The sequence below is a fragment of the Shewanella inventionis genome, from assembly GCF_014641855.1.
In the GTDB taxonomy this organism is placed as follows: Bacteria; Pseudomonadota; Gammaproteobacteria; order Enterobacterales; family Shewanellaceae; genus Shewanella; species Shewanella inventionis.
In genome coordinates this window covers 57,672-115,342 of record NZ_BMII01000011.1, presented here as the reverse complement: position 1 = coordinate 115,342, position 57,671 = coordinate 57,672, and the positions used below count along the sequence as shown (strand labels likewise).

At 42.5% G+C, this 57,671-nt stretch carries 42 protein-coding genes, 6 tRNA genes and 1 pseudogene (1 of these 49 only partly in view); 11 read left to right on the top strand and 38 right to left on the bottom strand.

Annotated features, from left to right (window positions below; translation table 11 throughout):
• Window positions 1–375 precede the first annotated feature (375 nt).
• Window positions 376–816 (top strand): OsmC family protein, encoded by a 441-nt coding sequence (locus IEW93_RS08140; protein WP_188738788.1) that lies wholly within the window; start codon window positions 376–378, stop codon window positions 814–816.
• Between the two features lie 126 nt (window positions 817–942).
• Here the strand turns inward: IEW93_RS08140 and IEW93_RS08135 are convergent, their stop codons facing one another.
• The 4 genes from IEW93_RS08135 to IEW93_RS08120 form a co-directional block, all read right to left on the bottom strand.
• Window positions 943–4,227, bottom strand: coding sequence for a S41 family peptidase (locus IEW93_RS08135; protein WP_188738787.1), 3,285 nt, complete (start codon window positions 4,225–4,227; stop codon window positions 943–945).
• Window positions 4,228–4,361: 134 nt separating this feature from the next.
• Window positions 4,362–5,219 (bottom strand): hypothetical protein, encoded by an 858-nt coding sequence (locus IEW93_RS08130; RefSeq protein WP_188738786.1) that lies wholly within the window; start codon window positions 5,217–5,219, stop codon window positions 4,362–4,364.
• Window positions 5,219–5,764 (bottom strand): sigma-70 family RNA polymerase sigma factor, encoded by a 546-nt coding sequence (locus IEW93_RS08125; protein ID WP_229706654.1) that lies wholly within the window; start codon window positions 5,762–5,764, stop codon window positions 5,219–5,221. The genes IEW93_RS08130 and IEW93_RS08125 overlap by 1 nt, the downstream gene beginning before the upstream one ends.
• A 91-nt stretch (window positions 5,765–5,855) precedes the next feature.
• Window positions 5,856–7,691 (bottom strand): vWA domain-containing protein, encoded by a 1,836-nt coding sequence (locus IEW93_RS08120; protein ID WP_229706648.1) that lies wholly within the window; start codon window positions 7,689–7,691, stop codon window positions 5,856–5,858.
• A gap of 288 nt (window positions 7,692–7,979) precedes the next feature.
• Between IEW93_RS08120 and purE the strand changes: the two genes are divergently transcribed.
• Entirely contained in the window at window positions 7,980–8,471 is a 492-nt protein-coding gene (gene purE, locus IEW93_RS08115; RefSeq protein ID WP_188738783.1) for a 5-(carboxyamino)imidazole ribonucleotide mutase, read from the top strand.
• A complete protein-coding gene (purK, locus tag IEW93_RS08110; protein ID WP_188738781.1) occupies window positions 8,471–9,553 on the top strand; it encodes a 5-(carboxyamino)imidazole ribonucleotide synthase in 1,083 nt (360 codons plus the stop codon). The genes purE and purK overlap by 1 nt, the downstream gene beginning before the upstream one ends.
• A 69-nt stretch (window positions 9,554–9,622) precedes the next feature.
• Here purK and IEW93_RS08105 read toward each other — a convergent pair whose 3' ends face one another.
• The 5 genes from IEW93_RS08105 to IEW93_RS08085 form a co-directional block, all read right to left on the bottom strand.
• Window positions 9,623–10,222 (bottom strand): transglycosylase SLT domain-containing protein, encoded by a 600-nt coding sequence (locus IEW93_RS08105; RefSeq protein WP_188738779.1) that lies wholly within the window; start codon window positions 10,220–10,222, stop codon window positions 9,623–9,625.
• A 136-nt stretch (window positions 10,223–10,358) separates the two neighbouring features.
• Entirely contained in the window at window positions 10,359–10,808 is a 450-nt protein-coding gene (locus IEW93_RS08100) for a hypothetical protein (protein WP_229706646.1), read from the bottom strand.
• A 2-nt stretch (window positions 10,809–10,810) separates the two neighbouring features.
• On the bottom strand, window positions 10,811–12,436 hold the full coding sequence (gshA, locus tag IEW93_RS08095; protein ID WP_188738777.1) for a glutamate--cysteine ligase: 1,626 nt from the start codon (window positions 12,434–12,436) through the stop codon (window positions 10,811–10,813).
• Window positions 12,437–12,787: 351 nt separating this feature from the next.
• Window positions 12,788–15,643 (bottom strand): M16 family metallopeptidase, encoded by a 2,856-nt coding sequence (locus IEW93_RS08090; protein WP_283104365.1) that lies wholly within the window; start codon window positions 15,641–15,643, stop codon window positions 12,788–12,790.
• 87 nt (window positions 15,644–15,730) lie between these two features.
• Window positions 15,731–16,150, bottom strand: a complete 420-nt coding sequence (locus IEW93_RS08085) for a YqaA family protein (protein ID WP_188738775.1) — start codon at window positions 16,148–16,150, stop codon at window positions 15,731–15,733.
• Window positions 16,151–16,462: 312 nt separating this feature from the next.
• Here IEW93_RS08085 and IEW93_RS08080 point away from each other — a divergent pair, with 312 nt between their 5' ends.
• Complete coding sequence (locus IEW93_RS08080; RefSeq protein ID WP_188738772.1) at window positions 16,463–17,719, top strand: dicarboxylate/amino acid:cation symporter; 1,257 nt, start codon at window positions 16,463–16,465, stop codon at window positions 17,717–17,719.
• Window positions 17,720–17,786: 67 nt separating this feature from the next.
• On the opposite strand, the gene IEW93_RS08075 is transcribed toward IEW93_RS08080, so the two are convergent.
• The 16 genes and pseudogenes from IEW93_RS08075 to IEW93_RS08000 all read right to left on the bottom strand — a co-directional run bounded on the left by IEW93_RS08075 (window position 17,787) and on the right by IEW93_RS08000 (window position 32,694).
• Window positions 17,787–19,058: an alginate export family protein gene (locus tag IEW93_RS08075; protein WP_188738770.1), complete on the bottom strand. Its 1,272-nt coding sequence runs from the start codon at window positions 19,056–19,058 to the stop codon at window positions 17,787–17,789.
• A gap of 62 nt (window positions 19,059–19,120) precedes the next feature.
• A complete protein-coding gene (locus tag IEW93_RS08070) occupies window positions 19,121–19,990 on the bottom strand; it encodes an ABC transporter ATP-binding protein (RefSeq protein ID WP_188738768.1) in 870 nt (289 codons plus the stop codon).
• A gap of 10 nt (window positions 19,991–20,000) precedes the next feature.
• On the bottom strand, window positions 20,001–20,984 hold the full coding sequence (locus IEW93_RS08065) for an ABC transporter permease (protein ID WP_188738766.1): 984 nt from the start codon (window positions 20,982–20,984) through the stop codon (window positions 20,001–20,003).
• 18 nt (window positions 20,985–21,002) lie between these two features.
• Window positions 21,003–22,391 (bottom strand): CmpA/NrtA family ABC transporter substrate-binding protein, encoded by a 1,389-nt coding sequence (locus tag IEW93_RS08060; RefSeq protein ID WP_188738764.1) that lies wholly within the window; start codon window positions 22,389–22,391, stop codon window positions 21,003–21,005.
• Window positions 22,392–22,778: 387 nt separating this feature from the next.
• On the bottom strand, window positions 22,779–23,909 hold the full coding sequence (locus tag IEW93_RS08055; protein ID WP_188738762.1) for a sodium ion-translocating decarboxylase subunit beta: 1,131 nt from the start codon (window positions 23,907–23,909) through the stop codon (window positions 22,779–22,781).
• 9 nt (window positions 23,910–23,918) lie between these two features.
• Window positions 23,919–25,745, bottom strand: coding sequence for a sodium-extruding oxaloacetate decarboxylase subunit alpha (gene oadA / locus IEW93_RS08050; protein ID WP_188738760.1), 1,827 nt, complete (start codon window positions 25,743–25,745; stop codon window positions 23,919–23,921).
• Between the two features lie 13 nt (window positions 25,746–25,758).
• Window positions 25,759–26,001: an OadG family protein gene (locus tag IEW93_RS08045; RefSeq protein WP_188738758.1), complete on the bottom strand. Its 243-nt coding sequence runs from the start codon at window positions 25,999–26,001 to the stop codon at window positions 25,759–25,761.
• 967 nt (window positions 26,002–26,968) lie between these two features.
• Window positions 26,969–27,045: transfer RNA gene (locus IEW93_RS08040), tRNA-Arg, on the bottom strand.
• Window positions 27,046–27,112: 67 nt separating this feature from the next.
• A tRNA-Ser gene (locus IEW93_RS08035) sits at window positions 27,113–27,204 on the bottom strand.
• Between the two features lie 7 nt (window positions 27,205–27,211).
• Window positions 27,212–27,288, bottom strand: a tRNA-Arg gene (locus IEW93_RS08030).
• Window positions 27,289–27,313: 25 nt separating this feature from the next.
• Window positions 27,314–27,390: transfer RNA gene (locus IEW93_RS08025), tRNA-Arg, on the bottom strand.
• A gap of 26 nt (window positions 27,391–27,416) precedes the next feature.
• Window positions 27,417–27,493: transfer RNA gene (locus IEW93_RS08020), tRNA-Arg, on the bottom strand.
• A 22-nt stretch (window positions 27,494–27,515) separates the two neighbouring features.
• A tRNA-Ser gene (locus IEW93_RS08015) sits at window positions 27,516–27,607 on the bottom strand.
• Window positions 27,608–27,853: 246 nt separating this feature from the next.
• Complete coding sequence (gene csrA / locus IEW93_RS08010) at window positions 27,854–28,051, bottom strand: carbon storage regulator CsrA (protein WP_188738756.1); 198 nt, start codon at window positions 28,049–28,051, stop codon at window positions 27,854–27,856.
• 445 nt (window positions 28,052–28,496) lie between these two features.
• Complete coding sequence (gene alaS / locus IEW93_RS08005; RefSeq protein ID WP_188738754.1) at window positions 28,497–31,121, bottom strand: alanine--tRNA ligase; 2,625 nt, start codon at window positions 31,119–31,121, stop codon at window positions 28,497–28,499.
• A gap of 687 nt (window positions 31,122–31,808) precedes the next feature.
• Window positions 31,809–32,694, bottom strand: a pseudogene (locus tag IEW93_RS08000) (recombinase RecA).
• A 286-nt stretch (window positions 32,695–32,980) separates the two neighbouring features.
• Between IEW93_RS08000 and mutS the strand changes: the two are divergent.
• Window positions 32,981–35,557, top strand: coding sequence for a DNA mismatch repair protein MutS (mutS, locus tag IEW93_RS07995; RefSeq protein ID WP_188738751.1), 2,577 nt, complete (start codon window positions 32,981–32,983; stop codon window positions 35,555–35,557).
• A gap of 86 nt (window positions 35,558–35,643) precedes the next feature.
• Here mutS and rpoS read toward each other — a convergent pair whose 3' ends face one another.
• From rpoS to rlmD, 13 genes are all read right to left on the bottom strand, one after another.
• Window positions 35,644–36,615, bottom strand: coding sequence for an RNA polymerase sigma factor RpoS (gene rpoS / locus IEW93_RS07990; protein WP_188738749.1), 972 nt, complete (start codon window positions 36,613–36,615; stop codon window positions 35,644–35,646).
• Between the two features lie 77 nt (window positions 36,616–36,692).
• The gene (locus tag IEW93_RS07985) at window positions 36,693–37,625 is read right to left on the bottom strand and encodes a peptidoglycan DD-metalloendopeptidase family protein (protein ID WP_373284893.1); all 933 of its coding nucleotides are present in this window, start codon (window positions 37,623–37,625) and stop codon (window positions 36,693–36,695) included.
• 101 nt (window positions 37,626–37,726) lie between these two features.
• Window positions 37,727–38,362 carry a protein-L-isoaspartate(D-aspartate) O-methyltransferase gene (locus IEW93_RS07980; RefSeq protein WP_188738745.1) on the bottom strand — a complete coding sequence of 212 codons (636 nt, stop codon included), beginning with the start codon at window positions 38,360–38,362 and terminating at the stop codon, window positions 37,727–37,729.
• Window positions 38,359–39,108 carry a 5'/3'-nucleotidase SurE gene (gene surE / locus IEW93_RS07975; RefSeq protein WP_188738743.1) on the bottom strand — a complete coding sequence of 250 codons (750 nt, stop codon included), beginning with the start codon at window positions 39,106–39,108 and terminating at the stop codon, window positions 38,359–38,361. The genes IEW93_RS07980 and surE overlap by 4 nt, the downstream gene beginning before the upstream one ends.
• Window positions 39,109–39,111: 3 nt before the next feature.
• The gene (gene truD, locus IEW93_RS07970) at window positions 39,112–40,206 is read right to left on the bottom strand and encodes a tRNA pseudouridine(13) synthase TruD (RefSeq protein WP_188738742.1); all 1,095 of its coding nucleotides are present in this window, start codon (window positions 40,204–40,206) and stop codon (window positions 39,112–39,114) included.
• Between the two features lie 22 nt (window positions 40,207–40,228).
• Complete coding sequence (gene ispF / locus IEW93_RS07965; protein WP_188738740.1) at window positions 40,229–40,714, bottom strand: 2-C-methyl-D-erythritol 2,4-cyclodiphosphate synthase; 486 nt, start codon at window positions 40,712–40,714, stop codon at window positions 40,229–40,231.
• 32 nt (window positions 40,715–40,746) lie between these two features.
• The gene (ispD, locus tag IEW93_RS07960; RefSeq protein ID WP_188738738.1) at window positions 40,747–41,451 is read right to left on the bottom strand and encodes a 2-C-methyl-D-erythritol 4-phosphate cytidylyltransferase; all 705 of its coding nucleotides are present in this window, start codon (window positions 41,449–41,451) and stop codon (window positions 40,747–40,749) included.
• Between the two features lie 61 nt (window positions 41,452–41,512).
• Window positions 41,513–41,812, bottom strand: coding sequence for a cell division protein FtsB (gene ftsB / locus IEW93_RS07955; RefSeq protein ID WP_188738735.1), 300 nt, complete (start codon window positions 41,810–41,812; stop codon window positions 41,513–41,515).
• Between the two features lie 100 nt (window positions 41,813–41,912).
• Window positions 41,913–43,214 carry a phosphopyruvate hydratase gene (eno, locus tag IEW93_RS07950; RefSeq protein ID WP_188738733.1) on the bottom strand — a complete coding sequence of 434 codons (1,302 nt, stop codon included), beginning with the start codon at window positions 43,212–43,214 and terminating at the stop codon, window positions 41,913–41,915.
• 276 nt (window positions 43,215–43,490) lie between these two features.
• Entirely contained in the window at window positions 43,491–45,128 is a 1,638-nt protein-coding gene (gene pyrG / locus IEW93_RS07945; protein ID WP_188738731.1) for a CTP synthase, read from the bottom strand.
• Between the two features lie 114 nt (window positions 45,129–45,242).
• A complete protein-coding gene (mazG, locus tag IEW93_RS07940; protein ID WP_188738801.1) occupies window positions 45,243–46,055 on the bottom strand; it encodes a nucleoside triphosphate pyrophosphohydrolase in 813 nt (270 codons plus the stop codon).
• Window positions 46,056–46,150: 95 nt separating this feature from the next.
• A complete protein-coding gene (gene relA / locus IEW93_RS07935; protein ID WP_188738729.1) occupies window positions 46,151–48,358 on the bottom strand; it encodes a GTP diphosphokinase in 2,208 nt (735 codons plus the stop codon).
• A gap of 182 nt (window positions 48,359–48,540) precedes the next feature.
• Window positions 48,541–49,908, bottom strand: a complete 1,368-nt coding sequence (gene rlmD, locus IEW93_RS07930; protein ID WP_188738727.1) for a 23S rRNA (uracil(1939)-C(5))-methyltransferase RlmD — start codon at window positions 49,906–49,908, stop codon at window positions 48,541–48,543.
• A 120-nt stretch (window positions 49,909–50,028) separates the two neighbouring features.
• Here rlmD and barA point away from each other — a divergent pair, with 120 nt between their 5' ends.
• The 6 genes from barA to IEW93_RS07900 form a co-directional block, all read left to right on the top strand.
• Window positions 50,029–52,866 carry a two-component sensor histidine kinase BarA gene (gene barA / locus IEW93_RS07925; RefSeq protein ID WP_428847852.1) on the top strand — a complete coding sequence of 946 codons (2,838 nt, stop codon included), beginning with the start codon at window positions 50,029–50,031 and terminating at the stop codon, window positions 52,864–52,866.
• Window positions 52,856–53,452: a YjaG family protein gene (locus tag IEW93_RS07920; protein WP_188738723.1), complete on the top strand. Its 597-nt coding sequence runs from the start codon at window positions 52,856–52,858 to the stop codon at window positions 53,450–53,452. The genes barA and IEW93_RS07920 overlap by 11 nt, the downstream gene beginning before the upstream one ends.
• 93 nt (window positions 53,453–53,545) lie before the next feature.
• A complete protein-coding gene (locus IEW93_RS07915; RefSeq protein ID WP_188738721.1) occupies window positions 53,546–53,719 on the top strand; it encodes a DUF3319 domain-containing protein in 174 nt (57 codons plus the stop codon).
• Window positions 53,720–53,870: 151 nt separating this feature from the next.
• Complete coding sequence (locus tag IEW93_RS07910; RefSeq protein ID WP_188738720.1) at window positions 53,871–54,839, top strand: AEC family transporter; 969 nt, start codon at window positions 53,871–53,873, stop codon at window positions 54,837–54,839.
• A 127-nt stretch (window positions 54,840–54,966) separates the two neighbouring features.
• Window positions 54,967–56,625 (top strand): DNA repair protein RecN, encoded by a 1,659-nt coding sequence (gene recN / locus IEW93_RS07905; protein WP_188738717.1) that lies wholly within the window; start codon window positions 54,967–54,969, stop codon window positions 56,623–56,625.
• A gap of 66 nt (window positions 56,626–56,691) precedes the next feature.
• A protein-coding gene (locus tag IEW93_RS07900; RefSeq protein WP_188738714.1) for a hypothetical protein crosses the window boundary here: on the top strand, window positions 56,692–57,671 show its 5' portion. It continues 157 nt past the right edge of the window; the window shows 980 of its 1,137 coding nt (coding positions 1–980); the start codon lies at window positions 56,692–56,694; its stop codon lies beyond the right edge, outside the window.

The following is a 57,671-nucleotide window of genomic DNA, read 5'->3' as shown; positions in this document are numbered from 1 at the left end:
AATATTGGACATTTATTATTCGGATATACTAATCATCTGCCTGAATAATACACAACACGATGCATACGTATTCATAACAAATTGATAACATGCACTTAATTGCAATACCCACACAAAAACAAAGCTAACCATTGATTTTATACGAATTTTTACTTTTTTAGATTATTAGCCGTGTCAGCAATCTCATTGTAAAAATGTCATTCATTATACTGAGAGGGTAAAGTTTAATGATTTGTAGCAAATACATGGACTTTCTGTTGCGCTTGGTGTTGAATCAATGACGTTGTTTCAATTTTATTTAGCCAGATACGTTATGGGCATTTCATTGATACGACATGGTTATACGCCATATTCATTTAGTTTTAGGAGTACATAATGGGGTTTAAAACGACGGTAAATTGGCAATCTTCACCCAGTGAAGAGGGTGAGTTTAATCGTGACCATCAGGTCAAATTTGGTACAGGGCAAACTATCGAAGCATCATCAGCACCTGAGTACAAAGGCAATGCTGAAAAAGTGAATCCTGAAGAAAGCTTATTAGCGGCATTGTCGTCTTGCCACATGCTGACATTTTTAGCGATTGCCCATTTAAAACGACTGCCTGTCGCCAGCTATGTCGACAATGCCACAGCAGATTTAGGTAAAAATGAAGCGGGTAAAGTGGCGGTAGTGAAGATGACACTTGAGCCAACTGTCACCTTTGCTGAAGGCGTTGAAGTCGACCAAGACACATTAGAAAAAATACACGAAAAAGCACACGCAAACTGCTTTATTGCGAACTCAATTGCCTGTGAAGTTGAAATTAAAACAAGCTAAAAACCTATGATGAAGCGTTAGTTTTAGCGCCAATCTCATCTGTGTTATTAATAAAAATGCCCCTACAAACCAGTTTTGGCAGGGGCATTTTTGACTTGAGCTAATAACCTTGAGCGAACTCCAACACTACTTTGCTTGGATGTCGTCCGCTTTACCTGTTTTGGGCATAGGTAAACTTTGCAAAGGTGTGATAGGTTGCTGTAACAGCTCATCTTTTAAATAACTCATTGCCGCCTCAAGCTGGGCATCGTTACCATTAAAGGTCGCGTAAGGTAAGTTATCCACTTCAATGTCTGGTTCAACACCATGACCTTCAACAATCCAACGTCCATCGATAGCATATTGTGGGTATTCAGCCACTCGAGCCATACCATTATCGGTCACAGCGTTTCGTCCCGACAACCACACACCGGCACCAGCTGTTTGTTTACCTATAATTGGCGCAATATTCAGCGCACGAATACCCGCAGAGAAGGTTTCACCGTCTGAGTAAGTCATTTGATCGGCCAACACCACTAAATGACCTCTAAACGTTTGCTGCATATTGGCATGAGTACTGCCATGAGTTGGCTGCCAAAATGCCCATGCACGACGTAATAACTTTTCAATAATCCAGCTGTCAATGTTGCCACCACGATTACGGCGAACATCAATAATGAGCCCGTCTTTGTCGTAATTGGTATAAAACTCTCGAGCAAAACTTTCAATATCGCCAGCACCCATGGCATACAAGTGCAGATAACCAATATTCCCGTTTGATGCTTTTTCGACTTTAGCGCCATTGTGCTCAACCCAGTCAAGATAGCGTAACTTGGCATCTGTTGCTGTGTCGTGTGGCGTCACCACTGTGTTGTGCGTGCTTTTGCCACGTTGTAATGAAATTAACACTTGTTTATTGCCTTGGTTACGCAGTAATTGTGTCACATCAGCAATGTTAGCCACTTTTTTGCCGTTAATATGAGTAATTATATCGCCTTGTTTTGCATCAACGTCGATGCGAGCTAGCGGTGAGCCAGACAAAGGTAACTCTGGATCTGTTTGATAAATATGGCCTATCACCACGCCTTTATCCGTTTGCGTTAATCGTGCGCCTAACGCTGCGGCTTTCGCTGCATCTTTATCTTGGTCAATGTCACCACCACGCACTTGTGAGTGCAGTGAATTCAACTCCCCCATCATTTGCACAAAAATATCATTGAGTTCATTGCGGTCGGTGAGCCTGTCGACCAATGGCTGGTATTTTGCTTTGGCGGCTTGCCAATCAACACCACGCATTTTAGGGTCAAAAAATGAGTCGCGGTGCATTAACCAGGCGTCTTCAAAAATCTGTTGCCATTCTTGTTGCGGTGAAATGCTTAACTGCCATTGATCTGTGCTCACTTTAGCGTTTGACACATCACTGGGCAGTTTATCGCCGGCATCGACAATCATGATGTTTTTAGGATCTGATTTTTTGCGCAGCATAAGTTTGCTGCCATTTTTTGCTAATGCGTATTGACCAACATCGTCGCTAAATGTGTCTACTTTGGGTTGTTGTGCATCAAACTTAATTAGCTTTAATTCGCTTTTATCTTGGTTGCCATCCAGTAAATACAGCTTGTCTTTGGTGGCCGTTAAACTGGTGTAATTGCCTGCATCAACCGGAACTTGCCACAAGCGTTGAGATAGTCCGTCCCACTCCACTTTGGTTTTCATTGCAGTATCGTGATCTTTTGATTCTGTTTTTTTAACGCCTTTATTCACCGTTAGCTCTGTTGGTTTGGCAAATGGAAACGCCGCTTTAGCCTCTAGCGCGATGGCAAATACTTGGGTGCGCTTGTCAAAAATAGGCCCCATATTTCTATCGCCCCAAGGCGAACCTGGATTGGCTTTAAACTCGCGGTTAGACAAGAAATAAAGCCATTTACCGTCATGACTAAAGCTGGGTGAAAACGACTCGTATTTGTCTGTGGTTAAGGTTTGCGCTTTAGACTCATTAATGGAATACAACACAATTTGAGGGCGTTGTTTGCCGATTTCAGATTTGGTTAACGCTAAAAATTGGCTGTCGGCAGACCATTTAATGTCTTGATAAGGGCCTAACCCCTCACCATTTTCGATAATTTTTTGGTTGTTGCTGCGAGTTAAATCCAGTAACCATACATTGCCCATATAGTCGTCGTGCACTAAATAGCGGCCATTGGGTGATAACGATAAGCTGGTACGTAAGGTGCTACCATCTTTGGTTAGTTGTTTAGCCCCTGCTGAGCCGTCTGCTGGGTATTGCCAAATTTCTTGTTCGCCAGAGGCATCACTAATGGCATAAACCCATTTGCCGTCGTCACTTAATAGAGCATCACGAAGTCTACTGTTGGCTGGAGAGTCTATTTGTACCAGGCGACGACCATCGTTACTGGCAATGGCCACATGGCTGCGAGCAGTAATCACCACATTGTCACCTTGATGAGCAAACACCGTCGAGGTGGCATATTCCATTGGGTCATTAACCCATTGCTCACGGCGGTGAGCAAAGTCACTGGTGAGCTCAATATCTAGGGTAGTTTCGGCCATGTCGGCTAAATTGAGTAACTTAATGTCGGCGCCTTGTTGAAATACAATGCGGCCATTGTCTAGCTGGGCATCGCGCACCTGCCATTGGGTGTATTGGGTATGCTGTTTAACATCTTTGCCCTCAAGGCTCATTGACCAAATGTTGTCGTTACCGGATTGATCGCTGACAAAATACACTCGTTGTTGCCATAGCATCGGCTGTTTTACAGAGCCTTCATGAGCTGTGGTTAATTGCTCTGCTTCTTGCTTGCTGCCAAGTTTATAACGCCAAATTTCACCTTTGGCGCCGCCACGATACACTTTGGCGTTGTCGCCACTCACTTGCAGGCCAAATTGAGTAAAGTACACATACTCGCCTTTATCATCGATGACGCCTTCAACGGCGTCGGCTAATGGCAGATCAGTAACGGCTAATGTTTGCGGGTTAACGGTTTTGAGCACCCAAAAGTTAGCAGGACCAAAAGCATTGTCGGTTGAATATAAAACGTCACCTGCAGCGGTCCAACCTTGCAGGCGCACTCGGCTATTTTCAAAACTGACTCGCTTGGCCACACCGCCCGCAATCGGCATCACATACACTTCGTTTGCGCCTTCATAATTGGCGGTATATGCCACCCACTTGCCGTCTTTAGAAATTGTGGCATCGAGCTCTTCAGCGGTGAGGCTAGTTAAACGGCTAGCTTTGGTTTGATTAAGCGTTGTTGTCCACAAGTCGCCTTCTGCAGTAAAGACTAGCGTTTGGTCATGCAGTGCAGGCGCGCGGTAATAGCCTTGATTTGAGGCGTGGGCGAAGATCATTGATGAACAGGCTAAGGTGCCTAAAGCTAACATGCAATGCGTTACTGAGCGGCGAAGTTTCATGTGAGGTATTTCCTTTGTTTAAATCTAAGGCCTTATCATTGTTTGTTCACGTTATCAGAGTTATGTCATTTTTTGCAGCGTAAAAGTGTAACGAAAAACGGCTAAGCATTATGCGCTTAGCCGTTGGGAGAGAATTACTGCGAGGTGAGCTGCACTTTAATTTTTTGATATTGCTCATAAAGCGGATGCGCTGGGCTCAAAAGCTCAGGAAAGCGTTGCTCCATGGTGATCATATAACCTTCAGCCTGCTTGATTTTATTGTCTGCGATTAACGCCTGTAATCGCGCAAAAGCGGCTTCTGCGGTATCAAGCTCTATAGTACCTTTTGAGGGATTTTCGAGTTGTTGCTTCATCAGTTTAAGCTCTTTTTCTTGCTGGCGTATCGGCAAAGCTGCGGCCTTTCGCTGCGCCGCTTCAGCGTCGGCAACCTTTTTAATCGCTTGGGCTTGCTGTTGTGATTCTGCTAACGCTTGTTGAGAGCGGTTCTGAATCGGTATTTTGTCGCCAAGTGAGCTATCGGTTAAGGCTTCAACACTTGCAGGCGCCGCCATAGCCTGTTCAGGCTTTAAGCTGTCGGCTGATATAGACATGCCTTGTGTTTCATTCAATTGTGCCTCAGCAACATCTGCCGACATGTCACTTGTAGATAGTGGCATCACAGTTTCAGAGTCAAGCGATTGAACGTCCATCTGCTGTTTAGGCAATCCTTTTTCAAGGTTGATCCCAGCTTGCTGCTGTAAACTCGGGCTTAAAATAAACAAACCAGCCACTAACACGACTGATGCCGCAGTTGAAAATAACCAGGCATTGCGACGCCACATAGCAGGCTCGCCTTTATTGTTTTTAGCCACAGCATGGCGGGCAGACTTTGCTTTTGCCAAAATAGCCTCGTCTAATTCTGCTGATGGCTGTTCTAGCGTTTGCTGGTGATAAGTTTGTTTGATTTCAGTTTGTAGTGCAGTGAACTCTGCATCATCTTGTTGCTGAGCCATTAGCTTGTCTCCTGCAATTTATTGGCAATGCATTGCTTAATACTCTGATAAGCATAACGAATGCGACTTTTGGTTGCTTCTAAGGTCACATTGGCAATATCGCTTATCATTGCAGCCGACATGCTCATTTCAATATTGAGTAAAAATGCTTCTTTTTGCACCGCTGGCAAATCGGCAATGCAAGACTTCATCATATTAAGCTGTTGCTGTTGCTGTAATTGTGGCTCTGGCGCCTTGAGGTTATCAGCTTCAAGGCTATCCATTTGCTGCTCATCGGCCAGTGGGTTGATGTTATCGAGTGGCTTAACCACTCGCACATGATCAATTAGCAAGTTATGAGCAATTTTATACAGCCAAGTGGTAAATTTAGCCTTTACCTGATATTGAGCAGCCGCATTAATCACCTTACTCCAGGTATCTTGATATAGGTCTTCTGCCAGTTGCTTGTCATGTATTTGGCGGACAAAATAACGGTACAAAGGGCCTTTATGTTTACGATATAACGCTTCAAATGCCGTAATGTCGCCGGCTTGATAGTTGAGCATGAGCTGCTCGTCACTGCCGACTTGTGGCACTAAATTGTCATCCTTTGGTTGTGCATCCTTTTGCTGTGTGAGTGTTGACACCATTTTATCCTTAATGTGGGTTAACCTGCTGAGCAATCTGGCTTGATGGTCGCGCCTGTATAGGCTGCATCGACAACACCTTGGCAGTTTTTAATAGTTGTACAAATTCATGACGATAGCCAAAACGGTCTTGGCCCATTGCGGATTCGGCAAGTGTAATTAACTTAGCATAATCAGTATCGTGAACATAATGATTATGGTTGAGTAATTGACCAAACCCCGCCACTGCAGCGGCAAAACGAAAGTCATCACTGGCTTGGTGCAAATGGCTTAATTGCTGCTGTTTAGTAATCGGGTAAGTTAATAATTGACTGGCTTGACCGCCAATGGCTTTATAGCGCAATTTTAAAAAAGCCACTTCATCACTAATGGACCTTGCTTTGTCATCGTGCTGCGTTGTTGAGGCGCGATATCTAAGCGGTTCAATCAACTTATTTTGGCTATCGTTATAGCGTAACTCGTAAAGTGCAGTGACATTGTGGCCGGCACCAATCTCGCCCGCATCAACGGCGTCATTGTTAAAATCGCTGCGATTGAGCATTCGGTTTTCGTAACCAATTAAACGGTATTCAGATACCACGGCGGGATTAAATTCAATTTGCACTTTGACATCATGGGCAATGGTTAACAATGTTGCGCTAAGTTGGTCCACTAAGACTTTACGCGCTTCATTTAACGTATCGATATAGGCATATTGACCATTGGCTTTATTTGATAACTGTTCCAATAGATGGTCATTATAGTTGCCTAAGCCAAAACCTAATGTCGACAAACCTATTCCTTTTTGACTGTGCGTGGCGACATAATCCACCAGCTGTTGATGGTCAGTCATCCCCAAATTAAAGTCGCCGTCGGTGGCTAAAATAACCCGATTAATGCCATGTTCAATAAAATGCTTTTGCGCTATTTGATACGCCAACTGTATGCCCTGGCTACCATTGGTGCCGCCTTGCGCGTTTAACTGTTCTAGTGCGTGGCTGATTGCAGCAAAGTCATTGCCCGCCACCCCATCAAGCACCAACCCACTGGCACCAGCGTAAACCACAATCGAGACTTTATCTTGCGCCGACAATTGCTGACTAAGCATCAATAGCGCCTGCTTTAGCAAAGGTAATTTATCGTTTGACGACATTGATCCCGACACATCTAACAATAACACCAGGTTGCTGGCACCAAGTTGGTCTTTGGCTATGTCAAAGCCTTTTATGCCAATGCGTAATAGCTGCGTGTCTTGGTTATAAGGCGATGGCGCCAATTCAGTGGTGACATTAAAGGGCACGTCGACATCACTTGGCGCGGGGTAATCGTAGCTAAAGTAGTTAATCAGCTCTTCCACTCGCACACTATTTTTAGCAGGTAATTGGCCTTGATTAATTAATCTGCGGGTGGTGCTGTAACTGCCGGTATCAACATCAATAGAAAAGGTTGATACCGGTGTTTCAGCGGCAACCATATTGCCGTTTTGCACCACAGTAGCAAATTTATCTTGATTTACCTGTGCTGAATTAACATCGGCCGATACCTGTGCATAAGCCATTGCACTTTGCATTAATTTGGCCTGGCTTGGATATTGATACGGTTTTACTGCACGATTTACTGGTATAGCAGCGATTTCTGCCGTTTGTGGGCTTAGTTGATTGTCGCTCACAGCCCGTTGGCTTTGACCCAATTGTTGACCTTTTGAAGTACTTTTTTGCTCTGCTAAGCGTTCGGTTATCATGGGTTGTGCGTGGTTTTTTACTTGCTCAGGTTCATCATTTGACTCTTGTGCGCAGCCGCCGACCATAATACCGCAGAGGGTTAACGCCAATAGACGATAGTTAAATGCTTGCTGATAATCCTTCATGTTTGTGCCCTTTTTAATGGATGTGTTATATCGCTATTAACGAGCCCAAATATAAAAAGGGTTATTTACATGGTATTTTTTTGCCATTTATGAATACAACAAAAGAGTTTTCGTTTTTAGAAACTGAGTGTTAGCCTCATGAAACACTGAACTAAAGCCAATTGCGCGTGGGTTATGCTATTATCTAGCCCCTTTTTTACCGCCTTAATATTGAGGTTAATGACTCGAGTTCTTTTCGCAGTACATTAACAAAATATACCAATAGAATAAGTACGTTAAGGAGTTAACATGCAAGCCCTAGTTGCTGTTGTGATGGGTTCGAAAAGTGATTGGCCGACAATGGAAGCCGCCGCAGAAATAATGGATAAGCTACAAGTGCCTTATCATGTTGAAGTTGTTTCAGCTCACCGAACGCCAGACAAGCTAATGGAATTTGCAAGTTCTGCTGCAGATAAAGGCTATAAAGTCATTATTGGTGGCGCAGGCGGCGCAGCCCACTTACCCGGCATGATCGCCTCTAAAACGCGTTTGCCAGTGCTCGGTGTGCCAGTACAAAGCAAGGCGTTATCTGGCATGGACAGCCTATTATCAATAGTACAAATGCCTAAAGGTATTGCTGTGGGCACTTTAGCCATTGGTACGGCAGGCGCATTTAATGCTGGCTTATTGGCGAGCCAAATTTTGGCGGTCACCGACGCTGATTTAGCCGCACGTTTAGACGCATTTCGTGATGAGCAAACTCGCGCTATTCTTGATAATCCCGATCCGAGAGAAGACTAATGACTTTGCCAAAAAATCTTTGGGTATTGGGTGATGGTCAATTAGGTGCCATGCTCAGCCATGCAGGTCAGCCATTGGGCATTAATGTACGTCCGGTTGATATTATGACCCCAACTGATGCGCAATTGCCGTTACTGGCAGACGACATCATCACCGCTGAACGTGAACAGTGGCCAGAATCGCAACTCAGTTTGCAATTAAGCCAGCACCCACATTTTATTAACGGCCCTGTGTTTGGCCGTTTAGCCGACCGTTTTACTCAAAAAAGTCTGTTAGATGAATTGTCGGTAGCCACTTCGCCGTGGCAACTTGTCGATGACAATACCCGTACCGACGCACTACACAGTGCTTATGGTGACCGAGTATTGTTAAAGCGCCGCACTGGCGGTTATGACGGCAAAGGTCAACACTGGTTAAAACAGGCTGAAGCAACCACGATTCCTGATGATTGGCGCAATGAAGCCATTGCCGAGCAAGCGATTAACTTTGATGAAGAAGTATCGTTAGTGGGCGTACGCACCCAGGATGGACGCTGCTTGTTTTATCCGCTAACACTTAACCTGCATCAAGATGGCATTTTAATGGCATCAATTGCGCCACTGAGCCGTTTAGCACCCCTGCAAGCTGAAGCTGAAACCATGTTAAGCAAGGTGATGAATGGCCTTAATTACGTGGGTGTGATGGCAATGGAATGCTTTAGAGTTGGCGAGCACTTAATGGTTAACGAGCTTGCGCCAAGAGTGCATAACTCAGGCCATTGGACCCAGGCAGGCTGTCATATCAATCAGTTTGAACTGCATTTACGCGCATTGTGTAATTTGCCAATGCATCAACCACAGGTGAACTTTCAATGTGTAATGGTTAACTTAATTGGTGTCGACAAAGATGACCGCTGGTTAAGCCTGCCAAATGCAGAGCTATTTTGGTACAACAAAGAAGTGCGAGTTGGCCGCAAAGTGGGCCACTTAAACTTGTCTGTACACAACAAAGCCATGTTAGATGACAGCATTAAACAGCTTAAAGATTGGATGCCAGAGCAATACCAGGCACCGCTAGATTGGATTTTGGCTGAGTTTGCATAACACATCTGATTAACGACAAAAAAAGGAGCTATCGCTCCTTTTTTTGTTATAAAAACATTATTAACCTGCTCACCACCAAGATGAATCTAAATCGTCTTTGCATTGACCATACTGAGCAGCATAGCGCCTAGCACGCTGATCCACTTTGTTAGCCACAGGTATTAACCACGCCTTAGCTTTGTAAGAGCCGCGTTTATAGCCGCCCCAACCTTCGTGATAATTTAAATATTGGTTTTTTGCATCCCACTTAGACACACCGTTTATTTTATGGGTTTTATAAATATACCAGCCCATAAAGTCCATGGCGTCATCAAAGTCACTGCGGCTTGACCAGCTATTTCCTGTCTCTTTAACGTAATCATCCCAGGTCATATTTTTAGCTTGTGCATACCCATAAGCGTCACTGGCCCTTCCCGTTGGAATAAAGCCTAAAAAATACTCCATTGGTGGCGCAGCGTTGTGCCTAAAGCCGCTTTCTTGGTACATCATTGCTAATGGAACATGTACAGGAACGCCCCATTTTTCTTGGGTGTCAACGGCGGCATCGTACCAATCATCGTGTTCTTCAAAAATAGCGCAGATATTATCTGGTTGTTGCGGTGGAGAAGTGGCACATCCTGACAGTTGCAGTAACAAGATAGAGCTAACAACAGCTAAAAAACGCTTCATAACACCTCGGATTACACGTGAGGCTAACGGTTGTCGCTAACCCAAAAACAATTAAGGCACAGAGGTAAACAACGCCCTCAACAGCCTAAGATGATACGATGAGTTTTACATCAATAAGCCGTTAATGCAATTAAGGCTATGGCTTCATTTCGCATTCATGTATCTCAGTTTGCCAAATAATGGGTTGCCAATATCCTTGATTTGAACCGATATAAATACGATCAGTATTAAACTGGGCTGCAATATGGTAACGCTGATCTGCGCTAACATCGACAGTAAGCACTTTCACCTTACGCGCAGCCAATGATACTTTGAGCTCTGGAGCGTTGATTAATTCAGCCACGGTAAATTCATGCTTGCCTGGAGAGAGTGGGTAATTGGGTCTCGATATAACCGGAACGCCGTCAAGATGAGTCACCACTACACGGTAAAGCTGGGCACTGTTGTCGGGCGCTAAATAGCTCGAAACAGTACCACAACTAACACTATCAGCTGGCGCAGATGCACAGCCATGCAATGCAGCAAGTGACAAAAACATTGCCAATTTTGTCACTCGTTGGTGTCTAGATAATACTCTACCAACCATGCTTACTTTGCCTCAAAGGTACCCGCAGGGACAACATCTTTAAAATACTGTTTTAAAAATTCACTAAAGGTATCTTGCGGCAACTCTTCTATGTGTTGCTGTTCAATTAATGATGCTTTAGCTTCGTCAACATAGCTCTTTTCTACGTTTTCGCTTAATGGGTAATGGGTTAAAAACGCATGATAATCGTCAGCAAGTTGCTTAACCCAAATACTATGATCAGTACCTTTAACGACCACTTCGTGGATCACACGTCCAGACAAGGTTTTATCCGGATCATCTATTGCTTCAGCCCAATGAGCCAATGCAAGTTGATAAGCATGGCTGTCTTCGTCATCAAGTAATACCGCAAGAGTGGATAGCTCAGCAAATAACTCGTGCATCCACTCTTTTAAGCCAATGGCTTGGCCATGACGTTGTAATGTTAAACCCGGTTTGCGTCCTTCAAGCACGACTGCTTTTAAGTTTGCTGCGATTTCAGCTTCGCCTTCGGCATCGGTATCTTCTGAAGGTGACAATAAACAGTGTAATAAAAATAAGTCGAGGAAGCGTACCTGAGTAGCATCAATGCCAACTGGGCTAAACGGGTTAACATCTAATGCACGAACCTCTATGTACTCCACACCTGCACGTGCTAATGCTTGGGATGGTTTTTCGCCTTTTTTCGTCACACGTTTTGCGCGAATTGGCGCATAAAATTCATTTTCAATTTGTAAAATATTGCTATTAAGCTGACGGAATTCACCGTCGACATTCACCCCAATTTGGGCAAATTTTTTCGACGGCATCTTAATCGCAGCGCCCACACCCTCAAGGTACTCAGGTAGTGAGTTATAGCTAATATTTAGGGTGTCTTGCTCTTTATTGGTGTAGCCTAAATCACTCATGCGCAATGAGGTGGCATAAGGTAAATACAAAGTGCCTTTTCCGGTTTTTTCAAACTCAAAATCAACTTCTTGATCTTTAATAAACGATCCACATAACGCGGGGGATGATCCAAATAAATACGGTAATACCCATACTAGGCGGCGATAGTTGCGGATGAGCCCAAAATAAGATTCAGAGATAAAGTCTTCAAAAGTAATGCTTTTACTACAGCAAGCATTGCCATTGCCGTTAGCAATTTTGTCGTCATATAAACGTTGCCATAACTCATTTGAAACCGAAAAGTTAAAATGCACCCCGGCAATAATTTGCATTAACGCGCCGTAACGGTGGGTTAACCCTTTACGGTACAGAGTTTTCATTTTACCGGTATTAGAATTGCCATAACGCGCAACAGGGATATTGGCAACATCGCCCACATAACAAGGCATGCTCACCGGCCACAGTTTTTGGCCATTAAGGTTGCGCACTGTGTAGGCATGAGTTTGGGTTAACCCCTCGAGCAAATTGTCGATATTGTGATTTACTGGGGTAATAAATTCGAGCAATGCTTCGCTGTAATCTGTGGTAATACGCGAGTTAGTTAGGGCTGAGCCTAATGCTTTTGGGTGTTCGTCTTGAGCTAAATGACCTTTTTCGTCAATACGCAATGCTTCACGTTCAATACCACGTAACATGCCCAATAATGCCTCACGGCCTTGAGTGTCGCTTAAGTGTTCGACTTTTTCATTGAAAGACTTCAATTTATTACTCTCTTTTATGGATTCGCATTGCGAGTAAACAGCTAGACCTGATAATAAAGGATATTGTTACTAATTTCGCAAAAAATGTATCACTACGTCAGCTAAACATCGTTAAATAAAAACGGCAACACGTTACGGTTACCGTTCATAAGATCTAAGTCATTAAAATTGCTTGTGCCTAAACAAACTAATACTAACTTACTCATTTAAGGTGAATTTGGTACCGATACAGTTTGGTCGATTACATTAAAAAAGCCAGCTAACTTAGTAAGCTGGCTCATTTTTACAATATGAGGTTAACACTGAGTTATTTCAAGTACCAGAATTAACCAAAGCGTATCAAGTGTTCAACTACTCGGCAAGTGTTACTGTTTCAACTTGATAACCCAGTGCACGTAAACCCGGCTCAACACTCACTTTATCTCCCACAACCAGCATAATCATATCGTCAATATGCAATAACTTATTTGCCAATTGATTGAGTTCACCTATTGAAACGGTGTTAACGATTTCGTCTTGTGTTGAGGTGAAATTTTGATCAAGCTGATAACGTTGGATCATCCGCAAAAAGCCGGCTTTTTGATACGGCGTTTCATACTCAAGTGCCTGGCTTTGAGCGATTGAGTTACGCATAAAATCTAGCTCATCTTCTGTCATGCCTTGCTTTTGGTATGCGGTTAACTCTTTAACAAATTCAACTAAAGCCTCTGCGGTTACATCACTACGAACACTTGCATAAGCCATAAACTCGCCAGCGTCTTCAGAGCCATTAAACATGGTTCTTGCTCCGTAAGTATAGCCTTTATCCTCTCTAAGATTTAAGTTGATACGGCTATTAAATGCACCGCCTAATGGGTAGTTCATTAGGTATGCTTTAAAGTAATCGCCCGTTGCATCATAAGTTAACGAGGGTTTCCCTATGGTGATAACAGATTGTGCTGCACCGGGTTTATCAATCAAATAAACGGTGTTTTTAGGATGTATTGGTGCTTTAGGCAACTTAGCAACGGCAATAGCATCGCCTTGCCATTGTGAAAACACCGAGAGTTTAGGCAGTATTTGTTGTTGATTTAAATCCGACACTACCACCATTTGCGCATTACCTGCCCGATATTGCTGCTGATAAAACTGCTTTACATCATCTAAGGTGATTGCCGATAGTGATGCGACCGTACCACTACTGCTTACTCCCATTGGGCTTTGACGCCCGTAAAGTAATTCATTAAATCCGCTACTGGCAATATAGTTAGGGTCTGATAATTGATGCTGTAGGCCTTGTATAGCTTGTTGTTTTACGCGATCAAAATCTGCCTGTAAAAAACCAGGGCTAAATAAGCGCTCCTCAACCAGTGCTAATGTGGCATCGAGGTTTTCAGTTAAACTAGACACCTTGATGTAACTTTGAGAACTACTCGCGTCAAAACTAATGGTTGAGCCTAGCATGTCTAATGCACCAGCAAGCTCCTCACTACTGCGTTTACTGCTTGATTCGTTAAGCATAGATGCCGTTAAATTGGCAACACCAGCTTTATCAATTGAAGCTAAACGACTGCCACCATCAAGATAAATTAACAGCTCAACGGTTGGCGTTTCGTTGCTTTCTGTGCCCATCACGCTGATGCCGTTCTCGAGCTTGGCTTGCCAAAGTTGCGGCACAGTTAATAAAGGTGCTGCTGAAGCTGTTGGCATTATACTGCGATCAAAAGATGACTTAGCAGCCTTGGTGGTCGTTAAACCGGTAACGGCATCTTGCGCTATTGGTAAGGTTTTAGGCTTAAAATTATCTGCATGGGCAACTAACTGTGTTTGCCCTTCAGGTACCACACTCATCACCACCATAGGTTTGTTTTTTATGTAGGTATTAAATACCCGCATAACATCGGCTTTGGTGACGTTGGCATATCGCGCTAAATCCGAGGCCACCATGTCTGGTTTACCATAAAATGTTTGGTTGGCTGCTAATGTCGACACCTTGCCTTGCACACTTTGCATGCCAAAAATGGTGTCTGCTTCAAACTGCACCTTCACTTTTTGTAAGTCGTCATCGGTTACGCCACGTTGCTCAAACTCAGCGATGGTCTGGTTAACTTTAGTTTCAATGTCAGCGAGGTTACCGCCTTTGCCTGGGTTGGCAACAGCATATAACGACAACTGACATGCAAGCTCCTGACATGGGTGACTGACTCCGGCTTGTACTGCAAAACCTTCTTTAACCAAATTTTTATAAATAAGTGATGTTTTGCCACCCCCTAAAATATTGGCCAGCAAGTCGAGCGGGGCTTCATCTTGGTGTTGCGCATATACCGTTGGAAAACCGATATAAAGTAACGGCAAATGGACTTTGTCTTCCATTGAAATATAACGGGTGCTATCTAAGGTGACTGGCGTTTTTTCATCTGCTTTAACCTCTGGGCCGCGCGGAATTTCACCAAAGTATTGATTAATCCAGGCTAAGGTTTGCGCTTCGTCAAAATCACCACCAATGGTCAAGGTGGCATTGTTAGGTCCGTACCAGCGCTGAAAGAAATGTTTAACATCATTTGCGGTGGCACGGTCTAAATCTTCTGGCCAACCAATCACTGGCCACGAGTAAGGGTGTCCAGCAGGATACAGCGCTTGATTAAAACGTTCATTTAAACGGCCATATGGGCGGTTATCAATACGCTGTGCACGTTCGTTTTTCACCGTTTCACGTTGCACTTCAAATTTTTTGTCGGTTAATGCCGGCAGTAAAAACCCCATGCGATCAGACTCTAACCAGAGCATTTTTTCAAGTTGGTTACTAGGAACTGTTTCAAAGTAGTTAGTGCGATCTGTATTTGTGGTGCCGTTAAGCGTACCGCCAGATTCTGTGACGACTTTAAAGTGTTGTTCATCTTCCACATGTTGTGAGCCCTGAAACATCATGTGTTCAAATAAATGGGCAAAACCACTGCGCCCAGCTAGTTCACGGGCTGAGCCAACGTGGTAAGTCACATCAACATGCACTAATGGATCTGATTTATCTTGATGTAAAATCACCGTTAGGCCATTTGCAAGTTGATATTTTTTATAAGGGATACTGACTTGATTTTCTGTTTGAGAGACAGTTTCGACTAAACTCACACCTTGAGGTAATGCCAAGACTTGTTGTACTTCGTGGGCACAGCCTGCCAATGCAGCACTAATGGCACTGGCCAACAACCATTTTTGTAAATGTAATTTCAAAATCGAGTCCTTCCTTTTAACAAAACGACTAATGCCCAATGAACTTGTTATGCATTAGCTGAGTAAACCGAGATTCATTTTATATTGTCACACCGACATAAAGATGAAAACAATCACACTGTAACGTAATATTTTTCCAACAAATATCAGTAATGTTGAAGCCACCAGAGGCCACTTTAACCAGCCTGCAAGCAGACATAACACATCTCCAATTAGCGGTAGCCAAGATAATAACAGCGCCCACATTCCATAACGTTCAATCCACTTTAAGGCTGTTTGGTGAGATTTGCTCTGGATGTCTTGCGGATTTTTAGCTAACCGCCCTGCACGCCCTAAACCATAACTGGTCATTGCACCTAAAGTATTACCTAGCGTAGCCATTAATAACAATTGCCACCACGTTGAGGGCGCATCATTGAGAAACGCCACCAGCAAAACTTCTGATCCGCCGGGTAATAAAGTGGCCGCTAAAAAAGCACCCGAGAACATCATCCACAAACTTGTCATGACTTATTTTATCGTCTCAAAAAAGAGGTTATGGGAAAGGTGGTCATAGCTTCGACCTGCAAAAACCGCTTTTGTTATGGGTTTTGGTTAAAAAACAGTAAAAAATTTAAAGTTATAATAACAGAAATACTTATTCTTATAAGTTATAACAAAATGACGTTGTCTGCTATCAGTTCAGTTCATACAATGCGATTAATATTTATTAACCTTATGCGGAATAACTGGACGTTTTGTAACGCCACACGCCGCTATTTAGCCCATTAACATGCCATCCACTTGGTATTACAGCGTGGGTTTACACTTGGAATTGACATGATACTGCAAACGCTCAACCGTATTCCGTTTTGGCAGAAAGTCGTTGCTGGTTTTGTTTTAGGAACACTCACCGGCATAGGCTTAGGTGAGTCCGCCATCATATTAAAACCGCTTGGTGATTTGTTTATTAGCGCCATAAAAATGCTGGTTGCCCCACTGGTATTTTGCGCCATTGTGGTCAGCATTACCTCGCTTGGAACACAAGGTAATTTAAAACGCTTAAGCTTTAAAACTCTGGCCATGTTTATGCTTACTGGCACAATTGCTTCGTTTATTGGCCTCGCAATTGGTAGCCTGATTGATATGGGTGGCAACCTGTCGTTAGCCACAAGTGAAGTGCGTGAGCGCGACATTCCCGGCTTTGCTCAAGTGCTACTAAACATGATCCCGGTGAATCCATTTGCATCGTTGGCTAATGGAAATGTACTGCAAATTATTGTGTTTGCAGCATTAGTCGGTATTGCAATTAATGCTGTGGGCGAAAAAGCGCTGGCATTAAAAAATACCTTTGAAGCTGGCGCCGAGGTGATGTTTCAGTTAACGCGTATGGTACTTAAGTTAACCCCTATTGGTGTTTTTGGTTTAATGGCCTGGGTTGTTGGCGAGTATGGCTTAAGCACGCTGTTGCCATTAGGTAAGTTTATTATGGCAATTTATATCGCTGCGCTAATCCACATTATTTTTGTCTACGGCGGCCTTGTGAAATTTGCCGCGGGGTTAAGTCCTTTACAGTTTTTCCGTAAAGCCTTGCCAGCTCAGGTGGTAGCATTCAGTACTGCATCTAGTTTTGGCACTTTACCCGCCAGCACTCGCTGCTCAGAATCCATGGGGGTGTCTAAACGTTACAGTGCATTTGTATTGCCATTAGGCGCGACCATGAACATGGACGGTTGTGGCGGTATCTACCCTGCTATTGCAGCAATATTTATTGCGCAAATTTATGGTATTCCTTTAGACATGACCGATTACATGCTGATTGCTGTGACAGCAACGGTTGCTTCTGTGGGTACGGCTGGCGTGCCAGGCAGTGCAATGGTGATGTTAACTGTCACATTAGGCGTTATTGGTTTACCCCTTGAAGGCATTGCCTTTATTGCAGCCATTGACCGTATTATTGATATGATCCGCACCGCCACTAACGTTACCGGCGACATGATGACAGCTGTAGTGATTGGTAAAAGTGAAGGCCAGTTGGATGTAGAGCAATTTTACGCAGATGACGTAAACACAGCGCAAACTCAGGCTGGCTCTTAAAAGTACTTGTAACACTTAAATAAAAGCGAGCATCAATTGATGCTCGCTTTTTTTGTAATATTACAGGTTAAAACTTAGCGTTTGCCCAAAGCCATACTTTGTCGGCATCCACTTTACCCGCACCAGCATCGCCAGCAGAATAAACCGCGTACTTGACGCCTACTGTATAGTTTTTATCGATTGGCAGTGTGAATACTGCATCAATCTCATCACCTAAATCGTCCACTGTTGCGCTTGATTCATCAGCTGTAAAATCATGGTACATTAATGCCCAGCTACCGCCTACAACACTGCCGCCAACTGACACATAAGTATCAACCAGACCTTGTGCTGGTGTAGCTAAAAATTGATCTGACCAACCATTAAACGCATGTAACGTAGCAAGTGGTGTTGCAAATCCATAAGCGCCATCATCAGACCCTAGCACTTCATAACCCAGTTTTACTGTTAAGCCGCTAAATACCACCCCAAGCTCACCTAACAAATAGTCTGCAGAATATGATGTAGTTGTGGTGTCGGCATCTTGAGTGGCGTATTCTGCGGTATACAGCAATTTAATATTGTCGATGTCTTTTGCACCTGCAAAACGAACACCGTAAGTATCAATCCCATTGTCGACATTGGTATCTTCTTCGAGCAAATATCCGTATGCACTCAATTTACCCAACGCCAAATTGTACGATGCATTAATGATGTGATCTTTTGCATCGATATCTTTTACTTCGGCAAAGATACGATTGCGTTTGTATAAATAACCATAATCTAAGGTTAAGGCATCTGCTGCATATTGCATGGTGACAGCATCAAATGTTTGACGGTCTTGGCGCCAACCCACAGGGCCAATAAAACGTTGATTATCAATTGCAATCACTTGGCGTCCAGCTTTAGCTGTAAAGCCATCATATTTATATTGTAAAAAAGCCTGATCTAGCTCAGTTGTTTCTGGATCGGCAATCACAGAATAATCAGCATTATTACCGTTAGTGTCATTGTAATCATTTACGCCAGCAACACTGCGCGAATCTTCAAATTCAACTAACGCTGTAAAGCCATTATAAGCCGCTGTCGCTAAAGTTAAACGAGTGCGTAAAGTTAGCGCATCTGCATTTTCTAAGGCATTGTCTTGGTCAACTGACTCATAACGTAAATTTAAATCAACATTAGCACTACCTTGAGTCACGGCGTCAGCAATTGAGGTAACTGAAGTGTCTGCGGCTGTCGCATTGCTCATCGCAAATAATAATGAACAAGTTAACGCTGATAAGGCCATTTTTTTAGTCATGGTTGAATTTAGGCAAACCTTACCCACAACTTGACTAGCAAGCAGTTTTTTATTCATCTTACATCCCTTATTTTTTAAGTTATTTACACGCGTTAAAGCGTAATCGCACGACCAGCAAGTTAACTGCTGATCACTTTAATGGCTTTATGACTTGTTTGTTGTGACATACCCTGCATTTTAGATGCTTGTTTATTTGTAAAAGATTGAACTTTGCGTTGCTTCTCATACAAAAATTTAAGCACTTCAGAACGCAATCGGTTGTATTCGGTATCTTGAGCTAAGGCTAAGCGGTTTCTGGGACGTTCAAGTTTAACTGATAAGATTTCACCCACAGTTGCTTCTGGTCCATTGGTCATCATGACAATTTTGTCAGACAACAACACGGCTTCATCGACATCGTGAGTAATCATAATCACGGTATTATTGAGCTGGCTCTGAATTTCCATCAGAGAGTCTTGCATGTGTGCCCTTGTGAGCGCATCTAGCGCGCCAAAGGGTTCATCCATGAGTAATACTTCTGGTTGCATAGCCAGTGCCCTAGCAATACCGACTCTTTGCTTCATACCACCAGAAATCTCCCCCGGACGTTTGTGCATTGCATGATCCATGTGAACCAATTGCAAATTGTGTTCAATCCACTGCTTCATTTCCGTTTTGCTCATTTTGCCGGAAAATACCTTTTTCACTGCCAGTTCAACGTTTTGGTAGGTACTTAGCCATGGCAGTAACGAATGGTTTTGAAACACCACAGCTCGCTCAGGCCCGGGCTCTTTCACCTCTGCATTTTTTAAAATCACCCCACCGGAACTGGCTTGATATAAACCTGCAACAATATTTAATACCGTTGATTTTCCGCAGCCTGAGTGGCCAATTAATGACACAAACTCGCCTTTATTAATCTTTAAATTGACATCCTTTAGGGCTGTAAATGATCCTTTAGGCGTTGGAAACACCATGTCAACGCCGCTAATTTCTAAAAATGAACTCATAGTGTTTTCCTTATTGGTCCCACGACACCCAGCGTTGTAATGCGAGAATACCCCGGTCGAGTAAAAAGCCGATAAAGCCTATCACCACAACAGCAGCCATAATCCGAGCTAATGAATCAGAACTGCCGTTTTGAAACTCATCCCAAACAAACTTACCTAAACCTGGGTTTTGGGCTAACATTTCAGCGGCAATTAATACCATCCAGGCAACACCAAGGGATAAACGCATCCCGGTAAATATCATTGGGATGGAGGCAGGTAACACAATTTTTTGCACATGGGTGATAGCCGATAATCGCAGCACTTTACTCACATTAATCAAGTCATTGTCGATGCTCGACACCCCTATTGCGGTATTAATTATCATCGGCCACACACTACATAAGGTGACCGTTAGCATTGAATTAATAAACGATTTAGACACCATAGGATCTGGCGACACATACACCGCACTCACCACCATTGTGACCAAAGGCAGCCAGGCAAGTGGTGATACCGGTTTAAAAATTTGAATAATAGGGTTGATTGCCGCTTGTAAACTGCGGCTCAGCCCCATCCAAATACCTAAAGGGATGGCGATAACGGCTGCCAATATAAAGCCGCTCATCACTGTCACTAAGCTAGTGACGATTTGATCCCAAAAGGTTTCTTTACCCGTGTAGTTGCGGATTTTGACTTCATAGCTGGGATCTTTTGCCAACCTAGCCGCATTTCGCTCATCTTGGCGTTGATAAAATGCCTGTGCTTTTTCGCGTTCGGTGACATGCTCTGAGTACAAGTTTTCAAATTGCTCAACCACAGCCACAGGACCAGGAAATTTCCCTAGTGAGGTGTCAATACTGTTTGCTGTCACGGTCCACATCACTAAAAAGATAGCAATGCCAATAAACGGTAATAAGATCACTTTACTTAGTTCAGATATTTTTAGCATAACAGCTGCCTTTCGACCTTGTTCAAGTAGGCGATTAGGGGCAATCGATGTAAGACTGTTCATCTAGTACTCCTTTGGTTGTTACAATTTATCGCCTTGCTTTAAACCAATCGTAAATGAATTGATATAAGCATTGGGCTGAGTACCGTCATAGGTTAAATTGTCAATAAAGTGAGTTTGTGGCGCCTTGAAACCCGTTTCTTTACTAAAGTCTGGAAACGCACTGGCAGGGATTAATTTATCGTCTATCAAAGATTTTGCAGCTTTAGCATAGATATCTGGACGGTATACCTTTGTGGCAATATCTTTGTACCATTCATCTGACTGATCTTGCTCAATTTGCCCCCAACGGCGCATTTGAGTTAAATACCAAATGGCATCTGAATAGTAAGGATAAGTGGCGTTATGTCTAAAAAATACGTTGAAGTCTGGTACTGAACGCTTATCGCCTTTTTCATATTCAAAGGTGCCTGTCATGCTGTTGGCAATCACGTCATAGTCTGCCCCAACGTAATTAGGTTGCGATAATATTTTTACCGCTTCTGGACGGTTACCATTGTTATTGTCATCTAACCATTTTGCAGCTCGAATAAGTGCGCGTGTTAAGCGTATTGTGGTGTTTGGGTATTTTTCAGCAAACTCAGCAGTAATGCCAAAAACTTTTTCAGGGTTATCTTTCCAGATCTCATAATCAGTGACGACAGGTACCCCAATACCTTTAAACACCGCCTGTTGATTCCAGGGCTCTCCAACGCAGTAGCCATTAATCGTTCCCGCTTCTAGTGTCGATGGCATTTGTGGCGGCGGCGTAACCGACAAGAGCGCCTGTGCATCGATTTGCCCTGACGTATCACCCTTGTGCGGTGCGTAAAATCCTGGGTGGATACCTCCTGCGGCTAGCCAATAACGAAGCTCGTAATTATGAGTCGACACCGGAAATACCATCCCCATATTAAAAGGCTTACCTGCGGCTTTAAATTCTTCTACGACAGGTTTAAGCGAATCGGCTTTAATCGGGTGAACTGGAAAACCATCAGGCTGCTTTGCAATATGAGGCTTCATTTTGGCCCACACATCATTTGATACCGTAATCGCGTTACCATTCAAGTCCATTGAAAATGGAGTAATAATATGAGCTTTAGTGCCATACCCTATAGTGGCAGCAATCGGCTGACCCGCTAACATATGCGCACCATCAAGACGGCCATCGATGACGCCATCAAGCAAGACTTTCCAGTTGGCTTGTGCTTCGATGCTGACGTACAAACCTTCTTCTTCGAAATAGCCCTTTTCATAAGCAATCGCGATAGGAGCCATGTCAGTTAATTTAATGAAACCAAACTTAAGTTCTTCTTTTTCTGGGTAGCCCACTTCTGCACTAACAGAACTTATGCACAAGCTAGTACCTATTGTTATCCCTATGATGAGCGGTTTTAGTAAATGCTGTGTTACCGATGTTGTCCAAGTCATGTTAATTCCCCATTGATGAAAATTGGCCACAAAAAAAGCGCCCGGATATCCATAAAGGAATATCTCGATAGCGCCTTTGCTAAAAATTAGTTTTTACACGTTACATATCAATAACTTAATGAAATTAATGCAACTATATAACTCTTATAACGTGTATTGTTTAATATTCATCATTCGTGCCAACCTTTTAACACACTGATTTAATTTAAATATTCACAAACTCGCTCACAGGGTGTAATACCATAATAGTGCAACATTACAACTATAACGCACCAACATGTTCCAAAAGAGGTATATCAAAAAACAAAAAGCCAGTGCGTTGGCACTGGCTTTTTTAATCAGTAAAACTACCTAAATATCAATTTATGGTTATATCGACACTTGTTGTTAACCAAGTACCGCAAGCAATACCCCAGCAGCAACGGCACTGCCGAGTACACCAGCCACATTTGGGCCCATCGCATGCATCAATAAAAAGTTTTGGTCATTAGACTCTAAACCGACTTTGTTAACTACCCTTGCAGCCATAGGCACTGCTGAGACTCCTGCTGCGCCTATTAATGGGTTAACCTTTCCGCCAGAAAGCTTACACATCAGCTTTGCCATGAGCACTCCGGCAGCTGTTCCGATACTAAATGCCACTGCACCTAGTACTAAAATACCGAAGGTTTCAATGCGTAAAAACTGATCTGCGGATAATTTAGAGCCCACTGCGAGCCCTAAAAATATCGTCACAATGTTGATTAATTCGTTTTGCGCTGTTTTAGACAAACGATCAACCACACCCGACTCTTTCATTAAATTACCCAGGCAAAACATCCCGACTAAAGGCGTTGCAGCTGGCAAAAACAGAATGGTCATCCCCAATACCATTAATGGAAATATGATTTTTTCTTTTTTGCTCACTTCACGCAGCTGCTCCATTTTGATGGCGCGCTCCGCTTTGGTTGTCAGCAATTTCATTATCGGTGGCTGGATCAGCGGTACCAGTGCCATATAAGAATATGCGGCAACCGCAATAGCACCTAACAATTCTGGCGCCAGCTTAGAGGCTAAGAAAATCGCGGTTGGGCCGTCTGCACCACCAATAATGGCAATAGCAGCTGCATCTTGCATGGTAAACGCAAAACCAGGTACCGCATTAAGTGCAATTGCGCCTAACAAGGTGGCAAAAATACCAAACTGTGCCGCTGCGCCTAATAACAAGGTTTTAGGGTTGGCAATTAATGCACCAAAATCAGTTAATGCACCAACACCCATAAATATCAGCAGAGGGAATACTCCAGTCTCAATTCCTACGTGATAGGCAAAATAAAGTAAACCGCCTTCTTCTGTAAAACCTGCATTTGGAATATTAGCTAAAATTGCACCAAAACCAATCGGCAACAACAATAGTGGTTCGAACCCTTTTGCAATAGCTAAAAACAATAACAAACATCCAACTGCCATCATCAGCAGTTGCCCACCAGAGAAATTTGCGATCCCCGTTTCAGACCAAAAGGCCATTAATCCTTCCATTTTGACCTCTTATGCTAATGCAAGTAATGCAGAACCGACATTTACACTGTCGCCTTGCTTCACCGCAAGATGGGTTATCACGCCATCTTGTGGAGCACGAATTTCAGTTTCCATTTTCATCGCTTCCAAAATAATTAACACCTCGCCGGTTTTAACCGCTTGGCCATTATTTACGAGCACTTTAAAAATATTACCTGAGAGAGGCGCTGACATACTGCACTTAACTTCACCGACAGGTGCTGGAGTTGCTTGCGCTGGTGCTGCACTTGCTGCACTTGCTGCACTTGCTGCACTTGCTGCACTTGCTGCACTTGCTGCAACGGGTGCGGCAGTTGGAGTAATTTGGCTGATGTCGCCACCTTCACTCACTTCAACTACAAAGCTTTGCCCCTCAACGTTGACCGTATAGGTTTGTGGCCCTTTGTCTGCTTTCACTTGCAAATCGTCCGCACTCGGCACAGGTTCAAATGCATCTGGATTGCCGCGATTTTTTAAGAACTGCAAACCAATTTGATTGAAAAGTGCATAGGTCATTACATCGTCATCTGATTCAGTGGCTAACGCAAAACCTTGCTCTTTGGCCTTTTCTGCTAATTCTGTGCGCAATTTATCAAGCTCTGGAGCAATTAAATCTGCAGGGCGACAGGTAATAGGCTGTTCGCCTTTTAATACGCGTGCTTGCAGTTCAGCATTAACCGGCGCTGGCGTTGCGCCATACTCACCTTTTAATACTCCTTCGGTCTCTTTAGTCATCGACTTGTAGCGCTCACCCATCAATACGTTAATCACTGACTGAGAGCCAACGATTTGTGATGTGGGTGTCACTAAAGGTAAAAAGCCAAGATCTTCACGTACCCGTGGGATCTCTTCAAGCACGGCATCCATTTTGTCTGCTGCGCCCTGCTCTTTTAATTGGTTTTCCATGTTGGTTAACATGCCGCCCGGCACTTGAGCACGTAAAATACGTGAATCAATTCCTTTTAATGCACCTTCAAAACGGACGTACTTTTTACGAACATCTCGGAAATAAGCGGCAATTTCTTCAAGCAACACCATGTCATAGCCGGTAGCTCTGTCGGTATCTTCTACCATAGCAACAAGCGTTTCAGTGGCGCTATGACCATAGGTTTGGCTCATTGATGATATCGCGGTATCTAAAACATCGACTCCTGCCTCAATAGCTTTTTGATAGGTTGCCGTGCTTAAACCTGTTGTAGCATGGCAATGCATTGAGACCATTAAATCGGTTTGCGACTTTAAGCGGCTAATGAGCTCATAGGCTTGCATAGGCTTAAGCAAGCCAGCCATGTCTTTAATACATAACGAATCTGCGCCCATGTCTTCTAAACGCTTAGCCATATCCACCCATGTATCTATGGTGTGCACTGGGCTTGTGGTAAATGAAATGGTGCCCTGGGCGTGTCCACCAACGTTTTTAACCGCTTTTACAGCGGTTTCAAGGTTACGCACATCGTTCATTGCATCAAAAATACGGAACACATCCACACCGTTGGTATGAGCGCGCTCAACAAAACGAGTTACTACATCATCGGCATAATGACGGTAGCCTAAAAGATTTTGCCCACGCAATAACATTTGCTGCGGCGTATTTGGCATGGCTTTTTTTAATTCACGAATGCGATCCCAAGGATCTTCTCCAAGATAACGAATGCAAGAGTCGAAGGTCGCTCCGCCCCAAGACTCAAGTGACCAGTATCCAACTTTGTCTAACAAAGGAGCAATCGGCAACATATCGTCAATACGTAAACGCGTTGCGAGTAGTGATTGATGGGCGTCACGCAGTGCGACATCGGTTAATGCTAATGGCTTACTCATAATGACTCCAAAATTATTTAGCGCGGTATTGATGTATCGCAGAGGTGATTGCTGCCACTAACTTAGGATCTAAGCTAGTCGCTTGTGCTGTACGAGAAGGTGCTTGCGGTGCAGCAATGTCTGCTACCGGTGCAGGAAAAAGCTTTGCAACAATGCCAATACCTACGATTAAGATACTTAAAAAAGTAAACACTAAGCCCATGCCCATTATCATGATGCCCAGCGCATCCGATAATTGCTCAGATATCGATGTCATGTTTCCTCACTTTTTATCAAACAATTAAAATCAGCAGATTTGAGCAATATGTTTTAAATCAATGCGATATGGATATTTATCCCGCAGTTAACTCTCAAAAAAATCACACATTGCCCCCAACATTAACAGCAAGCTAATTAAGCAAGCATAAATATTCAAATCAAACGTCATTCAACACCGTGGTTTATCTGAGTTAAACGGCTTATTTAAACACGTCAAACCCAAAATCTTGTCACAAAATATAAACAAAAAATGACTACAATACTATCCTTTTGTAAATTGGTCTTACCATAATAAACGCCCAACATCGGTGCAGGTTAATAAAACCCAAAATAAACACCATAAAAATAAAGATTCCACAATATCCAAGCCTTTTTTTACTGATACACAATAAAATCGTTAAAATTAACGATTAAATAACATAACAACATGGTGCACATTAATTTCTACTCAAGCCAACAAATGTTTATTTACTCATTTTATGTGAATACAAATCCACACAAACTCTGTGTTGCCCCTTTTTAGTCCCAGGTATCATTTAAACACTCGTATGGCATGATCGATTTGTAAACAGAATAGTTAGGCCAAAAGGCATTACAGAGGGCAATAGAGCATAAAATGAGGGTAATGTAGGTATTAGCTGACGCTAATTGGAACTGTTGATTGGGAAGCACTAATTTGAAGTGACAGTTTGAAGCGCTAATTTGAAGTGCTAAATTGAAGTGCTAAATTGAAGTGAAAGTTTGAAGCGATAGTTTTGAAGCGGTAATTTGGATCTGTAGTTGGAAGCGCTAAATTGAAGTGAAAGTTTGAAGCGATAGTTTAAGCGATAGTTTAAGCGGTAGTTTTGAAGCGCTAATTGCTGTGAATACTCATACCAATGCTTCAGTCGAGGCAAGTGCAACAATTCGAACTTTAATTTTATCCATAAAAAAACGCCCTGTAATTATACAGGGCGTTTCTATTATGGTGCGCGTGGGAGGATTCGAACCTCCGACCGCCTGGTTCGTAGCCAGGTACTCTATCCAGCTGAGCTACACGCGCAAAATCGGTACAACATGCCAATCAATATTTTATCGTTACTATTATAGCTAATAGACAAAACAATGAATGGCGGAGAAGGAGGGATTCGAACCCTCGATGGGAGTTAAAGCCCATACTCCCTTAGCAGGGGAGCGCCTTCGGCCACTCGGCCACCTCTCCGCAAAAATGGTGCGCGTGGGAGGATTCGAACCTCCGACCGCCTGGTTCGTAGCCAGGTACTCTATCCAGCTGAGCTACACGCGCGAAATTTGGGATTTACATACATGAATGGTGCGCGTGGGAGGATTCGAACCTCCGACCGCCTGGTTCGTAGCCAGGTACTCTATCCAGCTGAGCTACACGCGCATTCATGGTTATTGCATCATAGTAAATGGTGCGGATGGGAGGATTCGAACCTCCGACCGCCTGGTTCGTAGCCAGGTACTCTATCCAGCTGAGCTACATCCGCATCGTTTAACTATGGTAAGAAATGGCGGAGAAGGAGGGATTCGAACCCTCGATGGGAGTTAAAGCCCATACTCCCTTAGCAGGGGAGCGCCTTCGGCCACTCGGCCACCTCTCCGTTTTCTTGGCGCACATATTACTGTTTGACGAAAATAAGTCAAACCCTTTTTAGGAAACCTATCTTCATTTGAACTGTTTTTAATCACATTGAAGATAATAGCTTCAAAAAGGCCCGAAAACTGTATTCTTTTTTACGAATATTATTTTAAAAGCCTATTTGACGATAGGTTAAAAAACACAGGTTCTTAAAAACAAAAAAGCCAGCACAAGCTGACTTAGTTAATATCGGACAAATTAGCCGAAATTAGTAGTTTCCACCTTCAGAAGGTGAATCTGACTTCTCAGATTGAATACGTTGGTAGATCTCTTCACGGTGCACAGAGACTTCTTTAGGTGCATTAACACCAATACGCACCTGATTACCTTTAACACCTAATACAGTAACAGTGACTTCGTCACCGATCATTAATGTTTCGCCTACACGACGAGTCAAAATTAGCATTCGATTGCTCCTTTAGTTCAATCTGCATAACACGCTTTGTCCGTAATATGCGTTTATTATAAGGTCTGCGCTTAATAAAATCATAGTATCTATTTAAAAATACATCTGCTTATAAGGCATTATCTATTCGGAAGTTCTAAAGCCCAATGAAAAACATCTACCAATAAGTGATAAGTCACAAATTCATCATATTTGAACTAAGCACTGTATTAAATAAATCTAAACAGCAAAACCAATAACAAAACGACAGGAGTAAAACGTTACAGACCTTGTGTTAACACACGAATTTGCAATCACCATTTTACCCAAGCAATCCCTTTTACGCTTTTTACTGTTAGTGAGTTACTTCACTATGCCAAATCTACTGATGGCACTCAAGTTATAAAGCTGAATATCTTAGACTTTATGCCTTAAGTGCCAATTAACGTGCAAATTTACATATTGGTTAGCTCAATCGTTCAGCAATCCAAGGCTCAACAGACGCTAAAGCAGCTGCTAGGTTCTCTGGTTGAGTACCACCCGCCTGCGCCATATCTGGACGACCACCGCCCTTACCGCCCACTTGCTGGGCCACCATAGCAACCAACTCACCAGCTTTAACTTGCTTGGTTAAGTCGTTACTTACACCAGCAATTAAATTTACCTTACCGTCTTTTGCTGTACCCAGTACGATAATAGCCGATTTTAGTTTTTGCTTTAACTCATCTTGTAAACCACGCAGTGAACCTGGATCGACACCTTCAAGCATTTTAACCAGCACTTTCACACCATTGACATCAATAGCATCACCGGCCATATCCGCACTTGCTGCAGCCGCGAGTTTATCTTTAAGTTGCGATAAATCCTTTTCAAGTTGCTTCACTTTATCTAGTTGTGCTTTTAATTTAGCCACGACTGACGCATTATCAGATTTTAGCAATTGCGCGGCTTCATCTAACATGGCTTGCTGCTGAGCAACATAAGCCATAGCTGCTGCACCCGTTACGGCTTCAATTCGACGAACACCGGCAGCAATACCGCCTTCAGTGGTAATTTTGAATAAACCAATATCACCCGTACGTCCAACGTGCGTTCCACCACATAATTCGATAGAGAAATCACCCATTGTTACCACACGGACTTGATCATCGTATTTTTCACCAAAGAGTGCCATCGCACCCTTTTCTTTTGCTTCATCGATAGCCATTTCAGCTGTTTTTAACTGATGATTGCGGCGAATTTGTGTGTTAACTAATTCTTCAACGGCTTTTAACTCAGCAGGTTTTACCGCTTCAAAATGTGAAAAGTCAAAACGTAAACGCTCTGGGTTTACTAACGAGCCTTTTTGCGTCACATGCGCGCCTAATACCTTACGCAACGCTGCATGCAATAAATGAGTCACAGAATGGTTTAGCTGAGTACGGTGGCGTAATTTTTTGTCCACTTGTGCTGACAAGGTCTGCCCAACCACTAATTGGCCTTGAATCAATTCACCCTGATGCCCTGTAGCCTGACCAAACTTTTGTGTGTCGTTTACTGCAAACTCGATACCTTGTGCAGATAATACCCCTTTGTCACCAACTTGCCCGCCTGACTCAGCATAAAATGGGGTATTAGCTAACACCACTATGGCTTTTTGACCTGCAGTGACGGTGTCGACCGCTTTACCATCAACATATAAACCGGTTATTGTCGACTCACCACTTAGCTCAGTGTAGCCACAGAACGCAGTTTCAGCATCAATAATTAAATTGCTATTATAGTCTGCACCAAAGTTACCCGCGGCTTGTGCTCGGCTTCTTTGCTCGGCCATTGCAGCTTCAAAACCGGCTTCATCGACATTGATATCACGCTCGCGACAAACGTCAGCAGTTAAGTCGACAGGGAAGCCGTAAGTGTCATACAGTTTAAATACTGTTTCGCCATCTAGCGTGTCACCTTTAAGGCTGTTTAATGCACCATCTAAAATAACAAGGCCACGCTCTAAGGTACGAGCAAATTGATCTTCTTCAGCTTTTAATGCTTTTTCAACTATCGCTTGCATGGCTTTTAAGCCGTTTGCAGCATCACCCATCACGTCAATCAGCGTTGGGACTAATTTATAGAAAAAGGCTTCTGTAGCCCCTAACTTGTTACCATGACGCACGGCACGGCGGATAATACGACGTAGCACATAACCACGACCTTCGTTAGATGGCATCACACCATCGGCAACTAAAAACGCACATGAACGAATATGGTCAGCTATTACACGTAATGATTTGTTTTCTAAATCAGACACACCGATAACGTCAGCCGCTTTAGCAATTAATTGCTTAAAAATATCGATTTCGTAGTTTGAATGTACGCCTTGCATAATGGCTGCAATACGTTCAATACCCATACCGGTATCAACTGACGGCTTAGGAAGTGGTAACATTTCACCGTCTGCTTGACGGTTATATTGCATAAATACGATGTTCCAAATCTCAATAAACCGATCGCCATCTTCTTCTGGAGTACCTGGGCGACCGCCCCAAATGTGATCGCCATGATCATAGAAAATTTCACTACATGGACCACATGGTCCTGTATCACCCATTTGCCAGAAGTTGTCTGAGGCAAATGCAGCACCTTTATTATCGCCAATGCGGATCATGCTTTCTGCTGGCACACCAATTTTTTGAGTCCAAATGTCATAAGCTTCATCATCAGTTTCATAGATGGTGACGCATAAACGCTCTTTAGGCAGCTTTAAGGTTTCAGTTAAAAAGGTCCAAGCAAAACGAATGGCTTCTTCTTTGAAATAATCGCCAAAACTGAAGTTACCGAGCATTTCAAAAAAAGTATGGTGACGTGCGGTATATCCCACGTTATCAAGGTCATTGTGTTTACCACCGGCACGCACACAGCGTTGTGACGATACGGCACGAGTGTAGCTACGTTTATCCATACCAAGGAACACATCTTTAAACTGATTCATACCTGCATTGGTAAATAACAGTGTTGGGTCGTTTGCGGGAACGAGCGAGCTGCTATCAACAACCTGATGTCCGTTATCTTCAAAATACTTTAAAAAAGCACTTCTTAACTCTGCTGTAGTCTGAAACATGAAATGGTCCTGAAGTAGAAAAATACATAAGTATCCAGCTTGCCAAACAAGCCAGTAAATGTAGGCATTATATACTGAATTTAACGAAAGAAGCGAGACGAGCGAACCGATTATGATTTGAAGCAAAATCGATTGAAAACCAAGATTGATGTGTTCAGAAATCTGCTTGTTGTTATACCAATCAGCAACCTCTGTTCACTCATTTATACTGATTATTACGTATTTAAACCCAATCAACCTGATGATGGTCAACCTCAGTAAGAACTTATCTGAGTTTAGACATGGTGTGAATTAACGATATAAGAGCAAGCCGAGGGTCTGTTGATCTTTCAAGATTATTTTTGCAGCGAATTGTTGGTCTTTACTCACATATATAACTGCGCGGCAGAGACTTTGAGGTGTAGTTATTCTACATAAAAAGTAGATAACGCAGTAAAAATGGCCAACAAACGCTGCCTGAAAGGTTCGGCTAAAAACGTTTTACTCTTTGTTGAATGGATATTGCTTAGATGACTAGGCATCAATCCATTCGTCTCGATTAAAACGTTTTTAACTCGAACAAAATTCAAACAGCAAAGTTCAACAGACCCTAAGGTTTGCTGAAGAAATAAAAAATCGCGGTGCAGATGCCTGCTACCGCGACTTACTTAATTAGGTTTAACACTTTTTAAAACTTAATAACCTAGTTTAAAAAACTTCGCCTGTTTCAAAATCAATGTTTTCATCGCCGTCATCAGCACTTGACGCGCTAGCAGCACCGCCTGCAAGTAGCATGGTACGTAATGTTGCATCAATTTCAGCAGCAATAGCTGGATTTTCTGTTAAGAATTTACCCGCATTGGCACGGCCCTGGCCAATTTTCTCACCTTTGTAGCTATACCATGCACCGGCTTTATCAACAATTTTGTGCTGTACACCTAAATCAACCAATTCACCAGTACGGTTAATGCCTTGACCATATAAAATTTGGAATTCAGCTTGTTTAAAAGGAGCTGCAATTTTGTTTTTTACGACTTTAACGCGAGTTTCGTTACCAACAACTTCATCACCTTCTTTTACTGCACCTGTGCGGCGAATATCTAAACGTACTGAGGCATAAAACTTAAATTTCAGCTTTAGGTGTAAGTGCAGCTACTGAGTCAACAATAATGACATCGACTGCGCCAGAGCGTGTTAACGCATCACAAATTTCCAATGCTTGCTCACCTGTGTCAGGCTGTGAACAAAGTAGGTTATCAATATCTACGCCTAGCTTTTTAGCATAGATAGGATCTAATGCATGCTCTGCATCAATAAAGGCACAGGTTTTACCTTGGCGTTGAGCTGCTGCAATCACTTCAAGTGTTAATGTGGTTTTACCTGATGATTCTGGTCCGTACACTTCAACGATACGACCCATTGGTAAACCACCAGCGCCTAACGCTACGTCTAACGAAAGTGAACCGGTAGAGATAGTTTCAACATCCATTGTGCGATCTTCGCCCAATTTCATAATTGAGCCTTTACCAAATTGTTTTTCAATTTGGCCTAAAACGGCGGCTAGTGCTTTCTCTTTATTTGGATCAACCTTCATTGTAAAACCCTCTTAAGGCATTCAATACGTTTAGTAAAATGCAATTTGTATTTAGGTGAAATGTTGTAACGCATCTCAATATGTCCACCAGTATACTGTATAGTCATACAGTATCAAGTGCTGTGGGTATTTTTTTTTATGTTGCGTTAATTTGCCTTTTTACATCAATATTTTACCCAGCAATCAATTTTTATTAATAATTGGTTGATACCCCGATGATAAAAATTGTTAAGATTAGCGCCATAAAGAACCACATCTCAAGATAGATAAAAGTGAAATGTCCATAATGACTGCAATTGATACCAGTGATTTAGAAAAACATACCCCTATGATGCGACAATATTTGAGCTTAAAAGCCGCTCATGCTGACATGTTGCTCTTTTATCGTATGGGTGATTTTTACGAATTATTTTATGATGATGCAAAAAAAGCATCTGAACTATTAGGCATTTCATTAACCGCTCGCGGTAAAAGTGGCGGTGATCCAATTCCTATGGCGGGTATTCCTTATCATGCTGTGGAAGGTTATTTAGCTAAGTTGGTGCAAATTGGCCAATCAGTGGCTATATGTGAGCAAATTGGCGATCCGGCAACCTCTAAAGGTCCCGTTGAGCGCCAAGTTGTACGTATTGTTACTCCTGGTACATTAACAGATGAAGCCTTATTACAGGAAAGGCAAGACAATCTACTTGCAGCACTTTACCAGGGTAAAACCGGCTTTGGCTATGCCACTCTCGATATTTCATCGGGCCGATTTGTCATCGCCGAACTCCCAACTCGTGAAGCATTAGAAGCCGAACTCCAGCGCACTCATCCTGCTGAATTACTGTACAGCGAAGATTTCACCGACATGTTGTTAATTAACAATATGAAGGGAATACGCCGCCGTCCAGAGTGGGAATTTGATTATGATACCTGCGTTAATTTACTCCTTAATCAATTTGGCACCAAAGATCTACATGGTTTTGGCATTAGTGATGCTCGCTTAGCATTACAAGCTGCAGGCTGCTTAATGCAGTATGTTAAAGACACCCAAAAAATGGCGCTACCGCACATTAATTCAATTGTGCGATTTAACCAGTCTGAATCAATCATTTTAGATGCCGCTACTCGCCGTAATTTAGAGCTAACACAAAATCTATCTGGTGGACGTGAGAATACCCTGGCTTGGGTGCTAGACAATACTGCAACCCCAATGGGTAGCCGCATGTTACAACGTTGGATCCATGAGCCACTTCGTGATCGTCATGCAATTCAATCACGCCATAGCGCTGTAAATGAATTAATTGAACAAGACCTTTACCATACTCTTCATGAACAACTCAAAAGTTTAGGCGATATTGAGCGCATTATGGCCCGCCTAGCACTGCGCAGTGCAAGGCCGAGGGATTTTTCACGTTTAAAGCAAGCGTTAGCATTATTGCCGTCAATTCAGCAAACATTGTCTCAATGTCAACAGCCACAAATGATGACATTAGCAACCCAATTAGGCGAGTTTCCTGAGCAACATGACCTGCTTGAACGGGCCATTATAGATAACCCTCCAATGTTAATTAGAGATGGCGGGGTAATAAAAACGGGTTACCACGAAGAGTTAGATGAATGGCGTAAACTCAGTGAAGGTGCAAATGATTATTTAGTTGAGCTTGAAGCCCGAGAAAAACAACAAACCGGTATAAGCACATTAAAAGTGGGCTATAACCGAGTGCATGGTTACTACATAGAAGTGAGCCGCTTACAAGCTGATAGAGTGCCGTTGAGCTATCAGCGTCGCCAAACATTAAAAAGTACAGAGCGCTATATTACTCCTGAGCTAAAAGAATACGAGGAAAAAGTCCTTTCAAGCCAAGGTAAAGCCTTAGCACTTGAGAAACAACTGTGGGAGCAACTGTTCGATTTATTGTTACCTAAACTGCATGAGTTACAAGCTTTTGCTACCGCAGCAGCACAGTTAGATGTATTGAGTAACTTTGCCGAACGTGCACAAACACTCAATTATGAATGCCCGCAAATGACCAATGAGATTGGGATCCATATTAATGCAGGCCGCCACCCCGTTGTTGAGCAAGTCAGTCAATCTGCATTTATCGCTAACCCTGTAGACTTGTCGCCATCACGAAAAATGCTGATAGTTACAGGCCCTAACATGGGGGGTAAGTCGACTTACATGCGCCAAGTGGCATTAATTACTCTAATGGCTCATATCGGCTGTTTTGTGCCTGCTGGCTCGGCAAAAATTGGCGAGGTAGATCGCATATTTACCCGTATCGGCGCCTCGGATGACTTGGCGTCAGGTCGTTCAACCTTTATGGTGGAAATGACTGAAACCGCTAATATTTTACATAATGCCACAGCAAACAGTTTGGTATTAATGGATGAAATAGGCCGCGGAACCTCAACCTATGATGGTTTATCGCTTGCTTGGTCAGCTGCAGAATATCTTGCTAAGCAAGTCAGTGCTCTGACGTTATTTGCGACTCATTATTTTGAACTTACCCAGCTGCCTGAATTATTGCCCGCGGTGGTTAATGTTCATTTAGATGCCATTGAACACGATGATACTATTGCATTTATGCACGCAGTACAGGAAGGGGCAGCAAGTAAAAGCTATGGTTTACAGGTCGCGGCTTTGGCTGGTGTTCCGAATCAAGTCATTAACGCTGCCAAGCATAAATTGCATCAACTCGAAAACCGCGATATTACTGCGACCGAGCACATACCTCATCAAGTAAGCATGAATTTACTTACGCCAATGCCTGAGACCTCTCCTGCACTGGATAAATTGGCACGAATAAACCCCGATGACTTTACCCCAAAGCAAGCATTAGACCTATTGTATGAACTGAAAAAGCTAGTAAATTAATCATAAAATTAACCATATAAAAAGGACACTAACTGTGTCCTTTTATTATTTATTGCATCAGAAACTCATGTAAATTTAAGTGGGTATTAGTCTCTAAAAAGCGCTTCAACTGACAACCCTTGAGAACCCAATAAATCTTTTAAACGTTTTAATGCTTCAACCTGTATTTGACGAACACGCTCACGGGTTAACCCAATTTCAGCACCGACGTTTTCTAGTGTTGATGGCACATATCCTAATAAACCAAAACGTCTTGCCAATACTTCACGTTGTTTGGTGTTGAGTTCATTTAACCAACCTACAATTGAGTTAGATAAATCTTCGTTTTGCACTCTATGATCAGGTCCAACTGAATCGTCGTCGGCAATTACATCCAACAATGCTTTTTCATTGTCGCCTCCAATGGGTGAATCAACAGAGGTAATTCGCTCATTCAGTTTCAGCATACGACTCACGTCGCCCGTTGACACATCGAGTTTTTCAGCAATTTCTTCAGCTGTGGGTTCATGATCAAGTTTTTGCGCGAGTTGCCTTGCTGTGCGCAAGTAAACATTAAGTTCTTTTACCACATGAATAGGAAGTCGGATCGTGCGAGTCTGATTCATAATGGCACGTTCAATAGTTTGCCTAATCCACCATGTAGCATAAGTTGAGAAACGGAAACCGCGTTCAGGGTCAAACTTTTCAACCGCTCTTATCAGGCCTAAATTGCCCTCTTCAATAAGATCGAGCAAAGCTAATCCGCGATTGTTGTATCTTCTGGAAATTTTAACGACTAGACGTAAATTACTTTCTATCATTCGGTTGCGAGATTTTTCGCAGCCTTTGAGGGCTTTACGTGAAAAATAGACTTCTTCTTCTGCAGTAAGCAGCGGAGAAAAACCAATTTCACCTAAATATAATTGAGTGGCATCGAGATTTTTTTGTAAGTCATCTTGGACTTTTTCTTCAATTTCGAGTTGCTGTACCAAATCGCCATTTTTGGTTGCAACCTCTTGTGGTTGTTTAGCTAGATCGACAATTTGTTCTGCTGAAGCAGTACTGTTTTTGCGGCTCATAATTGCTCTCCCAAACCTAATATGTGATATGTAATCTACTGCACTGCTTATCCTCCGTTATTTATATTGCTAAACAATTACTGTTTAGGTAGATATCGTAATGGGTTGACTGACTTACCGTGATAACGCACTTCAAAGTGAAGCATCACTTGGTTTGTCCCTGTACTGCCCATTTTTGCAACTGTTTGCCCTGCACTAACATATTGCTTTTCTTTAACCGTTATCGTATCTGCATGAGCATAAGCACTTAAAAAATCATCATTATGTTTGATAATTACTAAGTTGCCATATCCCCGAAGCGCATTGCCCGCATATACGACTCTCCCATCTGCAGCGGCTTTTATGACATCACCGCGATTGCCAGCAATCTTAATTCCTTGATTACCTTGCTCAGATACCGAAAAATATCCAATGATTCGGCCTCTGACTGGCCAGTGCCATTGCTGAACTTGCTGTGGCAAGTTAACAACTGGTCCGCTTGCATTTTGGTTAATTTTTTGTTGGGTAGTTGTTACAGAATACGCAGGCTCGACTTTGTGATCAAGATCTTTTTTCGTTCTGTCTGATACGACCAGTGGCTGGGGCTTTTCGCTAACAGCTGGCTTAATTATTTTTAAATCAGAACGATTAGAAACTGATGAATAAGGTTGAGTGACAGCCTGAGTTTGTACATTAGACTTGTTGGATTGGGCTGAATTAACCTGTGTTGCTACAGAACGATTTGGGCTGGATAAATGAATAATTTGCCCAGGATAAATCGTATATGGTGCCTGTAAGTTATTGTCTCGAGCAAGTTCAATAAAATGTCGCCCAGCTCCCCAAGCTATTGAGTAAAGAGTGTCACCCTTTTTTACTCTATATTGATGAGTGTTAAGCGAACCTTTGTGGTAGCGAGGACCGTGATTTTTTGATGATAAACTTTCAACCGGCGCAGGACGTTCAGCTTGAAAGCTACATCCTGTGAGCATGATTGCTAAGACCAAACCATTTGGCCAACCGCTATTCATCAAACAATGTCCTTAAGGAAAATACACAGGGAAAATACAAACAAACGTTATTCTACACGATAATCTATATTGCGCAGACTTACATGAAGCAGAAGTCATGTATTTTAGGCTAATTCACCATTGATTAATGGTACAAATTTAACAGCCTCTATTATCTCTGAATGGAATTGAGTCCCTATTCGAGTAATTTTTAGCAGTTGTTGGGTGTCTTCTCCAACCGGAATGATCAGCACCCCTTTATCAGCAAGTTGCTCAAGTAAAGCTTGCGGGACCGACGCCGCGGCAGCTGTAACCATAATACCGTCAAATGGGCCTCGGTTAGACCAACCTTGCCAACCATCACCGTACTTAAATGAAACATTGTGCAAATCGAGTCGTTTAAGTCGTTGTCTAGCCTGGATTTGCAATGCTTTAATGCGTTCAATAGTAAACAACTGCGGAATAATTGATGCCAACACAGCAGCTTGGTAACCAGAACCGGTACCAATTTCGAGTACTTTTTGCGGATTATGTTGTAGTAAAAGCTCGGTCATACGCGCAACAATATATGGCTGGGAAATCGTTTGCCCCTGCCCAATTGGAAGTGCGGTGTTTTCATATGCTTTGTGAGCTAGGGCGTCGTCAAGAAATAACTCACGCGGTGTATTCGCAACTGCGTGCAATACCGCTGGGTGGCGGATCCCTGCATCAGACAACTTTTTTGCCAAGTTTATTGCTGATGTTGAAGCTACCCTAGTCATATTTTTGTTACCCACTCAGCTAATCCGTGTAGTTGATTATATGCGGTTAAATCTACTGTTAACGGTGTAATTGATACATAACCTGCCGCAACGGCACCAAAATCGGTACCTTCACCGGCATCTTGTTCACGACCAACTGGCCCAAGCCAATAAATATCTTTTCCAGCTGGATCTTGGGTTTTTATCATGCCTTCGGCTTTATGTCTTGCCCCTAAGCGTGTGACTTTAATTCCTTTAATTTGCTCTAAAGGCAAATCGGGGACATTGACATTTAATATTTGATCGCTATTTATCGGGTGTGCTAATAACCCCTTTACAATTTTAGCCGCATAAATAGCAGCACTATCATAATGAGTTAACGACTTTCCGACTAATGAAATCGCGATTGCAGGTAACCCTAAAAAACGCCCTTCCATTGCGGCAGCAACCGTACCGGAATAGAGAGTATCATCTCCCATGTTGGCACCTGCATTAATACCGGAGACCACAATATCGGGCTCTGCTGGGCATAACTGCCTGATCGCTAAATGGACACAATCAGTTGGTGTACCATTAACGGAAATATAACCATTTCCTAAGTTATTAATTCTTAATGGGTTAGTCAAGGTTAATGAATTACTCGCGCCTGAACAATTTCGATCGGGTGCGACGGTCACCACTTGAGCAAACTCACTCAAGGCTTGAGTTAATGCAATAATGCCTGGGGCACTTACACCATCATCATTACTGACTAAAATATTGATCATGACTTACGACTCGTTATTTTGTTGTGATTCTTCTAATAAACGCTGGGCTTGCTGTTCTGCCACCATTATTTGTCTTTGTTGTTCTTGAACATCTTGGTAATCAGCAAGTTCACGCAAAACAGATGTCGCATAGCTACCTGCAGGTAACATAAACTCAAGGGTCAACACATCGGCATCAAATTGCCATTTCATTCCTTGTGGTTCAAGTAACAAAGGTCGTCTTTCTTGGCTTAAACCGGCATTTTCAAGCCCAGACAAATCATTTGCATAATCGGTTAACGCTGCCATTTCGACTTCAAGAGCGGTCTCTTTAGCCAAAGGAGTTCCTCGCCCCCATAATGGTGCAGACAATTGTATGTCTTTTTCAGCAAGGCGCTGGTTAAGTACATCGTCCCAAGCATCAACAGTAAAATAACTTTTACTGCCAGCAAGCATTACACAGTCACCGACTAATGGTTGTGTTTGATGTGTGGCTAAACGATGAGATGCGACCAGGTTAAATATGTTTGAACGAACAGCTGATAAATACATACTGCGTTTATTGCGATCTTTAACATTGCGGCCGCCGTTTAGCATTTGACGCCCCATCACTAGGTTTTTGCCATCATGTCCAAAGCGTTGTTCGCCAAAATAGTTAGGTACTCCGGTGGCAGCAATATGCGTTAACCGAGACTTAAGGTCTGCAATATCGGTAATATTGCGCAAGGTCAATACAAAACGGTTTCCGAGCAATGCACCTATTCGTAATTTCTTGCTGTGACGACTGCTCGATAACACCGTGAGCTTATCGTTATTTAATTGCGCCCACTCAGGAGTTTCTTTACCGGGTATACGTACACCAAACCACTGCTCAGTAATGGCATTTTTATCTTTTTGCCCTGCGAAGGTGACTTCTTTTGGATGCACTTTTGCAAACTTGGCAATTATTTCAGCGACATATACTGTGTTCAAGCCATTTTTTTGAATATGCAGCATGTGGTGTTCGCCTTCTCCTGTTGGGGTAAAAGGCAAAATTTCTTTGACAATAAAATCGCTATTGTGAGTACGTAAATCGGCTTGGCTTAACGGTTTACCCAAAAGGTAATGTAATTCGTTCATCTGATACAGATTCTCTATATTATTAACGCGATTGGCTTACCATCAGTACCACAGCTTCAACAGCAATACCTTCTTTACGCCCTGTAAAACCCAATTTTTCAGTAGTAGTGGCTTTCACATTGATGTTATCGATATCCGTTTGTAAATCGTCACTTAAACATAATCGGATTGCTTCAATATGCGGCGCCATCTTTGGCGCTTGAGCAATAACTGTGACATCCAAGTTGCCAATAACATACTGCTTTTTACGTGCGAGTAAATAGCAATGCTTTAACAATTCACGGCTATTAGCACCCGCAAAGTTAGCGTCAGTGTCAGGAAAATGCTTACCGATGTCGCCTAGCGCCATTGCTCCGAGAATAGCATCACTTACGGCATGTAACACCACATCACCGTCAGAATGGGCGATTAATCCAGTTTCATATGGGACAACTACGCCGCCTAAAATAAGCGGCTTATCACCACCAAACTTATGTACATCAAAGCCATGACCAATACGTATATTCATGATAATCCTTGTAATAAGGTTTTTTTACAATGTCATTGTTGTGCTTGCGAGATAAATAAAGCGGCAAGTTGCAAATCATCAGGGTGAGTCACTTTTATATTATCAACACGGCCATTAACTAAACCAGGACGAACCCCTGCCCATTCCATTGCACTCGCCTCGTCAGTAATACTCACTTTCGCGGCTAACGCCTGAGATAAATTGCGATGCAAGCTTGTTATAGGGAAAAATTGCGGTGTTAATGCATGCCATAATAAAGCGCGGTCCACGGTACTTGTGATTTGACCACTGGCGTCGCTACGCTTCATGGTGTCACGCACAGGTGCGGCTAAAATTGCACCTTGGGGGTGTTGTTCCACTGAACCAATCAATTTGTTGATATCTTCATGACGCAAACAAGGTCTTGCTGCATCATGCACTAACACCCATGCCTGAGGATTAATAGCTAACGCATAATCAAGTGCTGCAAGTACAGAGTCAGCTCGTTCGCCACCACCTATAACAAGACTCAGTTTGGGGTGTGTTGCTTGGGGTAATTGTTTGAAATGCTGATCTTGTGGGTGTAAAGCGACGATAACTTGCGAGATATCTGTATGAGATAACAGTACATCGAGTGTATGTGCCAAAATACTCTGTTGACCAAGCATTAAATATTGCTTTGGTTTATCAGCCCCCATACGACTGCCAATACCTGCAGCGGGAACAATGGCAATAATGGATTTAGGGTTGTTTTGCATAGTAAACCAGTCTGAAAATAATTATAGCTAGTTTAACGCACATAAGTTGCCACACGTTAAACTATGGATTGAACGGTTGTTCGCGAGAATCGGTACCGATAACACGATAAAATGTTTCGCCTTCTTTGACCATGCCAAGTTCGTTTCGGGCACGCTCTTCAATGGCTTCGGTGCCACTTTTTAAATCAATGATTTCTTCTTTAAGGATCTGATTGCGAGCCACGAGTTTTTCGTTACTCTGCTGCTGCGCTTCAATTTGGGTCTGCAGCACGAAATATTCAGATAAATTGTTATCCCCAAGCCATAGTCGATATTGCAATACAGCCAGTAATCCAATCATTAGTAATATTAATTGTTTCATAATATTAAGTTACGTTGTGTTAACCCTTAAAATGTATGTTGGATATAGTACAACAAAAAAGGCCACCTAGTGGTGGCCTTTTTTAAGCTATAGCAAAAATTTATGCTTGGCCTTTCACTTCTTTTAGACCATTAAATGGCGCTTTTGCACCTAATGCTTCTTCAATACGAAGCAATTGGTTGTATTTTGCAACACGGTCACTACGGCTTGAAGAACCCGTTTTGATTTGACCAGCAGCAGTACCAACAGCTAAGTCAGCAATGGTTGAATCTTCAGTTTCACCGCTACGATGAGAAATCACAGCAGTGAAGCCTGCATCTTTAGCCATTTTGATTGCTGCCAAAGTTTCAGTTAATGAACCGATTTGGTTGAATTTAATCAGAATAGAGTTTGCAATACCGTTATCGATACCGCGTTTTAGGATTTTAGTGTTGGTTACAAATAAATCGTCACCCACTAACTGAATTTTGTCACCTAACAATTTAGTTTGATGAGCAAAACCATCCCAATCAGATTCATCTAGACCGTCTTCGATAGACACGATTGGATATTGATTTACAAGATCTTCTAAGAAGTAGTTAAACTCTTCTGAAGTAAATTGCTTACCTTCACCTTTAAGATCGTAAATACCTTCTTCTTTGTTGTAAAACTCAGAAGCGGCACAATCAAGAGCAAGAGTAATATCTTTACCTAGTTCATAGCCGGCATTTGATACAGCCACTTTAATCGCAGCAAGTGCAGCAGCATTTGACTCTAGGTTTGGTGCGAAACCACCTTCATCACCAACAGAAGTTGAATGGCCTTGTGATTTTAATACTTTAGCAAGGCTGTGGAATACTTCTGCGCCCATGCGTAAAGCTTCACGGAAGTTTTTAGCGCCAACAGGTTGGATCATAAACTCTTGAATATCAACACTGTTGTCTGCATGTTCACCGCCATTGATGATGTTCATCATAGGCAATGGCATAGAGTACACACCTGGTGTGCCATTTAAGTCAGCAATGTGAGCATATAATGGAACGTGCTTTGCAGCAGCTGCAGCTTTGGCAGTGGCAAGTGATACGGCTAAAATTGCATTAGCGCCAAATTTAGCTTTGTTTTCGGTGCCATCTAAGTCAATCATGATTTGGTCAATTTCAGCTTGAGCCAAAGCATCTTTACCTTTTAGGGCTTCAGCAATTGGACCATTAACCGCAGCAACAGCGTTTAATACGCCTTTACCTAAATAGCGTGCTTTGTCGCCGTCACGAAGTTCTAGCGCTTCACGACTACCAGTAGATGCACCAGACGGTGCAGCAGCCATGCCTACATAACCGCCTTCTAAATGCACTTCTGCTTCAACGGTTGGGTTACCACGCGAATCCATAATCTCGCGACCAATCACTTTAATAATGTTAGCCATAATATCCTCGTACTGTGTCAGTAAATTAAAAAATTTGATAAAAGTTAAAAGCCAATAACAATAAACCACTCATTAAGTATCGATATTGCCGATTTATTGGTATGTAACTTTCAGTTTAGTAATTTTATTCTATCTAGGCTTAGGATAAATCGAATTGGTCTTAGCTTCAACTTAGTTTTAACTTTGACAAGGTATCCGTAAGACGATTATTTGATCTAACGCATACATCTTAAACAAAAAAGCCGCTAATGCAGTAACATTAGCGGCTAGCGTCAATTAACTTAAGTCACGTTTTTGGTACGCTGCTGATGCAGCTATAAACCCTTCAAATAATGGGTGTCCATCACGTGGCGTTGAAGTGAATTCTGGGTGGAATTGACCGGCAACAAACCAAGGGTGATTTGGTAATTCGATCATTTCAATTAATTTACGATCTGAAGACAAACCACTAAACACCAAACCGGCTTTTTCAAGACGCTCTATGTAGTTGTTGTTCACTTCGTAACGATGACGGTGGCGCTCAACACAGGTTGTAGAGTTATATGCAGTTGCCGCTTTAGAGCCTTCTTTTAAGTGGCATAATTGAGCACCTAAACGCATAGTACCGCCTAAATCAGAAGACTCATGACGTTTTTCAACATCGCCATCTTCGTTAATCCATTCGGTAATCAAGCCTACAACAGGATAAGGTGTTTGCGAGTTAAATTCAGTAGAATGTGCGCCCTCTAGACCCGCTACATGGCGAGCAAATTCGATTAGCGCAACTTGCATACCTAAACAAATCCCGAAGTAAGGCAGGTTATTTTCGCGGGCAAATTTCGCTGCAAAAATTTTACCTTCAACACCACGCTCACCAAAACCACCTGGTACTAAAATACCATCTAAGCCTTGTAACACTTCTTCGCCTTTAGCTTCAACGGTTTGTGAATCAATATATTTGATATTCACAGTCACGCGATTTTTTAAACCCGCATGCTTTAATGCTTCGTTAACTGACTTATAGGCATCGGGTAGTTCGATGTATTTACCCACCATACCAATGGTCACTTCACCATTAGGGTTGGCTTCTTGATAAATTACGTTTTCCCACTCAGACAAATCAGCTTCGTTACAATCCAAATGGAAACGCTTAATCACTAAGTCATCTAAGCCTTGCGAACGTAATAAAGCTGGGATTTTATAAATACTGTCTACGTCTTTTAAAGAAATAACAGCGCGCTCTTCAACGTTACAGAATAACGAGATTTTAGCTTTTTCGTTGGCAGGAATAGCACGATCGCCACGACAAACCAATACGTCTGGCGCAATACCAATAGAACGTAACTCTTTCACAGAATGCTGTGTTGGCTTAGTTTTAACTTCGCCTGCGGCACCTAAGAATGGCACTAAAGTTAAGTGCATAAATAAGGTACGTTCGCGTCCTAGCTCAACACCTAATTGACGAATAGACTCAAGGAATGGCAATGATTCAATATCACCCACTGTGCCGCCAATTTCTACGATTGCCACATCGTGGCCTTCGCCACCTTCAAGCACTTTTTCTTTAATCGCATTAGTAATATGCGGAATAACCTGAATGGTTGCGCCTAAATAATCACCACGACGCTCTTTACGAAGTACTTCTTCATAAATACGGCCTGTTGTGAAGTTATTGCGGCGGTTCATTTTAGTGCGAATAAAACGCTCGTAGTGACCTAAATCGAGGTCGGTTTCAGCGCCATCTTCAGTCACGAATACTTCACCGTGCTGAGTAGGGCTCATGGTACCTGGATCGACGTTAATGTATGGGTCCAGTTTCATAATGGTTACATTGAGGCCACGAGCCTCTAAAATTGCTGCTAGCGACGCCGCTGCAATGCCTTTACCTAGTGATGAAACAACGCCACCAGTAACGAAGATATACCTTGTAGTCATGCTGAACCTGAGAAAATGTGTTGGAAAATACGTGCTTGTAAGAAAGCACTAGGACGGGGCGATAGTATATCAAAGCCACTGCGATTCGACAAACTTAAACACGCTAATTTTGGTTTAATTTGCCTTTTCGTCTTGTTTGACTTTGTCCCAGTAGCTATCTAATTCAGCTAACGTATGCTGCTCAATGGCTTTTGTGCTGTCGGCAACATACTGTTCTACGCCTCTAAATCTTCGCTCAAATTTGTTGTTGGCTTGGCGTAAGGCTTGTTCAGGGTCGACCTTTAAATGCCTGGCTAAATTGACCACCGCAAATAATAAATCGCCCATTTCGTCCTGAATATGTGCCTGAGAATAGGTGGGGTCATCCTGACTCTTGTTCACCTCAACAAGCACTTCATCGATTTCTTCATGGATTTTTGCCACCACAGGCTCAAGTTCGGCCCAGTCAAAGCCGACTTTTGCCACCCTGTGTTGAATTTTACGTGCACGAGACAACGCGGGTAATGCATGTGGAATATCATCTAATGCGGAGTGAAGTTGCTTTTGTTGGCGCTCATTGGCTTTGAGTTTATCCCAAGCTTGGCTTAATTCTTGGGTATTGGTAATCGAGCCGCTCACTTGTTCATCTGCTATGCCAAACACATGAGGATGGCGACGGGTTAATTTATCGCTGATGCGTTCAACCACGGTTGCAAAGTCAAACATGCCTTGTTCCTGGCCAAGCTGGCAATAAAACACCACTTGAAATAACAAATCACCTAATTCATCGGGTAATTCCTGCCACGCTTTACGCTCTATGGTATCGACCACCTCATAGGCTTCTTCTAAGGTAAAGGGCACTATGGTGGCAAAGTCTTGAGCAAGATCCCAAGGGCAGCCAGTTTTTGGATCGCGTAATTGCTTCATAATCTCTAACAATGATTGCATCGGTGCCACATTGATATCCTCATATTTTACCCTGCACTAAAATTAAAAAGGCACCTGGATTAAGGTGCCTTTCACATTGAATGGTCTTGTTTACATTACAGTCTACGAGACTCAACAACCCCATCAACTTGCGATAATTTGGCAATAATGCGTGACAAACCGTCAAGATTATATAGTTCAAGTTCAAGCTCAACTGTCGCGGTTTGAGTTTTCACATCAGAGGATGAACTCATTGCCATGACATTAGACTTTTCTGCGGCTAATACCGTGGTTAAATCGCGCAATAAGCCGCTGCGATCATGAGCTAATACTCTTACTCTTATACGGTATCCACCTGAATAGTTCTCACCCCAAATAACATCAACGCTGCGTTCAGGATGCGCGCGCATTAGCTCTTTAACTTGTTCACAGTCACTTCGATGTACTGAAATACCACGGCCCATAGTGATATAACCAAAAATCTCATCGCCAGGTACAGGCTGGCAACAACGCGCAATATGGCTCATTAAGTTGCCTACACCGTTAACCTCAACCTGGCCTTTACCGGTTTTTTTAGGTTTGTGGGACGCTTTTTTAAGGATGTCTTCGACTAAATCTTCGTCAGTATCTTCAACTTTACGCACTTTCGTTTCGGTAAAGTTCACCACTTGATTTAAGCGTAAGTCACCACCACCAATAGCGGCTAACATATCATCCATGCTATTGAGGTTAAAACGCTCTACTGCAACTACAGCATCTTTAATTTTTAATCCCACACGCGACAACTCAGACTCGAGCATCTCTTTACCCGCAGCAATATTTTTGTCGCGATCTTGCTGTTTAAACCAATGCTGTATTTTAGAGCGTGAACGAGACGACTTGATATAGCCTAAGTTAGGATTTAACCAGTCACGTTTAGGGTTAGGCGTTTTTGATGTAATGATTTCAATACGTTCACCCGTTTCAACCTGGTAGGTAAATGGCACAATACGGCCATCAACTTTGGCACCAATACACTTATGCCCCACCTGAGAGTGAATATAATAAGCAAAGTCGAGCACGGTCGAGCCTAAAGGTAAGTCAACGACTTCACCATTAGGGGTAAACACATAAACTCGGTCTTCAAATACCTGGCTGCGAACTTCATCTACAAGGTTGCCGCTTTCGGCCACATCTTCTTGCCACTGTAAAATTTTACGTAGCCAGTTAATTTTTTCTTCATAACCGGTTTGTTTGGCGTTACCCGCACCTTCTTTGTACTTCCAATGCGCAGCCACACCAAGCTCAGAGTCTTGATGCATGGCTTCGGTTCGGATTTGAATTTCAACGGTTTTACCCTCTGGGCCAACCACTACGGTATGTATTGATTGGTATCCATTAGGTTTAGGGTTGGCGACGTAATCATCAAACTCACGTGGAATGTGGTGCCATAGATCATGCACTACGCCTAACGCGCCATAACAATCTTGTAATCGCTCAGTCACGATCCGCACTGCACGTACGTCAAACAGTTCATCAAACTTAAGATCTTTACCCTTCATTTTACGCCAAATGCTGTAAATATGCTTAGGGCGGCCATAGACTTTGGCACGGATCTGGTCGTTGTCTAGACGTTGCTGTAGCTGAGAAACAAACTTTTCAATAAATACTTCGCGATCAACACGTTTACCATCAAGTTGTTTGGCAATATCTTTATAAACGGTTGGGTGCAAATAGCGAAACGAGATGTCTTCAAGTTCCCATTTTAGCTGCCCAATACCTAAACGGTTAGCTAATGGCGCGTATATATCGGCAATTTCACGGGCCAATAATACACGTGTTTCTTCGTCGGCATTTTTTACCGCGCGTAGTAAACATACACGCTCGGCAAGCTTAATCACCACTGCACGTACGTCTTCGACCATGGCCAATAACATTTTGCGAATGTTGTCGATTTGCGGTTCGGCATCACGCGAGTTCTCACTCACTTTTAGCGCGCCTATGGCATTCATGGTCACCACACTGGCGACCAGTTTTGCTAAATTATTGCCATATTTTTCAGCTAATTGTTCGTCGTTTAAAACACCCGCCTCATGCATTAAAAACAGCACTGCTGCCTGTAGCGTTTCGATGTCCATGTTAAGGGGCGCTAAAATCTCGATCATTTCACGAGCACGCGCAAGCAATTCGGTGTGAGCCAGCTTATTTTTGACCGGTAAGGCCTCAACTTGCTGGATCAACGCTAATAGTGTTTGAGCATCGTCTTTATCGTCAATATAACGGGCGACCCACTCATCTAATTGGAATGCTTGCGTATTAAAATGTGCTTCGCGAACAGATACCATGAACCCTTCCTTAGCCGCATGACCGACTTTTACCCACCGTCACTTCGCTGATTCATGGCGAAATGAAGGAAAAACGACAACTGAGTACGTTATCTTGAAGCCCTAAATACGTTTGTCAATTCAAACATGTTTAGTTGAACAAATTTATAGCATACCAGTTGATAATATTGAAAAAACAACACCTATTTACCCAGCTCAAACAAGACCATTGCCTCGATATGATGGGTTTGTGGAAACATATCAACTAAACCGACTTTAGCAATGCGATAACCGTTCGCTAATAATACACTACTGTCACGGGCTAAACTGGCCGGATTACAAGATACATAAACCACCTTTTTGGGTTGCATTTTTTGCAGCCATTGCAGGCTTTCATAAGCACCAGCTCTGGCTGGATCAAGCAACAGCTTGTCAATTTTACCTAGCCAAGTTTGCTCAGACAAATCAGCACTCAAATCAGCATGGTAAAAGCTTACGTTAGTTAATTGGTTATCGAGTGCGTTTTGTTTTGCTTGCTCAACCATTTCAACTACACCTTCAACCGCAATGACTTGTGCCGCTTTTTTCGCTAGCGGTAAACTAAAATTGCCCACTCCGCAAAACAAATCAAGGATCCGCTCACCAGATTGAGGATCAAGCCAAGCTACAGCTTGTTCAACCATGGCATGGTTTATCACACCATTAACCTGAACAAAGTTACCGGGTGTAAACGAGCATCGTACGCTGTTATCAGCAAGTAGGTAAAACGGTAACGTCGCGTCACTTTCGTTGGAGGGTAATGCTGGATAAAGCTGAGTTAATTGGCCCGAGTCATCTTGCAACAGCATCGTTAATTGGTACTTTTCAGCAAAACCACTCAACCAACGTAAATCTGAATTAGGTAAGGTTTTCGTTATCCTTAGCACAGCAAAACGGCCATTGTCAGCTTGGGTTAATTCCACATGGCCTAAACTGGCTTTGGCTTTTAACTGGTTTAAATTGACCGCCAACGGTGTAATAAGTTCAGACAAAGGCTCAGCAAGCACCGGACATTGGTTAATTTCAACAATTTTATTGCTGTTTGCAGCACGAAAACCCAACTGTAAGCGCTGAGTGTTTTTGTCAAATACGGTTGCGAGTCTCGCTCTACGGCGATAATGCCAGGCATTATCAACAATGGGTGTGGCAACAAGGTTATCTGTAACAGTTTCAGCACTGGATAATTTAGTAATCAAATCAACTAATGCCGTTTGCTTATGGTCGTGTTGAGCCTGATAGTCCATGTGTTGTAAATCACAACCGCCACATTGCACATAATGCGGACAATGTGGGTTAATGCGACGAGTAGATGGCGTATCAATCTTGATTAATTTTGCTTTGGCATAACTTTTCTTTTGCTCAACCAACTGCACGGTTGCGCGCTCGCCAGGTAACGCGCCAGGGACAAATACAACCTTACCTTGATGCTGAGCAATACCTGCACCTAGATGATCTAACTGAGTGATATCTAGCGTTAGCTTGGCCGATAATTGTTTAGATTTGTTTGGTTTTTCTTTGAAAAATTGTGCCATTTCGGCCTCAGATGTCGAATAAAAAACTAGTCAAGAGTGCGCTGTTTCTGGCAGTCTAGACGCAATAATAGCGATTTAGCATCAGGAACACACCTAACAGCCATGAAAAGTGCCAACAATATGACCAACTACAGCCTGCGTTCTTGGGTTCTGGTACTAGCGTTAGCGCCCACGATTGTCGTGGGTATTCTACTTGGAAGTTATTTCACGATAAACCGCTTTTATGAGTTAGAAGACACCTTAATCATAAAAGGCAGCAATATTGTTGAGCCTTTGGCCATTGCCAGTGAGTTTGGCATCATCAATCAAGATCGCGATTCGACAAAACGTCTTCTTGCCGCCTCTCAAATCAACAATGCAGCGTTAATTCACTCAATAGCAGTTTTTGACGCTGAAAATCAGTTATTTGTGACATCGCACTATCACAAAGACTTTGAAACGATGCGCTATAAAAAACCGTTAACCACTCTAACAGCAACAGAAAACGAAACGATTGGCGACACCATGGTTATCAGGGTGCCCATTATCTCTCACACAGGGTTGGAATCGTTACTGTTGAGTCGTTTAAATAATGTTAACGACAAAAACCAAGATACGCCGCAAAGCCAACATACAATCGAGCCGCTTTACAATGACCAGCAGGAGCAAATCCTTGGTTATATTTCTGTCTTACTTAACAAAGAAAACGCCTTATTAGAACAACATCGAGCGGCCATTGCAGCATTTATTATCGTGTTGATTGGGGTGCAATTTAATTTATTTTTCACTTTCAGATTAGTCAAACATGTTAACCACCCTATTACCGAAATGGTTCGAGTGGTGGCCAAAATTCGTGAGGGTAAACTCGATACTCGCCTTGAAGGAAACTTAATTGGCGAACTTGATTTACTCAAGCGAGGTATTAATGCCATGGCCGGCTCCTTGTCTGAATATCATGACGAAATGCAACAAAATATTGATCAAGCCACGTCAGACTTAAGAGAAACCTTAGAGCAAATTGAAATTCAAAACGTTGAATTAGACCTCGCTAAAAAACGCGCATTAGAAGCTAGCCGAATTAAATCTGAGTTTTTAGCCAATATGTCCCATGAGTTACGTACGCCACTTAATGGTGTCATCGGTTTTGCAAGGCAATTGTTAAAAACCCCGCTACACACAAGCCAACTTGACTACATTAAAACCATTGAGCGCAGCGCAAGTAATTTACTGGGGATCATTAACGATATTCTTGATTTTTCTAAACTCGAAGCGGGTAAAATGGTGCTTGAGAAAATGCCGTTCGCGCTACGTGAAACCTTGGCTGAAACCTTAACCATTATTGCCGGTAGCGCCCAAGAAAAAGGCATTGAGCTCGTTATCGATATTGATAGCAATGTCCCCGAAAGTGTCAGTGGCGACGCGATGCGAGTTAGCCAAATCATTACCAATTTAATGGGGAACGCGATTAAATTTACCGACATAGGCAGTGTGGTATTAAAAATTCATTTGGTGAGTCAAGAAGATGACAACATCACCCTAAGATGTGAAGTGATTGATACCGGTATCGGCATTGATGAGAGTCAGCAAGAATATTTATTTCAGGCATTTGGTCAGGCAGATTCTTCAATATCACGTCGCTTTGGAGGTACAGGGTTAGGCCTGGTGATCACCAAACGCCTAATTAACCAAATGGGCGGCCAAATTGGCTTTACATCTGCGCCTAATAAGGGGTCAAATTTCTGGTTTATACTCCCACTTGGGCTCAGTCAATTTGAAATTGGTGAAGTACTACCGGTTAATGTTTTGCAGCACAAATCAGTGCTGTTATACGAACCACGAGAATTGTCTCGCGATACATTAAACCGTCGTTTAGTTTCTTGGCAATTAATCATCACCAATGCGACCAACCCCGAAAACTTAACCTCAGTACTTAACAGTAAAAACAGCAAGTACGATTATATTATTATGAGTTGCCATGGATTTGTTGATAACGATGAGCTCATTCATCTATTACAGCAAGCACGACAACATACTGACTGTCTGGTGTTGTTACACGATTGCCTCGATCAAGATGTGATAATTAATGTACTAAAAGCCAATGCCGATGTGCTGCTTAATACCCCCATAAGCGACTTAACGTTAGCGCGCCATTTAATTTATCCGCCAACGCCAGTCTCCCTAGCAAGCTTACCTGAAGCGCCGATTATACCTGACTCTCAACGCATAAAAGCGTCAGTACTTGCAGTTGACGATAATAACGCTAACCTAAAACTTATCGACACATTACTAAAAGAGTTAGTGGTTAATGTTGTTACAGTGAACAATGGAAATGACGCGATAAAACAAGCTCAAGAGCGAGCATTTGACTTAATATTTATGGATATTCAAATGCCTGGTATCGACGGCATAACCGCCACACAGCAAATTCGTTCAATGTCGCTTAACCGCAATACCCCCATTATTGCGGTCACTGCACATGCTATTGCTGAAGAGCGTGAAAAAATACTCGCTTGTGGTATGGATGGCTTCTTGCCAAAACCGATTGACGAAATGTCATTAAAAGGCGTCATCAATCGCTGGGTAACTAAACCTAAATTTACCCATTTTGATAATCAAATAATCAATTGGGATTTATGCCTAACTCAAGCCAATCAAAAGCCTGATTTAGCACTAGACATGCTTAAAATGCTTGTCAACTCCATTCCTGAAACCGTTGAAAATATTAACCATGCTCTGACACAACGCGATGCCAGCAGCCTGCTACAAACTGTACACAAGCTTCATGGTGCTACATGTTATTGCGGTGTTCCTACCACACAAAAACTCTGCCAAGCTATTGAGTCAGGGTTAAAACATAAAATTGACATCGATGATCTCGAACCTGAAATACTTGAGTTACTTGACGAGTTAACTAAGGTAGAATCAGCAGCAAATCAAGTGATAAACCAGCTATCAGTGGATATTCCTAATGACCAGTAAACCCGGCTTTTTTAAACGTCTTAAGGCATTGTCTTTACCGCAAAAACAGCTTTTTGCAATCGCGCTATGCCAACGCATGTTACCTAATTACAAATTGTTTTCAGAAGTATGTGAGTTCGGTGAGCCTCAGGTTCTCAGTACAGCATTAGAGTTATTATGGCAAAGCCAGTACGATAAAAAACTCAAGTTTAACATCGATGTACATTTGCAACGTCTTGACGAAAATACGCCCGACCCAAGTGATTTCGAGGCCTATGGCGCTTACCCTGCAATGGATGCAGCCGTTGCTGTTGCCACATTAATGAGTGCAATAGACAGCAAAGTTGAAGAAGACATTACCAATATCAGTAAGTTGTCATCAAGTACCGTCGCCAACTACATTGAAGCCATCAGTGATGATTCATTAATGGATGAAGAACTCGATGATTTTGTGTTTTCACACCCGGTTATGGAAGAGGAAAAAGAGCTTCAAGCCATGCTACTTGATATTATTGAAGCCAATCCTGATATTACCGCTGAGCTGGTTAAAGGTTTACGAAAGGATATTATTGACGCAGGCGTTTCAAACATCGGGATTAGCGAATAACCAAGGCATTTTATTTCAGTCAACAGCCTCTTAACCCGAGTTGAGCTTAATCAGAATAGCCTGAGTCATTCAGGCTTTATTTAGTGTTAAACGATGAAAAAAATTTTCTATCAAGGGTTCACTTTTACTAACTCAAACGGTAAAACCGATAATTGGACACTAGTAATAGGTAACCAAGTTAGAGTTGGTTCACTATTCGAATTAAGACGCCAAGTGCACTTTTTTACTGAATTGGGCGTTTTACCGCCGCCCAAGATCACTAAATAATGCAATAAACTATTTTATCCCCCGACCAAACTATACTGCCAAGCCACTTATCCGTTTATAAAGTGTTAACTTCAGCCTAAGTCTAATTGCATCGGCACTATTAAAAGCAGTAAAGTGATAACATTATCATTTTGCTAAGGAATTGCGAGGGATGTCGAGTATTCTTACCCCGCTAATCGCTGTTTGCGCCATTATGCTGCTTGGCAGCATCGTTCAAAAATTGAGAGTACTGCCAGCAGATACAGATGTGGTCCTCAATCAATTTGTCTATTACGTGGCTTTTCCTGCCATTTTACTCATCGTTTTGGCAGAAACCCGGATAGAAGATATTGCCCAATGGGGGTTTATTGCCGGGTTTAGCTTAGCCATGATAATTACCTACGCCTTAGTGATTTGCCTGTCTTTATGGCAAGCTCCCAAGCAGCAAGCAATCGCGGCAATGCGCGCACTAAATTCCACCTTTGGCAATACGGCATTTATTGGTATTCCGCTAATGAGCTTGCTTTTTCCAGGCAACAAAATGGCCTTAGTTGCCGCAGCCATTGCCAGTTTATTATCTGTGATTATGTTCGCCTTTGCCTTAGTGTCAATTGAGCTGGCCAGTAGAAGCAAACAATCTAATCAGCCAGCAATATTGATAATGGTAAATGCGTTAGGAAAAAATCCAATAGTGCTCGGCAGCGCCATAGGTATCACATTATCAGCCAGTCAAATTAACCTACCAGATAGCTTTTCGCTTATGTTGCATCAAGTTGGCAACACCTCAAGCCCTTGCGCGCTTTTTGCTATTGGAATGGTTTTGGTCAAAGCATTACGACAACAAACAGGCAGTAATCTATTTACCGCAGGTTTAATAACCGAGCTTAATGTCATTAATCTACTCAAGCTTATTATTCAGCCACTCATCGCCTTTGGTTTACTTACCGCATTGGGTGTTGAAACTCAATGGCTAATCATGGGAGTAATATTGGCATCACTGCCTACCGCGGCAAGCGTTTACTTACTAGCAGACCGCTACCAGGTACACGCAAATGTGAGTGCACAGGCAATTTTATATGGCACCTTAATGACGTTTATCACCTTACCGATAATAGAATCTTTATTGAAAACTTATGCTTAAGTAATGTACACATCAAGAGTAAAAAACCAGCAACGATAATTTTCTGCCAACCACTTTACTGTATAAAAAAACAGTATATACTGTTTATCAATACAGTGGTTTGTGGTGTTATTGACAGGAACTCATTATGCTTTGCCAACTCAGCATTAACAATTTTGCTATCGTACGTTTTTTAGAACTCGACTTTAAAGCCGGTATGACAAGCATCACCGGCGAAACCGGTGCAGGTAAATCGATTGCAATCGATGCTCTGGGGTTATGTTTAGGTAATCGCAGTGACGCCAATACAGTAAGGCCAGGTGCAAGTAAAACCGAAGTCAGTGCTCGCTTCACTTTACATGATGTTCCATTGGCTAAACGTTGGCTTGAAGACAATGACCTAGATGCTGACGACGAATGCATTTTGCGCCGCACAATCAATAATGATGGCCGGTCACGTGCTTATATCAATGGCAATCCCGTACCTGTTACACAGTTAAAAGCCATTGGGCAATTATTAATTGGGATTCATGGCCAACATGCACATCACGCCATGCTGAAAAGTGAGCATCAATTAAGCCTGCTCGACAGCTATGCCAATCATAAATTATTGTTAGACAATGTCAGCGCCAGTTACATGCGATGCAAGCAGGTTGAAAATGAGCTTAAACAACTTGAGCAAGCGCAACATGAACGTATCTCTCGTCAACAGTTGCTGCAATATCAGGTCGAAGAACTTAACGAGTTTAACCTAGGCATAGAAGAATTTGACGAAATAGAACAAGAGCACAAGCGTTTAGCCAATGGCACAGATTTAATAGAGCGATGCCAGGCTGGATTACACTTGCTCACTGAAAGCGATGAAGGCAACATCGAATCACTATTAAACAAAGTCGTCACCATAGCAGAAACTCTTCAAAGTTATGATGAATCACTTACTCCAATTAGCAGCATGCTAAATGAAGCGCTTATTCAAGTGCAAGAAAGCGCCAGTGAAATCGAAAGTTATTTAAGTCGCTTAGAACTCGACCCTGAGCACTTTGCCTTTCTTGAAAAACGCTTATCAACAGCAATGCAACTCGCTCGTAAGCATCATGTGAGCCCAGACAAGCTGGCGTTACATCATCAAGAATTGATGGCCGAATTAAACGAGCTTGCAGGGGATGAAAGTAAGCTTGATGAAATAAGAATGCAATTAGAGGCCAGCAAAAAAGCCTATTTAGCCAGTGCACAAAAACTCAGTCAAAGTCGCAGTCGCTACGCTAAAGAATTAGATAAGTTAGTCACTCAATCGATTCATGAACTCAATATGCCTAAAGGTAAATTTAGCATTCAAGTGAATCATGACCCTGACAATATCTCCGTTAACGGCTGTGATAGTGTCGAATTTATGGTAACAACTAACCCGGGGCAACCTTTACAACCCATTTCAAAGGTCGCTTCAGGTGGTGAATTATCACGCATAGGCTTGGGTATTCAAGTAATAACAGCTAAAAAAGTGGCCACTCCAACACTAATATTTGACGAAGTTGATGTGGGTATTTCAGGTCCAACAGCATCTGTTGTTGGCAGAATGCTCCGCAGCCTTGGAGAATCAACTCAGGTGTTGTGTGTAACCCACTTACCGCAAGTGGCAGGTAATGGCCACCAGCATATGTTCGTCAATAAATTTAATAAAGCCGGTAGCACTGAAACCACCATGCAAGCATTAGATAAAGATCAGCGGGTCAATGAGCTAGCACGTTTATTAGGTGGCGATGTGATTACTGAAAACACCTTAGCCAACGCTCGAGAGTTATTACAATAAAGCTGATGATTTATCAAATGCCAGCAACATGTTACTATTGTGTTAAACGGACTTCACGGATAAATAATGTTGATGACTTTTCTCAAAATAATAGGCGTGCTAGTTGGCTTAATCAGCAGCTTATTGGTATTTGCCGTTGTTTGCTTAGTGGCAATCAACGCATCTGACAGAACAAAATCGCCAAATACACTATTCGTAGACAGCTGGCTAAAACAACAACCCGTTGCATCGAGCGTAAACGGGTTTGAATATGCCAAAACTATCGTTGGCACTACTGAAGATAATGCATCGCTTAAACAAAAATCATTGTTGGCCCTGAATACAGAAGAAGTTGAGTTAACCCGTGGTTTTAAAACCGCTTGTTATCAAACTGATATCGTCACATGTAATCAATTTATAAATGATAACGATACTTATATTCAGGATGTTGTAGGTAAATACAAGGCTGAAATAGAGCAATACAATACTTTATTAAGCATGCCTGATTGGCAAGAAAGTGAGCAGTCTCTGACACATCAGAAGCAAATCCACTGGAGTAAACTTTTTCAACTTAGAGATTTAAGCATACTGGCAGAGGCAAAAGGAGTTAACGCTAATGCAAGTATAATCGATATTGATGGTGTTACAGCATTCTTAGATAGAGACGCTCATTTTTGGAATAATGTATACCACTCTTCTCGCTCGTTAATGACTCATACTATTGCCTATAACATGCTCAAGTTACAGTTAAACCTGGCTAACTCTATTAGCCCTGAAAACAAAGAATTTTCGAAAAAAGTTAGCACCTGGCAATCTCCTTTCATATTAACTCAAAGCGACTTTAAGCGAATATTTTCAGGTGAATGGCTCTTTGGTCACAACGCCATGCTGAAAATTGTAATGCAAGCTAAACAGGATACTGCACCATTTTACGAACAATGGTTAGCTGACATGTTTATTAAACCCATTGATGATGATAATTTACGCGCTGAATATTTCGTCAACATGGTTAATGCGCCTGTATCAACCGATGCATCACTTATGCTTAAAAAGCCAGAATATTGCGA

Bases quoted from the DNA above. Each gene is read 5' to 3' on its own strand.
- IEW93_RS08130 (WP_188738786.1), bottom strand. From the start codon at position 5,219: ATGGCTCAGCAACAAGATGATGCAGAGTTCACTGCACTACAAACTGAA.
- relA (WP_188738729.1), bottom strand. From the start codon at position 48,358: ATGGTATCTGTTCGCGAAGCACATTTTAATACGCAAGCATTCCAATTA.
- IEW93_RS08135 (WP_188738787.1), bottom strand. From the start codon at position 4,227: ATGAAACTTCGCCGCTCAGTAACGCATTGCATGTTAGCTTTAGGCACC.
- IEW93_RS08080 (WP_188738772.1), top strand. From the start codon at position 16,463: ATGATACTGCAAACGCTCAACCGTATTCCGTTTTGGCAGAAAGTCGTT.
- IEW93_RS08120 (WP_229706648.1), bottom strand. From the start codon at position 7,691: ATGAAGGATTATCAGCAAGCATTTAACTATCGTCTATTGGCGTTAACC.
- IEW93_RS08085 (WP_188738775.1), bottom strand. From the start codon at position 16,150: ATGACAAGTTTGTGGATGATGTTCTCGGGTGCTTTTTTAGCGGCCACT.
- pyrG (WP_188738731.1), bottom strand. From the start codon at position 45,128: ATGACTACAAGGTATATCTTCGTTACTGGTGGCGTTGTTTCATCACTA.
- IEW93_RS08105 (WP_188738779.1), bottom strand. From the start codon at position 10,222: ATGAAGCGTTTTTTAGCTGTTGTTAGCTCTATCTTGTTACTGCAACTG.
- IEW93_RS08125 (WP_229706654.1), bottom strand. From the start codon at position 5,764: ATGCTCAACTATCAAGCCGGCGACATTACGGCATTTGAAGCGTTATAT.
- IEW93_RS08065 (WP_188738766.1), bottom strand. From the start codon at position 20,984: ATGAACAGTCTTACATCGATTGCCCCTAATCGCCTACTTGAACAAGGT.
- IEW93_RS07910 (WP_188738720.1), top strand. From the start codon at position 53,871: ATGTCGAGTATTCTTACCCCGCTAATCGCTGTTTGCGCCATTATGCTG.
- purK (WP_188738781.1), top strand. From the start codon at position 8,471: ATGACTTTGCCAAAAAATCTTTGGGTATTGGGTGATGGTCAATTAGGT.
- purE (WP_188738783.1), top strand. From the start codon at position 7,980: ATGCAAGCCCTAGTTGCTGTTGTGATGGGTTCGAAAAGTGATTGGCCG.
- rlmD (WP_188738727.1), bottom strand. From the start codon at position 49,908: ATGGCACAATTTTTCAAAGAAAAACCAAACAAATCTAAACAATTATCG.
- IEW93_RS08045 (WP_188738758.1), bottom strand. From the start codon at position 26,001: ATGACATCGATATCTGAGCAATTATCGGATGCGCTGGGCATCATGATA.
- barA (WP_428847852.1), top strand. From the start codon at position 50,029: ATGACCAACTACAGCCTGCGTTCTTGGGTTCTGGTACTAGCGTTAGCG.
- IEW93_RS07915 (WP_188738721.1), top strand. From the start codon at position 53,546: ATGAAAAAAATTTTCTATCAAGGGTTCACTTTTACTAACTCAAACGGT.
- recN (WP_188738717.1), top strand. From the start codon at position 54,967: ATGCTTTGCCAACTCAGCATTAACAATTTTGCTATCGTACGTTTTTTA.
- IEW93_RS08060 (WP_188738764.1), bottom strand. From the start codon at position 22,391: ATGACTTGGACAACATCGGTAACACAGCATTTACTAAAACCGCTCATC.
- truD (WP_188738742.1), bottom strand. From the start codon at position 40,206: ATGAACGAATTACATTACCTTTTGGGTAAACCGTTAAGCCAAGCCGAT.
- mazG (WP_188738801.1), bottom strand. From the start codon at position 46,055: ATGCAATCATTGTTAGAGATTATGAAGCAATTACGCGATCCAAAAACT.
- IEW93_RS07920 (WP_188738723.1), top strand. From the start codon at position 52,856: ATGACCAGTAAACCCGGCTTTTTTAAACGTCTTAAGGCATTGTCTTTA.
- IEW93_RS08075 (WP_188738770.1), bottom strand. From the start codon at position 19,058: ATGAATAAAAAACTGCTTGCTAGTCAAGTTGTGGGTAAGGTTTGCCTA.
- ispF (WP_188738740.1), bottom strand. From the start codon at position 40,714: ATGAATATACGTATTGGTCATGGCTTTGATGTACATAAGTTTGGTGGT.
- ispD (WP_188738738.1), bottom strand. From the start codon at position 41,451: ATGCAAAACAACCCTAAATCCATTATTGCCATTGTTCCCGCTGCAGGT.
- IEW93_RS07980 (WP_188738745.1), bottom strand. From the start codon at position 38,362: ATGACTAGGGTAGCTTCAACATCAGCAATAAACTTGGCAAAAAAGTTG.
- IEW93_RS08055 (WP_188738762.1), bottom strand. From the start codon at position 23,909: ATGGAAGGATTAATGGCCTTTTGGTCTGAAACGGGGATCGCAAATTTC.
- rpoS (WP_188738749.1), bottom strand. From the start codon at position 36,615: ATGAGCCGCAAAAACAGTACTGCTTCAGCAGAACAAATTGTCGATCTA.
- IEW93_RS08140 (WP_188738788.1), top strand. From the start codon at position 376: ATGGGGTTTAAAACGACGGTAAATTGGCAATCTTCACCCAGTGAAGAG.
- mutS (WP_188738751.1), top strand. From the start codon at position 32,981: ATGACTGCAATTGATACCAGTGATTTAGAAAAACATACCCCTATGATG.
- alaS (WP_188738754.1), bottom strand. From the start codon at position 31,121: ATGTTTCAGACTACAGCAGAGTTAAGAAGTGCTTTTTTAAAGTATTTT.
- IEW93_RS08100 (WP_229706646.1), bottom strand. From the start codon at position 10,808: ATGGTTGGTAGAGTATTATCTAGACACCAACGAGTGACAAAATTGGCA.
- surE (WP_188738743.1), bottom strand. From the start codon at position 39,108: ATGATCAATATTTTAGTCAGTAATGATGATGGTGTAAGTGCCCCAGGC.
- oadA (WP_188738760.1), bottom strand. From the start codon at position 25,745: ATGAGTAAGCCATTAGCATTAACCGATGTCGCACTGCGTGACGCCCAT.
- eno (WP_188738733.1), bottom strand. From the start codon at position 43,214: ATGGCTAACATTATTAAAGTGATTGGTCGCGAGATTATGGATTCGCGT.
- csrA (WP_188738756.1), bottom strand. From the start codon at position 28,051: ATGCTAATTTTGACTCGTCGTGTAGGCGAAACATTAATGATCGGTGAC.
- IEW93_RS08070 (WP_188738768.1), bottom strand. From the start codon at position 19,990: ATGAGTTCATTTTTAGAAATTAGCGGCGTTGACATGGTGTTTCCAACG.
- ftsB (WP_188738735.1), bottom strand. From the start codon at position 41,812: ATGAAACAATTAATATTACTAATGATTGGATTACTGGCTGTATTGCAA.